This window comes from Abyssibacter profundi (assembly GCF_003151135.1).
GTDB lineage: Bacteria > Pseudomonadota > Gammaproteobacteria > Nevskiales > OUC007 > Abyssibacter > Abyssibacter profundi.
The window spans coordinates 56,520-113,562 of sequence record NZ_QEQK01000008.1 but is presented as its reverse complement, the minus strand read 5'-3'; the positions used below and the strand labels follow the sequence as shown (position 1 = coordinate 113,562).

Sequence of the window (57,043 nt, the reverse complement as noted above, 5' to 3'; positions counted from 1 at the left end):
TTGGCATCGCGCTGGGTGTGACGGCATTGATCACGGTGCTGTCTGTCATGAACGGATTCGAGCGCGAATTGCGTGAACGCATTCTGGGCATGACCTCGCATGCCACCGTCGCTGCCTTCGAGGGCGGACTCGAGGCACCACAAGCGGTGGCGGAGCTGGCGGGGCGCCACCCGGATGTGCTGGGCGTGGCACCTTATGTCGAGGGCGAGGGCATGGCACGCCGCGCGGGTACGCTGTCCGGCGTGTTGCTGCGAGGCATCGAGCCCAGTCAGGAGATCGCGGTCTCAGATGTTGGCGATCACATGGTATCCGGTGCGCTAACCGACCTCGAGGCGGGAGCCTTCGGTTTGGTGGTGGGCATCGAACTGGCCCGTGCGCTGGGGCTGGCGCCTGGGGACAAGGTGGACTTGATGATTCCCCAGGCCAGTGTCACGCCGGCTGGACTGACCCCGCGTTTCAGGCGATTTACCGTGACGGGCGTATTTGAAATCGGCATGTACGAATACGACCGATCCATGGTGTACATGCACATTGATGATGCCGCGGCGCTGTACCGGCTGGGTGATCGCGTCACTGGCCTGCGGCTTAAGCTCAAGGACATGTTTGCCGCACCGCGCGTCAGCCGTGAGGTTGCAGATCTGCTCCCCGGTTTTGTCTACGTGCGGGACTGGACACAGCAACATGCGAATTTCTTTCGCGCCGTGCGGACCGAAAAGATCGTGATGTTCGTCATCCTGAGTCTGATCGTCGCCGTGGCCGCGTTCAATATCGTCTCGACGCTGGTCATGGTCGTAACCGACAAGCAGGCAGATATCGCGATTCTTAGAACGCTGGGCGTCTCACCGGGTTCGGTGACGATGATCTTCATCGTGCAGGGCGCGCTGATCGGTCTGGTCGGAACCGCATTGGGCCTGGCGGGTGGAATCGGGCTGGCGCTGAACGTGGAGACCCTGGTCCCGGCGCTGGAACGCTTGCTGCATCAGGACTTTCTCGCCGCCGATGTCTATTACATCAGCGATCTGCCCTCGGAACTGCATGGTTCGGATGTCTTGAAGATTGCAGGTTTGTCGCTTGTGCTGGGGCTTGTTTCGACGATTTATCCGGCCTGGCGAGCTGCTCGGGTCCAGCCCGCGGAGGCCCTACGCTATGAGTGAGCAGCCGCGGATTGAGGCCAGGGGTGTGAGCAAGGGCTTTCGGGAAGGGCGGGCCTCGGTCCAGGTCCTGGAGTCGCTGGATTTACAGGTGGCGGCTGGCGAGAGCGTCGCGATACTGGGCGCCTCGGGCTCCGGTAAGAGCACGCTGCTGCATGTTCTCGGCGGTCTGGACACGCCGAGTGCGGGTGAGGTGTTCGTGGACGGTCAGGCCATGGCGTCGTTGAGTGATGCAGGGCGTGGGCGACTGCGTAACGCCAAGCTGGGGTTCGTCTACCAGTTCCATCACCTGCTGCCAGAGTTCACGGCGTTGGACAATGTCGCCATGCCTCTTGTCATCCGTCGTGGGGAGGCCGCACGCAGTGCACGGGCGCAAGCCCAGGCGTTGTTGGAGCGAGTGGGCTTGGGACACCGGTTGGACCACAAACCGGGTGAGCTGTCGGGTGGCGAGCGTCAACGCGCGGCTGTCGCCCGGGCGCTGGTCACGCGTCCCGCCTGCATGCTGGCCGACGAGCCGACGGGCAACCTTGACAGCGATAGCGCCGATAGCGTGTTTGAGCTCATGCAATCACTGAACCGCGAACTGGGGACCAGCTTGGTGGTGGTGACCCATGATCATGGTCTGGCCGCCCGGCTGGATCGTCGCTGCCTGTTGCGCGACGGGCGGTTAGAAGCGGTCTGATCGGGCTGCGCCCGCCTGGCCGATGCTGGATTTGCGTTGGTTGGCGGTTGCCGCTGTGCTGGGGCAACTGGCTGCGGTCAGCGGGTGGGTGGACGCGCGTGCGATTTGGCTGGTCTGCGCGATGGCGTGTGTGCTGCTACTGCTCGCCGGGGCGCTTCGGTCCACACGGGTCGGGACCGCATCACGGGCCTTGGCGGGCCTGGCGCTGCTGGGGATGGGATGGTCGCTTTGGAGCGCGCTCAGCCTAAGCGTGGTGGGTGACCGGCTTGCGCAGCGTTGGTCGGCGACGGCCGATGTGGCCGTTGTCGCGGGACATATCATCGATTTGCCGTCTCGAGACGAGCATCGCGCACGGTTCCGGTTCCAGGTGTCCGACAGCGATGAGGTGCTGTGGCTGAGCTGGTATCGCAGCGCGCCAAGCTTGCACTCGGGGGATTGCTGGCGCCTGCACGTCCGGCTGCGCGATTTGCGCGGACTGGCCAACGAGGGCGGGTTCGATTACGAGCGGTGGTTGTTGCGTCAGGGGTTTGCCGCGCGGGGCACCGTCCGTGGAGGTGAGCGCTGTGATGCCAACCGGGCAGACGTCGATCGCTGGCGTGACCGAGTCGGGCATCAGCTCAACGAAGGGCTTGGCGCATCCGCAGGGGCGGCCGTGGTACGGGCCCTTGTGGTGGGCGATCGGCGTGGATTCGACCAGGATGCCTGGGCCACGCTAAGGCGAACGGGCGTCGGGCATCTGGTCGCGATTTCTGGCCTCCACATCGGGTTGTTGGCGGGGCTGGCAGGTTGGCTCGGGGCACGCCTGTGGCGACTGTCGGCGAGACTTTGTCTGCTGTGGCCAGCACCGATGGTGGGCGCGGTGATCGGCGTGGCCGCAGCGGCCGCCTATGCCACGGCGGCAGGTTGGTCGGTCTCTACCCAGCGTGCGTGGATCATGGTCGCGGTTCTGGCGGTGTCGCTCTGGGGCCCGGGTCGACCGGGTCTCGGGATCGGATTGTCGGCGGCCGCCTTGCTGGTATTGGGACTGGATCCGCTCGCGACCCTGGACCCGGGTTTCTGGTTGTCATTTGGGGCGGTGGGCTGGATTGCCTGGATGGCGCCGTTGCTTCCCCGCGCAGCGCCCCTGCCTGCGCTGATCTTGTTGCAAATCGGCCTGTCGCTTGGACTGGCGCCGCTGACGCTGTTCTGGTTCGGTGAGTCTTCGCTGGTCGGTGTGCTGCTCAACCTCTTGCTGGTACCCGCATTCGCCGTGATCGTGCCCTTGGTGCTGGGGCTGGCGGTCGGTGCCCTTTGGCTGCCCGCTGTGTTCGGGCCGCTGCTCTCTGTGGTCGCCGGCGGACTGAGCTGGGGAATGGACGGGCTGGATGCGATGAGTAGCCAGGCCTGGGCGAGCGCCAGTCTGACGCCGGGGTGGGCTGCAGCTGCGCTGGCGTTGCTTGGCACTGCAGTCATCCTGGCGCCATTGCCCTGGAGCTTGCGCGGGCTGGGCGCATTGCTCTGGCTCCCGTTGTTGTGCCCGACAGAACGCATGCCGGCCGCCGGCGCATGGATTGATGTACTGGACGTGGGGCAGGGGCTTTCGGTCGTGGTACGCACGCCGCGCCACAGTTTGGTGTACGACGCCGGGCCGGCCTATGCCAGTGGCTTCGATACCGGCGCGGCCGTTGTCGTGCCGATGCTGCGGGCCAACGGGCTGCGAGAGTTGGACCGCCTTGTTGTCTCCCACGGTGACAACGACCATGCGGGTGGGGCGGCGGCCGTGATGGCGGCGTATCCTGGAGCGGAACGCTGGGGCTATGGCGGTCAACCCTGCCAGGCGGGCGCCCACTGGACCTGGGATGACGTCCGATTCGAGTGGCTTCACCCCGGGACCAAGGGCGATGCGCAGGGCGCCGGAAACAATACCTCCTGCGTGCTGCGGATCGAATCGCCTGGTGGTGCCTCTGCATTGTTGACGGGCGATATAGAGGCAACGGTCGAACGAGACCTGTACACCCGGATGCCCGCAGATTTGGATAGCGACATGCTGCTGGTCGCGCATCATGGCAGCGCCAGTTCCTCGACGCCTGGGTTTATCGATGCTGTGGCGCCCGATTTCGCCGTTGTGGCGGCCGGGTGGCGCAATCGATGGGGATTTCCGCGCCCACAGGTTCGGGCGCGCTACGTCGATCGTGGGATGCCGTTGTTCGTCACCGGAGACACCGGGCAGCTGCGCATTGTGCTTCCCCTGAACGGGCCCGCCGGACTGCAGTGGCAGTACCGGCAGGCGTATTCCCGTCCGTGGCGCGCGCGAAGTGGCGAGGCCGCTGCCCGTTAGGGAAACGCTGCAGTTGGATGCAGCGCAACAGGCCACTATCATCGCGCGATGACAGACGTACTGACTGGGGACTCAGACCCGACGCCACGACAGGTCTATCGCCGCCTTCTGGGTTACGCCACGCCGCACTGGCGCATGTTTTTGCTGGCGATTGTCGGCATGACCCTGCTGTCGGCCGCGGACGTGGGGCTGACCGCGCTCATGCAGCCGCTGCTGGACGGCAGTTTCGTGGAGCGCGACCCCAAGATCATTCGCTTGATGCCCATCGCCATCCTGGTGCTTTTCCTGACCCGAGGCGTGGCGCAACTCACCGCCAGTTATTGCATGGCCTGGGTCGGGCGAAAGGTCATCAAGACCATTCGCACGGACTTGTTCTCGCAGTACCTGCGTCTACCCGTGAGCTTTTTTGACCGGGAGGCGGGTGGGCAGCTCATCGCTCGTCTGACGTATCACGTGGATCAGGTCGCTGAATCCACAACCTCTGCCATCGGCACGGTCATCAAGGATGGTCTGACCGTGATCGGCCTGCTTTGCCTGATCGTCTATCTCAATTGGAAGCTGGCCTGCTTTGTTCTGGTGGTGGGTCCGTTAATCGCGGGGTTGGTCCGCATCGTCAGCCGGCGCTTCCGCAAGCTGTCAAGGCGCATTCAGAACTCCATGGGCAACACCGTCCACGTCGCTGACGAGGTGATCTCAGGCCATCGCGTGGTCAAGGTCTTTGGTGGGCAGACGCTGGAGGCCGAGCGCTTCGAGGAAGTCAACGAGTACAACCGGCGGCAACATCTCAAGATGGTGCTGTCGCAGGTCGGCAGCACCGCATTGATTCAATGGATTGCGGCCTTTGCCATCTCGGCCATTGTGTTCATTGCCACGACGCAGCCAACCATGACGCCGGGCGCATTCGCCGCTTTCATGGGGGGGCTGATCGGGCTTTTGCGACCACTGCGCAACCTGACAACGGTGAACGAGCGGATCCAGCGCGGTATCTCCGCTGCCGCCGAGATCTTTGATCTGCTGGACCAGACCCCCGAGCAGGATACGGGTCAGCGGGTGATCGACCGGGTGAACGGCGAGCTGGTCTTCGATGCCGTCAGCCTGCGTTACACCGACAGCAGCAAGCCCGCGGTGAATGGGGTAGATCTGACCGTGCCTGCAGGCCAGGTGGTGGCGTTTGTCGGTCGCTCTGGGAGTGGAAAAACCAGCTTGTTATCGCTGATTCCGCGCTTCTACCAGCCCTCATCCGGTGAGATTCGTCTGGATGGGCATGCGCTTGAGGACTACGAGCTGACCAGTTTGCGGAGACAGATTGCGCTCGTTGACCAAAGCGTGACGCTGTTCAATGCCACGGTTGGCGAGAACATCGCCTATGGCGTGGGTCGTCCGGTCTCCGATGAGGACATTCGTCAGGCGGCCCGCAGCGCGCATGCGCTCGAGTTCATTGAGCGACTGGAGCAGGGTTTCGACACACAAATCGGTCAGAACGGCGTGTTGTTGTCGGGTGGTCAGCGACAGCGCATTGCCATCGCCCGTGCGATTCTCAAGGATGCCCCGATTCTGATTCTTGATGAGGCCACTTCGGCGCTGGATACAGAATCCGAGCGTAAGATTCAGGCGGCCTTAGAAGGCTTGATGAAAGGCCGGACCACGCTGGTGATCGCGCACCGGCTTTCGACGATCCAGAATGCCGACCTGATCGTGGTGATGGACGATGGCCGCGTTGTCGAGCAGGGGACCCACACGGATCTGCTGCGTCGCAACGGTGCCTATGCCGCGCTGCATCAATTGCAGTTTGAAGACGACTAGTTCGGGCGGCGGGCCGTGATCGAACGGGTATGGCAATCGCGGTGGCATCCTCTGGCCTGGCTCTTCTGGCCCGTCGCCTGGCTGTTTGGACTGGTCACGGCGCTGCGACGCCTGGGGTACCGCAGGGGTTGGCTGCGCAGCCAAGCATCCGATGTCCCGGTTATTGTGGTCGGGAACCTGACCGTCGGAGGGGTCGGCAAGACGCCGCTGGTGGCCTGGCTGGCCGGTTATCTACAAGATCAGGGCTTGCGAGTCGGCGTGGTCTCCCGAGGCTATGGCCGCCAGTCTCGTGGCCTCGTGACCGTGTCGGATGGGCAGCGGGCGGAGGCCGAGGCGCTAGGTGATGAGCCCGCCCTGCTGGCCGATGGCGGATTGCCCGTGGCGGTCGCCGAGCGTCGGTCGGATGCCGTGGCCGCATTGGCGCCGAGCTGCGACGTGTTGCTGGCAGACGATGGTTTGCAGCATTACGCCATGGCCCGAGCCGCGGAGGTGTTGGTGGTCGATGGGGAGCGTCTATTCGGCAATCGATGGCTCCTGCCGGCCGGGCCCCTGCGAGAACCGCTGCGCCGCGCGCGCCACTGTGATCTGGTGGCGGTGCGTGGGGGTGGGGCCTTGGGGCTAGCCGCTGTCCGGCGTCTGTTGCCGGGGGCTGCGGTGTTTCAGTTCGATGTCCATGCCGATCGGGTGGAATCCTTGAGCACGGACGATGTGGCGCCGCTACACACCTGGGCTGGCCGGCGGGTTCACGCCGTTGCCGGGATTGGCCTGCCGGAACGTTTTTTCAATGCTTTGCGTCGGGCAGGCCTGCAGGTACAGGCACATCCGTTTCCGGACCACCATATCTTTCGGCCCGACGATCTGGCCTTCGGCGATGATTGCCCTGTACTGATGACAAGCAAGGACGCCGTAAAATGCCGTCACTTCGGTGACCGTCGGCTCTACCAGGTTTCGGCCAGGGTGGAGCCGGGTCCCGGATTCCGTGAGGCCCTGAATGCCCAGGTGAATCGCCTGCGGACGTTAGTGTCCACGCCATAGCACAGCTTTTGGAGTCACTCCGTTGGATAATAAGTTGCTGGATTTACTGGTCTGCCCGGTCTCGAAGGCCCCTCTGCGGTTGAGTGAGGATCACAAGGAGCTGATTTGCGATGCCAGCCGGTTGGCCTATCCGATTCGTGATGGGATTCCTGTGATGCTGGAATCCGAGGCTCGCGAACTCGACCCGGACGAATGAGCCCGTCGTTTTCGGTTGTTGTCCCCGCGCGTTATGGATCGGAACGGTTTCCGGCCAAGGTGTTGGCCGATTTGCATGGCCGTCCGCTGGTTGCGCAAACAGCCGAGGCGGGGCGCTTAAGCGGGGCTGGCGAGGTCATTGTCGCCACGGATGATCGTCGTGTCGTTGATGCTCTGGCGCCGTTCGGGCTGCCGTGTGAGATGACATCGACCGCGCATACTTCAGGAACCGACCGCATTCACGAAGTTGCCCAGCGTTTGGGCTGGGCGGATGACCACATTGTGGTTAATTTGCAGGGTGACGAACCGATGATGCCGCCGGAGATCATCCGCGCATGCGTAGACGCGCTGGTCGCGAATCCGACGGCCGATATCGCGACGCCGGTTCATGCCATCCACCAGGTCGGCGATTTTCTCTCGCCCCATGTCGTCAAAGTGGTGCTGGATGGAGACAGTCGGGCTCGCTACTTCAGCCGGGCGCCTATTCCCGCGTCACGCAAGGCATTGCTATCCGGTGTTCAGGCGTTACCGGATGCGGGCGCCTGGCGGCATATCGGGCTGTATGCGTACCGATGCGCCGCCCTTGCGAAACTGGCTGCGCTGCCACTGGCGCCGACCGAGCAGGACGAATCACTGGAGCAGCTGCGAGCCTTGTGGAACGGCATGCAAATCCAGGCCGTCGTCGTGGCGCAGGCGCCGCCCCCGGGTGTGGATACGCCCGAGGACCTGGCTCGGCTTCAATTGTTAGCGCCGCCAGCCATCAGGGACTGAATCTCCGCATGGAGCTGCGGGTGGTTGCTGCGATCGACCAGCCGTGTTTCGGGGACGCGCCGTCTCGGGTCCCCGAACTGGTCGGATTGAATGACGCCGGTTTGGTCCACGGCGGTTAGCACCCAGCTATCGCAGTCTTGCAGATATTCCACGACCCGCCATGCACGGCCCTGGTGTTGAATCAGTGGGCCGGGCATGACGAGCGCGCTCCGCTAGCTGGACGAGGGCGGCGTCTGCTTCGGCTTGTTGGATTGCGCCGGCAGAATGGTTTCAACCTGCTTTAGCTTCGGCTCGGGCTTCGGCTCGGGCTTCGGCTCGGGCTTCGGCTCRGGCTTCGGCTCRGGCTTCGGCTCGGGCTTCGGCTCRGGCTTCGGCTCGGGCTTCGGCTCGGGCTTCGGCTCRGGCTTCGGCTCGGGCTTCGGCTCRGGCTTCGGCTCRGGCTTCGGCTCGGGCTTCGGCTCGGGCTTCGGCTCRGGCTTCGGCTCGGGCTTCGGCTCGGGCTTCGGCTCGGGCTTCGGCTTCGGCTCAGGCTTCTGTTTGGRCTCGGGCTTGGACTCGGGCTTGGRCTCGGGCTTGGRCTCGGGCTTGGACTCGGGCTTGGACTCGGGCTTGGACTCGGGCTTGGACTCGGGCTTGGACTCGGGCTTGGACTCGGGCTTGTTACGTTGTGAATCCTGGGCCCCGGCAGCTTCGCCGTCCGCGCTGCGTTTGCCGCGCTGGCCGCCACGGCGGCGGTTACGTCCCGAGCGGTTGCTGCTGCCGCTATGATTGCCGCTGTTTTCGGCTTGACCGTTCTGCGGGTGACTGTCCTGCGCCTTAGCGGAGCCGGACTCGCTACCAGATGCCTTGGTGTCGCCGTCTGACTGAGGCGCCTTGTTCTCGGCAGTGGCCGAGGCGTCCTGACCGCCGTTGCCCGGGTTGTTGGCCTGTGCGCCACCCTGACCCCCGCGACGGTTGCGCCGGCCTCCCCGCCGTCCACGTCGCCGGCTGCGGTTGCTGCTTCCGGACTCGTTGTTGCCGTCCTTGGACGCCTGCGGGTTGTTCGTTGCAGCGGTCTGGTTGCTGCCATCCGAAGATGGATCGGCCTCTGCCGCAGGCTGGCCTGCAGTTTTCGTCGGCTGATCCGGCTTGCCCTGGGAGGGCTTGCTGGCAGCGCGATCGTTGCGTGGATTGCGCGGCTTGCGCTCCCGCTGACCACGTTCCGCACTGGAACTGCGTGCGCCGCGGCGCCGGTTCTGTTGCTGGCGGTTGCCCGAGCGATTCTGGTTGCCGCTGCGCGCCTGGCCTTGTCGATTGCCCGATTTCTTTTCTGGGGTTTCCGGCTTGGATTCCGTGGAGGCGGTGCCGATGCCGAAAAGGGCGCACAAACGCTTCCAGAAGCTCGGCGGCGCACTGGACTCCACGGCAACCGGCTGGGGCTCTGGCTTGGGCTTGGGCACCGGGATCGGTGCGGACGGAACCAGCTGGCTGACCGCGGGCTGTTGGGTCTTTTTCTTCTGTTCGTCCGGCTTACGGTTCAACACTTCGGCGATGTCTTCGCCGCGGGGCTCGATCAGCTCGTGACTGTATTCCGGCACATCCTTCATCTGATCGCCGCGAATACGCTGAATCTCGAAATGCGGGTGATCCATCCCGGGTACGGGCAGCAGCAGCACACCCACGCCGGTTCGACCCTCGATGGCCGCGACATCCACGCGTTTTTCGTTGAGCAGGTAGGCCGCAACGGTCACGGGCAGCTGCGCCTCGACGCGCGCCGTCTTCTCCTTCATGGCCTCTTCTTCGACCAGGCGGAGTACGGACAGGGCAGTGGAGTCGATGGAGCGAATTTGACCCTTGCCTTCACAGCGCGGGCATTTGCTCTGCGTGTGATCCATCAACGATGGTCGCAGGCGCTGGCGCGACATCTCCAAGAGGCCAAACCGGGAGATCTTGCCGATCTGGATCCGCGCCCGGTCGTTGCCGACCGCACCACGGAGGCGGTTTTCCACCTCGCGCTGATTCTTGTTCGGCCCCATATCGATGAAGTCGATAACAATCAGGCCGCCCAGGTCGCGCAGCTTGAGCTGGCGGGCGATTTCGTCCGCCGCTTCCAGGTTCGTATTGAGCGCGGTTTCTTCGATGCTTGCGCCGCCGGTCGCACGCGCCGAGTTGATGTCGATGGCCGTGAGCGCCTCGGTGTAATCGATGACAATCGAACCACCGGAGGGCAGACGGACTTCGCGCTGATAGGCGGTCTCGATCTGGCTTTCAATCTGATAGCGCGAGAACAGCGGAATCCGGTCGTCGTAGAACTTCAGCTTGCCGAGGTTCTGCGGCATGACCGCCTGCATGAACTCCTGCGCCTGCGCATGTAGCTTGGGGTTATCAATCAGAATTTCATTGATATCAGGGCGCAGATAGTCACGCAGTGCGCGGATGATGATGCTCGATTCCTGATAGATCAGGTGCGGGGCCTTGATGTCGCCGGCCGCCCGCTCAATGGCGGTCCACAACTCGATCAGGTAGTTCAGGTCCCACTGCAGCTCCTCGGCGGTCCGTCCCATGCCGGCGGTGCGCGCGATCACGCCCATCCCATCCGGAATGTCCAGCTGGGCCATGGCCTCACGCAGTTCGGAACGGTCTTCGCCCTCGACCCGACGGGACACGCCGCCCGCGCGCGGATTATTGGGCATCAGCACCAGGAAGCGGCCGGCCAGACTGAGATAGGTGGTCAGTGCCGCACCTTTCGTCCCGCGTTCTTCCTTCTCGACCTGGACGATGAGTTCCTGGCCTTCCTTCAGCACTTTCTTGATGTCCGGGCGGCCTTCGCCCGGGTCCTTCACGAAGTAGCTGCGGGAAATTTCCTTGAGCGGCAGGAAGCCGTGGCGGTCGCCGCCGTATTCGACAAAGGCGGCTTCGAGACTGGGTTCGAGTCGGGTAATGCGTGCCTTGTAGACATTGGCTTTACGACTCTGGCGCTGCTCCATCTCGATGTCGAGATCGATCAGACGCTGTCCATCGACGATCGCAACGCGCAGCTCTTCGCGCTGCGTCGCGTTCACGAGAATGCGTTTCATGTTGTAGTTAATCCTGTTGCGCGCTCGAACCGTCTGCTCAGCGGAGGGGAGCGCGAATTATCCCTGTGCGGCATGCGCGCGATTGGCTGCTGCGCACACCAGCTTCGATTTGGTGCAGTCGGAAACCCTGGAACGTGTGATCAGAGTTAAGATCTACGAAAGACGGGCCGATCTGCCCACCGGCGCCACCTCAGAAGGTGTCTCTCTCGTGGTGGGTCGGGCTGTAATGACGATCTAAACGGCCATTCAGCGGAGCTAGTTTGCCACAGAATTCCCCAAAGGTGCGGTACCACGCGGTGACCGCGGCCGAAGACGGCCAACGTATCGATAACCTCTTGCTCGGCCAGCTCAAGGGGGTGCCCCGATCTCATGTCTATCGGCTGCTCTCCAGCGGGCAGGTCCGCCGCAATGGCGGGCGGGTCAAGCCCAGCACGCGCGTGGCGGCCGGTGATCAGGTGCGCATCCCACCGGTTCGGACGGCCGAGCGTGATGCCGGACCGCCGCCGGACCGGTTAGTCCACCGGGTGCGTGAGGCCATTATTGATGTGGATGGTGATTTCATCGTGCTGGATAAACCGGAAGGGATTGCCGTGCATGGTGGGTCCGGGGTGCCGCACGGTGTCATCGAGTGTCTGCGTGTCAGCCATGGTCAGGACTACGACCTGGTGCATCGGCTCGATCGCGAAACCAGTGGTGTGCTTGTCTGTGCAAGGCGAGGGGAGCCACTTCGACGTGCGCGGCAGGCTCTGAATCATCCCAAGACCGAGAAGCTTTACCAGGTGTTGGTTCACGGGCGTTGGCGGGGCGGCCCCCGCACCGTTGACCAGGCGCTGGACGTGCATGCGCGCCAGGCGGGAGAGCGGACGGTGCGTGCCGATGAGGCCGGCAAGCAGGCGGTCACGCATTTCGACGCGCTGGACCGTCGGCCGCGGATGAGCCTGCTGGAGGCGCGGCTGGAAACGGGGCGGACGCATCAAATACGTGTTCATGCCGCTGCTGTGGGGCATCCGGTTGTGGGAGACCTTAAATACGGGGACGGGGCGCTTGATACCCAAGTCTCGCCCGGCCGGCTCTGCTTGCACGCTTGGCGAATGCGCCTGGTTCATCGGGAGGTCGGCAAGTTGTTGGAAGTCAGTGCTTCCGTTCCGGATGCCTTCATGGCGCTGCTGGATGGGGCGTCGTGAGTCGCCGCTTCGATCTCATCGTTTTCGACTGGGATGGGACGTTGTCCGACTCGACGGGTCGGATTGTGGATGCGATGCAGGATGCGATCAGCGAGCTGGGTTTGCCCCAGCGGCAGAATCATGAGATTGCAACGCTCATCGGCCTGGGTCTTTGGGAAGCCCTGGCCGTGCTGTTTCCGGAGCACTCGCGCGAACAGCTCGAACCGCAATTACTGGCGTACCAGCGGCGTCGCGGGCCGGCTGGCTTCGAGCAGGCGCCCCTGTTTCCCCAGGTCGAGGCGACGCTGTCACAGTTGGCGGGCGAGGGTGTCACCTTGGCCGTGGCCACGGGCAAAGGCCGCCAAGGCTTGGAGACGGCGCTGGATGCCAGCGGCCTGCGGCACTTCTTTCAGGCCACGCGCACCGTGGATGAGGCCCCGTCCAAGCCGGCGCCCGACATGCTCGAGGAATTGTTGTGGGAGACCGATACCCCTGCAGAGCGGGCTTTGATGATCGGTGACAGCGAGTATGACCTGGCCATGGCGCGTAACGCGCGGGTGGCCTCGGTCGGTGTGCTGTGCGGCGTCCATGATGCCCAGACCCTGCGGCGGTGCGAGCCGCTGGGTTTGCTACCCCATGTCGCGGAGTTGCCGGCCTGGCTGGACTCCACGCGCTACCGCTAGTCGGTGGATATTCGGCGCCGCTACACCGGTAGTAAACCGATCTGACGCAGCATCCTGGCCAGCGCGATCAGCGGCAGACCGATCAGGGCCGTGGGGTCTTCCGATTCGATGGACTCGGTCAGACTAATCCCCAGTCCTTCTGATTTGAAGCTGCCAGCGCAGTCCAGGGCGGACTCTCGATTCAGATAGTCCTCAATAGCGGCATCGCTCAGCGTACGAAAGCGCACTGTGGTGGTATCCAGATGCGCATGATGGCTGTCATCCGGGCCCGTCAGATACATGGCGGTGAGAAACCGCACGGTCTGTCCCGAGGCCGCGCGGAGCTGGTCTCTGGCTCGATCCAGGGTGCCTGGCTTGCCCACCGGCTGATCGCCCAGCATGGCGACCTGATCGCTGCCTAGGACCCAATTCCCGGGGTGCCGCTGCGCGACGTGGACGGCCTTTTGGCGGGCCAGGCGTATCGAGAGCTCGACGGGTGATTCGCCCGCCATCGGTGATTCATCGATATCCGGCGAGTCGGCCTGAACAGGCACTTGCAGCCGGGTGATCATTTCCCGTCGATAGCGTGAGCCTGAGGCCAGGATGAGCGGCGCCCGCGCCGCGCCGGAATCCGCTGAAGAATCCAGGGTTTCTTTGACTTGATCTACGCTCATCACTATCATCGCGCGCGCCATGCAGCGCCCTTTGCCGGTTTGGATTGATCTGGCGCGCGCCCGAGCTAAGCAGCAACTCGATGGATCGGTTGCTGGAGAGCGTATGCCGCGCCTGTCGGAAGCCGGTGTCGAACTGCTTCGACCGGCTGAGGTTTCCGTGTGCCTGACGGTGCCGGAGTTTCGTTCGGATGCCAGGCCCGCGGAAGTTTCGGGCCGTATTGTGGCGCTGGCCTCGCTGCAGTGCCAGCGGTGCATGGGCAGCATGGAACACAGGATCGAAAGCCAGGTGTTCTGGCAACTGGTGGCTTCGGATTCGACGGAGGTCGACGAAGACGCCGAACCCATCGTTTTAGAGGGTGACCGCTTCGAATTGCTCGAAGCCGTGACCGATGAATTATTGCTCGCCGTCCCGAGCTACCCACGGCATGCCGAGTGTGCATTGCCTGGGACCCATTCCGGCTCGGACGACAACTGAGGACCTCAAGATGGCTGTACAGCAGAACCGTAAGACCCGTAGCAAGCGCGGCATGCGCCGTTCCCATGACGCGCTGAGCGCACCGACGCTGTCGATCGACCCGACCACGGGTGAAACACATCGCCGTCATCACGTGACCGCCGATGGTTACTACCGTGGCCGTCAGGTCATCGTGAAGCCGGAAGCGGCCGAAGAGCAGGAATAAGCTGCTGTTGCAGCCCTGCTTGGATCGCCGACCCGAACGATGGCGATCCCCAATATGAACGAGCACGAATCACGGTCGCGCCATGACTGACCTGCGTATCGCCCTGGATGCGATGAGCGGGGACCATGGGGCGGCCGTCGTGCTGCCTGCTGCCTCGCAGGTGTTGGCGGAGCGGCCGGATCTGACCCTGCTCATCGTCGGCGACGAGTCGCAGATCGGCGCTGAGGTGACCGCGCTTAGCAGCCGGTATCCGGGGCGGGTCGAGTTGCTTCATGCGGACGAGGTCGTCGGGATGGATGAGCTGCCGTCTCGTGCGCTACGAGGCAAGAAGCGCTCATCTATGCGACTGGCGATTAATGCGGTCAAGGCAGGGCAGGCGCATGCCTGCGTGTCCGCAGGCAACACCGGCGCGCTGATGGCGACGGCGCGCTTTGTGCTCAAGACCCTGCCTCATATCGACCGGCCGGCGATCATTTCGCGGATCCCGTCACTGAACGGATACACCCTGATGCTGGACCTGGGGGCCAACGTGGAGTGCTCGGCAGATCACCTGGTTCAGTTCGCGGCGATGGGGGATGTGGTCGCCCATGCTGTTCATGGCCAGGCCTCGCCACGCGTGGCGCTGCTGAACATCGGCGAAGAAGAAATCAAAGGGAACGATGCCATCCGCGAGGCTGGACAGCGGCTGGCAGACAGTGACCTCAATTACATCGGCTACGTCGAGGGCACCGATGTGTTTCTCGGCGATGTGGATGTTGTGGTCTGTGACGGGTTCTCCGGCAACGTTGCGCTGAAATCCAGCGAAGGTGTGGCCAAGCTGATTGGCACCTTGCTTCGCGAGGAGTTCTCGCGCAATGCACTGACCAAGCTGTCGGCGCTGGCAGCGCGACCTGTCTTGAAATCCTTCGCTCGCCGAATTGACCCCGGCAATTACAACGGCGCCAGCTTTGTCGGCCTGCAGGGCACGGTGATCAAGAGTCACGGCAGCGCCGATAGCAACGCATTTGCGAACGCGATTCGCATTGCTCTCGTCGAGATTGACTACGACGTCCCGCGAAAGATTGAATCGCTATTGGCGTCCAGCCTGGGCGCGGTGGCGCAGCAGGGCGTTACGCCTCAACAGGCGGCGAGCTAGACCTAGGGTTCCGCCTACTGGACCAGCGTATTCAGTTCGAAGATCGGTAGCAGGATCGCCAGCACGATCATGAGAACGAAGCCGCCCATCGTCAGAATGAGTAGCGGCTCAAATACGCCCATCAGCCCCGCCACGAGAGTTTCCACCTCGCGCTCCTGGTGCACGGCGGCACGGTCCAGCATCTCATCCAGTTTTCCTGACTGCTCGCCACTGGCAATAAGATGCACGGCAATCGGCGGGAACAGGCCGCTAGCCGCCAGTGACTTGCTGATGGATTCACCCTCGCGAACCCGCCGCGTGGCGTGGGTGATGGCCTCGCGCATCGGCAGGTTGCTAACGACCTGCTCGCAGATCTTTAGCGCGTCCAGCATCGGGACGCCGCTGCCGGTGAGAATGCTTAGCGTGCGGGTAAACCGGGCGGTGTTCAGGCCGCGCGCCAGACGGCCGATGAGCGGTAGCCGTAACCGCGCGGCGTCCACGCGAAAACGGAAGGCCTCTCGGCGTTTGAGCAGTGACCAACCCAGCGCCAGGGCGGCGATGCCACCCAATAACAGCCACCATTGTGCCCGCAGAAAGTCGCTGGTGGCGATCATGCCCCGGGTCAGTGCCGGTAGTTCCTGGTCGATGGATGAGAACACATCGACCACTTGCGGAACGACAAACGTCAGCAGCAACACCACAACCAGCACGGCTACCAGCGACAGAATGGCCGGATAAAAGCTGGCCAGCACGATCTTTTGTTGCATCTGCTGACGCGATTCCACGTAATCCGCCAGCCGCTCAAGGATGAGATCCAGGTGGCCCGAGTGTTCGCCGGCTTCAACCGTCGCCAGGTACAGCGTTGAAAAGGCCCCCGGAAAAGCGGCGAGGGCATGCGCCAGGGTATGGCCCTCCAGCACGCTGGCGCGCACGCCAAGCGTCGTGCGTTTGACCTTCTTCGATTCGGTTTGCTCAGCGACTGCGCTCAGCGCTTCTTCCAGCGGGAGTCCTGAACGCAGCAGCGTTGCCAACTGGCGGGTAAACAGCGCGAGCTCGCTGGAAGAGAAGCCCCGCGCCCGGCGAAAGCCCGGCTGGCCGGACTGCTCCGCCACCTCGCGAACGTCGGTGGGCATCAGGCCGTTGTCGCGCAATTGCTGCCGCACCTGACGGGCCGTGTCGGCCTCCATCAGGCCTTTTTGCTGGCGTCCCCGGCGGTCAATTGCCTTGTATTCGAATGCGGCCATGATGGGTGCCGGATCAGCCCTCGCGGGTCACACGGAGCACTTCCTGCACCGTGGTGTCACCTTCCAACACCTTCAACAGGCCGGCCTGACGGATGCCAGGTGCCGAACGGCGTGCATGGGCTTCCAGGGCCTGCTCGGATGAGCCGTCGTGGATCATGGTGCGCATGGTCTCGTCCACCGCGACGAGTTCCTGGATGCCGGAGCGGCCCAGGTAACCGGTATGACGGCACTCCGGGCAGCCGACGGCGTTGTAGATCGTTGGTCGTTGGGCGGGATCAATGCCGAAGAGTTCGCATTCGGCGTCGTCGGCTTCATAGGGTGTTCGGCAGTGCGGGCACAGGGTGCGCACCAGTCGCTGGGCCATGAGGCCGATCAGGCTGGAGGCGAGCAGAAATGGCTCGACGCCCATGTCGCGCAGCCGCGCCACCGCACCGACCGCGGTGTTCGTGTGCAGGGTCGAGAGCACCAAATGGCCGGTTAGCGAGGCCTGGACGGCGATCTCCGCCGTCTCCAGGTCGCGGATTTCGCCGATCATCACAACGTCCGGGTCTTGGCGCAGGATCGCACGCAATCCGCGGGCAAAACTCATATCGACCTTGGTGTTGACCTGCGTCTGGCCAATACCGTCGATGTAGTACTCGATCGGATCTTCAACCGTCATGATGTTGCGGCTGCGATCATTGATTTCGGCCAGCCCGGCGTACAGCGTGGTCGTCTTGCCCGAGCCGGTGGGACCCGTGACCAAAATAATGCCGTGGGGCTTTTTGATCAGGCTTTGGAACAGGGCCCGCTGGTCCGCGGCCATGCCCAGTTGTTTGAGGTCGAGTCTGCCGGCCTGTTTATCGAGCAGGCGCATGACGACGCGTTCGCCGTGTCCGGACGGAATGGTTGAAACGCGGACATCAACCGGGCGACCGGCCACGCGCAGCGAAATACGTCCATCCTGTGGCAGCCGCTTTTCAGCGATGTCCAGGCGCGCCATGACCTTGATGCGTGACGACAGTAGCGGCGCGATGGCACGGGGTGGTTGCAGCACCTCGCGCAGCACGCCATCGACCCGGAACCGGACGGTGAGCCGGTTCTCGAACGGTTCAACGTGGATGTCGGATGCGCCGTCCTTGATGGCCTCGGCCAACAGGGCATTGATCAGGCGGATGATGGGCGCGTCGTCGTCGGATTCGAGCAGATCCTGGGGTTCGGCCAGCGCTTCGGCCGCGCTGGACAAGTCCAGCGTGTCGTCGTCGAAGCCCTCGACCATCTGCATCGACGAGCCCGACTTGTTCTCGTAGGCCTGTTGCAGCAGCCGATCAAATTCTTCAGCGCTGACACGGCGCAGAGCGATCGGCCGGTCCAGAAAACGTCGCATCTCTGCCATGGCCTGCAGCGACACATCCTGACGTGCGATCAGCTCGACCCGGTCCTCGCCCTGGGCCCCGACGATCAGGCCATGGCGCTTGGCAAAGGAGAAGGAGGGGCGGCGGAGTGTCGCGTCCTGCTCGTCTACTTCGGCCAATGTGCCCTCCGCGCCGTGTTGCCGGATTCGGACTTCTTGAAACCAGGATCCCGGTCGTCGTCTGACTCGGCAGGCGGCTGGGTCGCCGGCTGCTCATTGCCAGGTTGCGACGGGGCCGCAGCGGCGCCTGCCGGTGTGCGCGGGTAGGCCTTGGGGGTGGCCGGGTCCACGCGAGCCGGGCCGGACTCGCGTGCTCCGCGTGGCTGCGCCTCGAGACGATCGATGTCATCCAGCAGTGGCCGCTTGGCGCCACCCAGAATTGAAATGCCGCCGGAATGTGATTCCAGCTGCACATTGCGTATGGTGTCGTATTTCTGGCGGGTGTAGTAATCCGCCGTTTCGCGATCACGCAGCACCACCGGACGGATGAAGATCATCAGGTTCTGCTTGTTCTTGCTGACCGACCGGAATTTGAACAGGTTGCCGAGGATGGGAATGCTGCCAAGGATGGGCGTGCGTCGCTCCGTTTCCTGCACCTGGTCATCAATCAGGCCACCCAGGACCAGAATGTCGCCAGAGTCCACCATCACGGTGGTGGTCAGGCTGCGCTTGTTGGTGACCAGGTCGACAGCGCCAGCAGACCCCGCCGACACCGCGGAGACTTCCTGGCTAATCTTGAGCTGGATGGTGTCGCCTTCGTTGATCTGCGGGGTGATGCCCAGTGTGATGCCGACATCCTTGCGATCAATCGTCTGGAATGGATTGACGATGCCCGTTGTGCTGCTGGTGCCGGTGTTGGAGAACTGGCCTGACAGGAATGGGACTTCCTGGCCGACCGAAATTTCGGCCTCCTCGTTGTCCATGGTCACGAGCGTGGGCGTCGACAGAATATTGGTGTTGCCGTCTCCGGCCAAGGCCTTCAGCAGAAACAGGAAGCTGGTCCCGTTCTCGTTAACGCGACCGCCGGCGGCTGTAATGCCCTGCTCAATTAATGCGGCGGCCGCGGCGCCGGTGATGCTACCCGTCGCGGCTCCGGCGACGCTGCCGAGAATGTTCAACGTGTCGGCATCAAGAATGTTGGCCGCTGCGATTCGATCGTTGTCGTAAACAACGCTATCGATACCCAGTTCCCGCGACTTCGACTCGCTCACCTCCGCGATGATGGCCTCGACCAACACCTGGGCGCGACGGATGTCCAGCTGCGAAACCACATCCTTGACCGCGCGCATGATCTTTGGCGGCGCGGTGACGACCAGTGCATTGGTATCGGGCTCTGGAATCACCTTGACCACGGAGGCGCTGCTGCCGGCCTGCTTGTTCTGACCGCCAGCTTCGTTGGCCGCCACCTGCTCGACATACCCCTGCAAGACCGGCCCGAGATTTTCGGCCGAGGCATAACGTAGATAAATCACCTGGGTGCTGCCGCTGTCTTCCAAGGGCAGATCCAGCTCGGTGATGATCCCGCGGAACTGGTTGCGAGTGGCCTTGTCGCCACCGATGAGCAGGGCATTTGTCCGTTCGTCCGCCAGGATGGTGATGGGCGTTGTGGTCGGATCGGTCTTACGGTCCTGCTGGGTCAGCGTTGTCAGCGTCTGCGCGATATCCCGGGCGCTGGCATGGGTCAGCCGGATCAGCTCGAACTCGCGGTCGCTGGACGTGTCGATCTGGCGGATGATCGTCCGCAGCCGGGCCACATTGCTCACGCGGTCCGAAATGATGAGCATGTTGGACGGCGCGTAGGCCGCCAGATGGCCGTACTGGGGGACCAGGGGGCGCAAGATCGGCACCAGCTGGGCAGCCGGCACATTGTCGATGGTGAAGACCCGTGTGACGACATCATCGGGAGCCAGACGCTGGGGGCCGCGCGTGGGCGCGCCGTCCTGCTTGGCGTTGACCTCGGGGATGATCTTAATGGCTTCGCCGGCCGGTATGGCCGCAAAACCGTGAACCTGCAACACGGCGAGGAATGTCTCGTACACCCCCTCGGCGCTCATGGGCGTGGACGACAGGACGGTGACCTTGCCCTTCACGCGAGGATCGATAATGAAGTTCTTGCCGGTGATCTCACTAACCGTCGAGATCAGTGTGTTGATATCGGCGTCCTTGAGATTCAGCGTGGCCTGCGACGCAGATTGCGCGCTGACCAGCGAAATCTGCAGCAGGAGCAGCGCGGCGGCCAGTGACCGGATCAGAGTGCCTAGAGTCATGTCAGTTCAGGTTTACGCTGAGTTGTTGCGGCTGTCCGCCGCGCAAAATCGTGACGTTGAGCGAGGTGGCCGAACTCAGATCGCCCAGCAGCTGCAGGGCCCGAGTCGGATTATCCAGGCTGACGCCGTTGAGTTCGGTGACCAGGTCGCCCGGCCGCAGCCCCGCTTCTGAGAACAGAGTCCGGTTGCGGCCCGGATAGATTCGATACCCCCTCAACTGGCCTGCATTGTATGCCGGTTGGACGCGGAGGTAGGTCGAGGCGCGTGACGGGTCGCGCAACAGTTCTTCGCGGATATTGAGCAGAGACTGCGTGGGCGCCACCTCGCGGACATCTTCTCCACGACTGGTCTGGCTGTTCCCGGAGCGGCTCGCGGTGCTCTGACGCGCTTCATCCTTGTTGAGTCGCAGCGTTTCGAGCTTGCCGCCGCGATCGAGAATGACCCGATCGGCATAGATTTCATAGAGCTCGGCACCGCCCGTGACGGTGTCACCGACCGCATAGGGTTTTTCCTCGTCGCTGCCGCGGGCGATGAGCGCGCGGGATTCCCCGTCCAGTTCGGAGGCGAAAATGCCCTTGAGTGTCAGCGGCAGACGGGTGTCAGGTGCATCGACCACTTCTTGCTGCGGGGCCTCGGTCACCGCAGGCGCCGCCTTGCCGAACAGGTTTGCGTTCACGATGGCCTGCACATTCACGCCAGCGTCACTGCGCTGGGTGGCGGCGGGGCGGGGTTCGACTGGCGGGGCTTGCCACGCCGGCTGCGGCACCAGCAGCCAGATGGTTTTTGCCACGACCAAGCCGCAGGCGGCGGCCAGTAATGTGGCAATCCATCCGGGCGCAGGGCGCGCACGACGTTGCAGCGACTTGATCAGCGCCGCGTCCATGGATTCACGAGGGTTCGAAAACAAGTGGCCATCATACCTGCCGTCTGCTGCTGGCGACATGGCCGCGTTGCCTCACCGGGGCGACAACGCTAGGGTGCGCCGAACCGGGGGGAGGCCGTCCATGCATCAGATTGTCCGTTATGCCATCAGTCTGGCGCTGTTCGCGCTGCTGATTCTGCACCTCAACCAGGTCTTTCGGATTGGCCTGCTGGAGCAAATCGAGAATTCCTCTTACGACGCCCGTATCCGCGCGACCATGCCCGGGACTGTCGACCCCCGCATCGTGATTGTTGATATCGATGAACGCAGCTTAACGGCCGAGGGCTATTGGCCCTGGGATCGAGACAAGTTTGCGGTCATGGTGGAGCAATTACTCGATCAGTATGCCGTCCGCGCCATTGGCTTCGACGTGTTGTTTGCCGAGCCACAGCGTTCGGCCTTTCAGGAAATGCTGGATCGTCTTGAGCCTCGGCCGGAAGTCCGCGCTCAACTGGAGGACACGGGTCAGACCCTCGGGTTCAACGCCAGCGGAGAGGCCCGCCTAGCCGATGCGATCCGGGGACGGAACGTCGTGCTGGGAATGGTGCTGCAACCCACCGACGCCAATCGGATTGGTCAGCTGCCTGCGCCGTTGATCTCGGCAGAAACCGCGCGGACGATTCCCGCCAATTTCGTCACGGCCGAAGGCTACTCTGCCAACGTGCCCGAGCTACAAGCAGCCGCCGAGCGCGCAGGCTTTTTCGACAACCCCCTGTCCCGGGAAGAGATCGACGGTGTCTTTCGGCGCGTGCCGCTGATGCAGCGTTACCAGGGAGAGATCTACGGATCGCTGGCGTTCGAGCTGACACGTCTTGCCCTCGGTAATCCCGATTTCGGTTTCGTTTTCGATGGCCAGTTTGCCGATGCCGACGAAGCGCCTGACGCCTTGGCACTCGAACTGGTCGCTCTGGGTGAATACGAGATCCCCGTCGATGGTGAGATGGCCGTCATGGTGCCGTATCGCGGGCCGCAGGGGAGCTTTCCCTATGTGTCCGCCACCGACGTGATTCACGGGGCAGCGGACCCCGCGGTTTTGCGGGATGCCATCGTGTTGGTCGGCACCTCGGCCCCCGGGCTACTGGATCTGCGCAGCACACCGGTCGGCGGCGCCTACGCCGGTGTGGAAGTGCATGCCAACATCGTGTCGGGCATTCTCGATGGCCGCATCAAGTACCACCCGGCATACGCAACCGGGCTCACGGTGGTCATGTTGCTGGTCATCGCACTGGCCATGGCTTGGCTCTTTCCGCGGATGTCTGCGGCGACCGCAGCCCTGCTGGGGCTGGGCTTCATGGCGGCTATCACCGCGCTCTCATTGGTGTTGTGGTCCCGGTTCGACATGGTCGTGCCGCTGGGTTTACCGCTGGCGTTCACGGCGCTGCTGTTTCTGTTGCAGCTGCTCTATGGGTACTTCGTCGAGTCTCGGGGCAAGCGAGAGGTCACGCGCCTGTTCGGGCAGTACGTCCCGCCAGAGCTGGTTGACGAGATGGCGGAGAACCCCGAAGACATTTCCATGGAAGGCGAGACACGTGAATTAACCGTGTTGTTCTCCGACGTGCGCGGGTTTACCACCATCTCTGAAGGGCTGGATTCCAAGGAGTTATCGGAGCTCATGAACGAGTTCCTGACCCCGCTGACTCGCGTCATTCACGACCATCGGGGCACCATCGACAAGTACATGGGCGATGCCATCATGGCGTTCTGGGGGGCGCCATTGGACGACCCCGACCATGCCCGCCATGCGCTACAGGCTGCCATGGACATGTTACGGGCCGTTCGGGCGCTGGACGATCGATTCAAGGCGCGGGGCTGGCCGGCGCTGAACATCGGGGTGGGACTGAACACGGGGCCGATGAGCGTCGGCAACATGGGCTCCGAGTTCCGCGTGGCCTACACCGTCATGGGCGATGCCGTGAACCTGGGCTCACGCCTGGAAGGGCAGACCAAGCAATACGGGGTGGAGATCATCGTCTCGGAAAGCACGCGCGCGGCGGTCCCCGAGTTCGCATACCGTGAGCTGGACCGAATTCGCGTCAAGGGTAAGCGCGAACCCGTGACGATCTACGAGCCTCTGGGGCCCAAGGAAACGCTCTCGGACGCTGTCCGCAGTGATCTCGGACGTTACCGTCAGGCCTTGCGCTACTACCGTGCCCAATCCTGGGACCAGGCCGAAGCCGAGTTTTTCGGCCTGCAGCAGTCCGGGCGGTCGCACGCTGTTTATGGGCTTTATCTGGACCGGATTGCCGCCTACCGCAGTCATCCGCCTGGCGAGAATTGGGACGGCGTTTACACCGCCACGAGCAAATAGGCCGGCCCACACAGGCATCGGCCTCGGGCGGCTGATTCGTTACACTATGTACTCTTGCCGGGCGGTGTTTGGCCGTCCACCGGCTTCACCCTGGCGCGTGTGTCGCAGAGGTCAACATGAGTGATTTCGAGCGAGACGAGGGTGTCGGTCTCGCGGAAGAGACCAGCAAGCCCAAACTCCAGCCGCCGCCGCGGTACAAGGTGGTTCTGCTCAACGACGACTTCACGCCCATGGAGTTCGTCATCGATGTGTTGCAACGCATATTCCGGTTGGACCGGGAGACCGCCGTGCGCATCATGCTCAAGGTTCATACGAGTGGGGCGGCTGTAGCCGGCACGTATACGGCAGAGATTGCCGAGACGAAGATGAATCAGGTGATCGAGTACGCCCGCCGTCATCAACACCCCTTGCTGTGCAGGCTGGAACAGGCGTAAGTTTGAGACTCCCGTATGGGGGGCGATGGAACTGCCCCGGCCAGGCCCGCTCGACCGGACGCTGTCGACCCACTATCCCTACTCGACACGGAAGGACCATATGCTGAGCCAAGAACTGCAGAAGGCCCTCGACGCCGCGTTTCTCGCGGCCCGCAATGAGGGTCACGAGATGCTCACCATTGAGCATCTTCTGCTGGCCTTGCTCGATGACGCCAACGTTACGGAAGTCCTGAGAGCCAGCGGGGTCGGTCTCGACGCGCTGGAGCGGGACCTGCGAAGCTTTATTCGCGAAAACGTTCCGGTGGTCGAGGAAGACGCCGACGGCAATGAGGTGCAGCCGACCCTATCGTTTCAGCGTGTACTGCAACGCGCCGTCTACCACGTGCAATCAGCGGGCAAGAAGGAAGTGACCTCGCTGAACGTACTCGTGGCCATTTTCTCTGAGCGCGACTCCCACGCCGTCTACCTGCTTAACGAGCAGGGCGTGACGCGGCTCGATGTCGTCAACTACATCAGCCACGGTATTTCGAAGTCTTCGGGTGATGAGGCGCCTGGCGCCGCCACCGATGGTGATGTCAAGGCGGACGAAGGCGCCGCCAACAACCAGAACCCGCTGGAACAGTACGCAACAGATCTGAATGCGCTGGCGGCTGAGGGCAAGATTGATCCGCTGATCGGGCGTCGCCAAGAGATCGAGCGCGTCGTCCAAACGCTTTGCCGCCGCCGCAAGAACAACCCACTGCTCGTCGGTGAGGCTGGCGTGGGCAAGACGGCCATCGCCGAAGGGCTGGCCTGGCTTATCACCGAAGGTGAGGTGCCGGAGGTGTTGCTGGGCAGCACGATTTACGCGCTGGACATGGGCTCGCTTATCGCGGGCACGAAGTATCGTGGCGATTTCGAGAAGCGGCTGAAAGGCGTGCTGGCCGAGTTGCGCAAACGTCCCGGCTCGGTGCTATTCATCGATGAGATTCATACCGTCATCGGTGCCGGTGCCGCATCGGGCGGGGTCATGGATGCGTCCAACCTGATTAAGCCGGTGCTCTCCAACGGTGAGCTCAAGTGCATCGGGTCGACCACTTACGACGAGTATCGCGGCATTTTCGAAAAGGATCGCGCCTTGGCGCGGCGTTTCCAGAAGATTGATGTGCCCGAGCCATCCGTCCCGGAGACGGTGCGCATTCTCGAGGGTCTGAAGTCCCGGTTCGAGGATCATCACCAGGTGCGCTATACCCACACCGCGCTGGAGATTGCAGCCGAGCTGGCCGCCCGCCACATCAACGACCGACGGCTGCCCGACAAGGCCATCGATGTCATCGACGAGGCCGGCGCACAAATGCGTCTGTTGCCGGCCGCGAAGCGCCGCAAGACGGTTCAGGTCAAGGACATCGAGTCGATTGTCGCCAAGATTGCCCGCATTCCGCCCAAGAGTGTCTCGGCAAATGATCGTGAGGTGCTCAAGACCCTGGATCGCGATCTGAAGCTGGTGATTTTCGGACAGGATCCGGCCATCGATATGCTGGCGTCAGCGATCAAGATGGCGCGGTCCGGCCTGGGTAGCGGTGAAAAGCCGATTGGTTCCTTCCTGTTCGCAGGCCCGACGGGAGTCGGAAAAACCGAGGTGACCAAGCAGCTGGCCCAGCAGTTGGGTATCGAGCTGGTTCGCTTCGATATGAGCGAATACATGGAGCGCCATACCGTGTCGCGCCTGATCGGAGCCCCCCCGGGTTATGTGGGCTACGACCAGGGAGGTCTGTTGACGGAGGCGGTGATTAAACACCCGCATGCCATCGTGCTGCTGGACGAAATCGAAAAGGCGCACCCGGATGTCTTCAACCTGCTATTGCAGGTGATGGATCACGGAACTTTGACCGACAACAATGGACGCAAGGCCGATTTCCGCAACGTGATTTTGGTCATGACCACCAACGCCGGAGCCGAGTCCATGGCCCGGCGGAGTATTGGCTTCAAGACCCAGGATCATTCCAGTGATGGCATGGAGGTCATCCGGCGCAGCTTTTCGCCGGAGTTCCGAAACCGGCTGGACGCCATCGTCCCGTTTGCGCCCTTGGACACGACCGTCATCGAGCGGGTGGTCGACAAGTTCATCATGGAACTTGAGGTGCAGCTCGAGGCACGCAACGTGGACTTGCAGGTGGATGATGCCGCCCGCGCCTGGCTGGCTGAACACGGATACGATGCCCAAATGGGCGCCCGACCGATGGCCCGCGTCATTCAGGAGAACATCAAGCGACCGCTGGCCGATGCGTTGCTCTTCGGCGAGCTAGTCGATGGGGGGCGGGTGCTTGTCAGTGTCGGAGATGACGGTCTGACCTTGACCACGCAGTCCAAGGTGGAAGAAACCGCCTCGGTGTAGATCTGGATGCCGCGCCGTCTGCAGGACGGCGCGCGCAACCGAGTTCGCGTGCCTAGCGGCCGCGGTAGACGATACGGCCCTTGCTGAGGTCGTAGGGCGTCAACTGAACGGTGACCTTGTCTCCGGTCAGGATGCGGATGTAGTTCTTCCGCATGCGGCCGGAAATGTGAGCCGTGACCACGTGGCCATTTTCCAGCTCGACACGAAATGTCGTGTTGGGCAGGGTGTCAGTCACCGTGCCTTCCATTTCAATATGGTCTTCTTTCGGCATGCGCACTCAGCATTGGATTAGGGCGGCGCATTATCGTCGAAGCGCTTGATATCGGCAAACGGCTTCCACTGATCGTTCACGTAAGCCTGCAATGGCCGATAGTCCGTCTTGTAGCTCATCTGCTGCGCCTGGTCGATCCAATAGCCCAGATAAAGAAAATCGGCGCCTGCAGCTCGCGCGAGCCGATGCGTCTGCAGAATCGCAAAATTACCGAGTCCGCGTGCTGCCTCGTCGGGTTCGAAAACCGTATACACCGCTGACCAGGCGTCTGGTGTGCAGTCGACGACGGTGTAGCCCAATAGCTGACCCCGGCACCGAATTTCGCAAAGACAGGACAGCTGGCCTGCCGGGTCTAGCAAATCATCTGCCGTAAGTTCGCGCATGCCCGAGTGCTCATGGCGCCCGTCGAGATAACGGTCATACAGCAGACGGTGCTCGCGCTGCATGCGTCCTGCGACCATCCTGACATCGCAGTCGGCGTTTCGCCGCAGCACGCGGCGGTGTCGACGTCGAAGCGCCAGCGGATGCTGCAGCGGAATGCGGACCGCGATGCAGGCTTGGCAGGCTCGGCACGCCGTGCGGTAGGCGTAGGGGCCAGAACGGCGAAAGCCCAGCGCCAGCAATTCCTGGTAGCGCGCGGGCGTCAGCGCCCGCGCCGGGTCGATCACGGCCTCGCGCGCCAACTGGGCCGGCAAATAGGAGCAGGGGTGCTCAGCCGTTGGGTACAGATTCATCCGCTGGGTCCATGCGCCACGTGACTCGGGACAGGCACCTCGAATTGCCAAGGGCCGCGCCGATGGCCCCTGGTCGCGGCCAGGTGCACCCGATTGACGAACTGATCTCGGGGCCACTCCTCGGCGCCCAGTCGTTGCAGGTGATCCGAGCCAACCTGACAGTCAAAAATATCGAACCGCCAGGCCTTGAGCTGCTCCCGTAGCCAGTACACCGCCAACTTCGAGCCTCCGCTCTCCGCACTGAACATGGACTCCCCAAAAAATGCCCGGCCCAGCGCAAGGCCGTAGAGCCCACCGATCAGTTGGCCGTGTTTCCAGACTTCAATGGAATGCGCGTAACCCTCGGCATGCATGGCACGGTAGGCGCGCTGCATTTCCTGACCCAGCCAGGTGCCCCGCTGGTTTGCGCGGGGGGCCGCGCACTGTTGGATGACACGATCGAATGCGCGATCCAGGGTGACCGCATAGTCGCGACGGCGCGCTTCTCTGCGCAGCGTTCTCGCGGCCGGGCGTTCATCCAGCGGAAACACGACGCGCGGGTCGGGCGACCACCAGAGAATCGGCTCATCAGGGTTGTACCAGGGGAAGATGCCCTGGGAGTAGGCGCGTATCAGACGCTGAACGGACAAGTCGCCACCGATGGCCAATAACCCGTTGGGTTCTTCCATGGCCAGGCGAGGTTCGGGAAACGCCTGCGTCGGATCGCGAGGGTCAAGCCAATAGAGACGAACCGGGCTGTCCATGGATTCAGCCCTTGCGGTAGGCACTGTGGGACTGGGCCGCATCGGCCCAGTCATCGACAGCCACGCGTTCGCGGGCGAGAAACGCGTCCACGGCGTCTCGCAGACCGGGATGACCGATATGGTGCATGGACCGTGTCACCGCAGGCTCGAATCCACGCATGCGCTTCTGCTCACCTTGCACTCCCGCATCGTATCGGCCCAGGCCGTGTTCGATGCAATATTCAATGCCCTGATAGTAGCAAGTCTCGAAGTGCAGACCGTCGATGTCCTGGGCTGTTCCCCAGTGGCGTCCAAAAAGCGTGTCGCGACCACGCAGCGCGATTGCGACCGCCAGCAACTCGTCGGCCACCCAGGCCTCGATGAGCACGACGTGACCCGGTGCCCGCTGTGCGTAGCAAGGAAAGAATTCGGGCGTCAGGTAGGGGTGCTGCCCCCGGATGAGGTAGGTGCGGGCATACAGTGCGTAGACCCGGGCCCAGTGTGCGGCATCGGCCGATTCGCCTGGCCGGAATCGATAGTGGATTCCGGCCGCGGCAAGCTTGCGGCGCTCCCGACGGATTTCCTTACGGCGTTTGGAGCTGAGCTGGCCCAGGAAGGCGTCGAAGTCGGGATATTGCTGATTCGACCAGACATACCGCACATCGCGTCGTTCCATCCAGCGCGGGTCTGCGTGGGCCGTGTTGGAGGGGAACAGCACGTGAACCGAGGAGATCTCACCCGTTCCACTCCGTGTGGCAAGCCCGGCATAAATTGCATTCACGCCTTCAGCGCTGCCGACAATGCGAGGACCGGGTACCGGCGTGAACGGCACGCAGCAGACCCACTTGGGGTAGTAGGCATGGCCAGCACGCTCCAGGGCGTCCGCCCAGGCCCAGTCAAATACAAACTCCCCACGCGAGTGTGTCTTCTCGTAGACGGGAGCCGCGGCCACCAGCTTGCCCTGCGAGTCGCGCACGATCTGATGTCTGGGTTGCCAGCCCGTGTCCTGTCCGACGCAGCCCGTGGTTTCCAGCGTGCTCAGAAACGCATGCGAAACACAGGGATGCTGATCGGCGTCAAACAACCGATCCCATTCGCTCGCGGGCAGATCGTCGAGGCGCTCGACCGTCTGCAAGTGCAAGTCCGCTATGGCCGTCTCCGGTGGACGCTCCCCTCAGGTGGGCAGCCGAGACTAATGCAGGGTGTACGGTTCCTGGTAGCTTTGCTCGAGCGCGAGCTGGATGCAGGTGTCATGCGCGAACCGCAGCGTGTCATCGCCATCCTCCGGCATCGTGGCTTCTTCAAAACGGCCCGTGTCATCGAAGTGCACAATCGCCCCTGCGGTGCGCACGTGCAGCTCGTTGCCCTTGGGGGCGTCGTCGACCCAGACCTGGACATAGTGAATGTCGCGGCCGGCGAATTCCGGTAATGCGGTATCACGGGCGGCGACCTGCGCTGCGCGCTCGGGGTCGTATTCGCGAATCTCGCCTTCAGTAGTCAGTAGATAGTGCTTGACGGACATCGCCTGAATCCTTCGGTGTTCCTGCCTAACTATGTGGTTGAGTGCGCGGCAATCAAGGCCCGCACAAGCGATCCGGGCATCCCAATTCTCGGCCTCGCCCGTGGCACGTCAGCGGTCGGGTGCGCTGATATACTGCGCCGAGCGCATTCAATGCGCTGTGATTTCTCAGACCTTCCGCGCCTCATGTCAAAGACCAAATCGCACGCGGTTGCCGAAGGGCCAACGCGTCTGGAACGCAGCCTGCGTGAAGCTGTGCTGCTGACTTCGGCGGCGGTCACAATCTACCTGCTACTGGCCTTATTCAGCTACGACCACACGGATCCGGGCTGGTCATCAACAGGAATCGGCGGTTCGGTTTCCAACCTGGGTGGCGTGGTCGGGGCCTGGGTCGCAGACGTCGTACTCAGCCTGTTCGGCTATGTGGGCTTTATCCTGCCGTGGCTGATTTTCGCCGGGGGAGTGATTCATTATCGTTCCAGCGGGCAGGGCGGGCGTCTGGTCGACAGCCTCACGGCCCGACTCGTGGCGTCGGTCTTCCTGCTGCTCGGTGCCTGCGGACTCGCGGCTGCCCATGACCTGGGTGATCCGACGGCATTGCCCCAGGGAAGTGGCGGGATGCTGGGTGCGGTGATTGCCTCTGAGCTGGGCAAGATTCTGGGGACAGTGGGTTCGACGCTGATGCTGCTGACCATCCTGGTGGCTGCGGCACCGCTGGCCTTGGCGTTTTCCTGGCTGGCCGTGATGGATGCCATTGGTCAGGGCTTGTTGCGGGGGCTGCAGCGCCTGCGCAAACGGTTTGCAGCACGTGCCGAAGCGCGGGCCGCACGGCGTGCCGAGCAGGCCGCCGCGAAGGCGGCCAAGCCAGCGAAGCCGCCGAAGTCAACGAAGACTGCACCGGCGCCCGGCCCGGCCGTGCGAGCGGAGCCAGAGCCCGAGTCCCGCGGCAAGCGCAAGTCCAAATCCAAGAAGAAGGCGCCGACAGTTGAGCCCGTCGCCGCAAATCAGCTGCCGCTGCCGATGGATGCCGAGCAAACGGGAGCCTCGGTTCCCAGTTTCGACGGCAATCCGCTACCGGCAACCGAGATGCTCGATCCGCCGCGGGCCGCAACCCATGCTTACACAGCCGAGGAGCTCGACAGCATGTCCCGTGAGGTCGAGGCGCGTCTGGCCGAGTTTGGCGTGACCGTTGAGGTGGTCGCGGCGACGCCGGGGCCGGTGATTACGCGGTTCGAGTTGAATCCAGCGCCTGGGGTCAAGGTGGCCCAGGTCAGCAATCTCGCCAAGGATTTGGCCCGGGCGCTGTCCGCTGTTGCCGTTCGCGTCGTCGATGTCATTCCCGGCAAGTCGGTCATCGGCTTGGAGATCCCCAACCAGCATCGTGAGCTGGTGGCCCTGCGCGGAATCCTGGAAGACAAGGCGTACCAGCGGTCGGACTCGCCGCTGACCATGGCGCTGGGCAAGGACATTAGCGGGCATCCGGTGGTGGCGAATCTGGGCAAGATGCCACACCTGCTGGTGGCGGGTACCACCGGTTCGGGTAAATCGGTGGCCGTCAACGTCATGATCCTGTCGATGCTGCACAAGGCCACGGCCCGCGATGTGCGGTTGATCATGATTGATCCCAAGATGCTGGAGCTGTCGGTTTACGACGGGATTCCGCATCTGCTGGCTCCAGTGGTCACGGACATGAAAGAAGCGGCCAATGCGCTGCGCTGGTGCGTGGCCGAGATGGAGCGCCGCTACAAGCTGATGGCGGCCATGGGGGTTCGCAACATTGCAGGCCTGAATCGCAAGATCGCCGATGCGGACAAGGCGGGCGAGCCCATCATCGATCCGCTGAGCGACCCGGAAGAGGCCGAGCGTCCCACGCTGGAGCACATGCCCTACATCGTGGTGATCGTCGACGAACTTGCCGACATGATGATGGTCGTAGGCAAGAAGGTGGAGGAGTTGATTGCACGCTTGGCGCAAAAGGCTCGTGCATCCGGCATTCACCTGATTCTTGCCACCCAGAGACCATCCGTTGACGTGATTACCGGGCTGATCAAGGCCAATATTCCGACGCGCATCGCGTTTCAGGTGTCATCTCGTGTGGATTCGCGCACGATTCTGGATCAGCAGGGCGCTGAAAGCCTGCTGGGCCACGGCGACATGCTGTACCTGCCGCCGGGCACGGGTGTGCCAACGCGCGTGCACGGTGCATTTGTCGATGACCACGAGGTGCATAAGGTCGTGGCCTATCTCAAGCAAGTGGGTGCCCCGGTCTTCGAGGACGGGATACTCGACGGGACCGCCGGCGACGCCGTGCTGCCGGGTGAGGGTGGTGGCGGCGAGGGGGGCGATGAGTCGGACCCGCTGTATGACGAAGCCGTCAAGATCGTGACCGAGAGCCGCAAGGCCTCGATTTCCTGGGTGCAGCGGCGGCTCAAGATTGGCTACAACCGCGCTGCGCGTATCGTCGAACAAATGGAGGCTTCGGGCGTCGTCGGCCCGGTCTCCGGTGGTGGTTCACGAGAAGTCCTGGCGCCCCCACCCCCGGAGGTTTGAAGTCCATGTGTCGATCCGTTCTGCTTGTGCTTGTTCTGCTGACCGGCGGGCTGTCCGGTCTTTGGGCCGGGTCGGTCCATGCCGCGGCTGAAGACCTGGCCGATGCACTGGCCAACACCCGTGCGCTGGCCGGCGTGTTCGAGCAGCGTTTGCTGGACAGTGATGACACCGTCATCGAAGCCTCGCGCGGCAGCTTCGCGCTCCAGCGCCCCGGCAAGTTCCGCTGGGACTACGAACAGCCGTATGTGCAACAGGTAATCAGTGACGGCCAGACGCTGTGGCACTACGACCGCGACCTCGCCCAGGTGACGGTCCGCTCGGTGGGGACGGCGCTGAGCGGCACGCCGGCTGCGCTGCTCTCCGGAGCCACCGAACTGGACGACAGTTTCGTGGTGCGCGAACTGGAGCCGGGCCGCTATGGACTGGAGCCCAAGGCCGCCGAGGCTGAGTTCGAGTCGGCGACCGTAGAGCTGGAGGACGGCGTCGTCACGGCTCTGGATATTCAGGATGCGCTGGGTCAGCGCACGCGCATCGAGTTTTTCGACGTGGCCCGCAACGTATCGTTCAAAGCCGGCTGGTTCGAGTTCGAGCCGCCGCCGGGTGTTGAGGTGGTGGGCGAAGCCGGCTTGTGAACGCGGTCGCGGGGCGCTGGCTTGCCTGGACGACGCGCCTGATCGGCTGGCTGTTGTTATTGCTTGTCGGCGTGTTGTCTCTCATCAATCTCGCCGAGGCGCCAGTCGATGACGTCTTGTGGGACAAGCTGAACCACGCCATCGCCTACGCGGCCATTGCCGGCTGGTGGGCCGCCTTGTTGCCCGGTCGGCGCTGGAAGGCGGCCGCGGTTGCGCTGGTGTTCGGGCTCATGATGGAAGGTGTCCAGGGGGTGCTTCCGTATCGAGCCTTCGAGTGGGCCGACATGCTGGCGAACGGTGTGGGTGTCCTGCTGGGCCTGCTGCTGTCGCTGTGGTGGCTGCCCAGGGGATTCGCTGGCTGGTGGTCGGCCAGGTCGCAGGGCGCATGAGCGATCCGCGACCTCTGCCGGAACGCATGCGTCCACAAGCGCTGGACGATGTCATCGGGCAAGACCATCTGGTCGGGCCGGAGGGCAGCCTGCGGCATGCCCTGGCTGCAGGCCATCTGAGATCCATGGTGTTCTGGGGGCCGCCGGGTACCGGTAAAACCACGCTGGCGCGACTGGTTGCCCAGCAGGCCGGGTTGCCCTTTTTCGGTTTGTCGGCGGTGACGGCCGGGCTTAAGGATTTGCGTGCCGCATTTGCAGGCGCAACCGCCGAGGCGCCCGTTGTGATCTTTCTGGATGAGATCCATCGCTTCAACAAGGCGCAGCAGGACGCGCTATTGCCGGTCGTCGAGGCTGGCGCGGTGGTGCTGGTCGGTGCGACCACCGAAAACCCCTCATTCGAGATTAATCGCGCGCTGCTGTCGCGGGTGCAGGTTTATGTGGTTCGGTCGCTGGAGCCGGCGAGCCTGGAACAGTTGCTTGCGCGTGCGCTGCAGCAGGCGTATCCGGCCATGCAGCTGAGCGACGAGGGGCGCGACAGCCTTGTCTCGCTGGCCGACGGTGATGCTCGCCGCGCCCTGCATTTACTGGAGGCCGCTGCGGCATCGGCTCAGGCAGAGCCTGCCACGACCATTACCCCAACCCATCTGGAGGCCAGTCTGGGTACGGCGCTGCGTGCCTTTGATCGCGGCGGCGATGTGTTCTATGAGCAGATTTCAGCGCTGCACAAGTCGGTGCGGGGTTCCGATCCTGATGCCGCGATTTACTGGTTTGCGCGCATGATCGACGGCGGCTGTGATCCTATGTATGTCGGACGCCGCCTGGTGCGCATGGCATCTGAGGATCTTGGCAATGCGGACCCGCGTGCTTTGACCGTCGCCGTTGACGCCTGTGCCGCCTTCGAGCGGCTGGGTTCGCCCGAAGGCGAACTGGCCCTCGCGCAGGCCGTGCTGTATTTGGCCAGCGCGCCGAAGAGCAATGCGGCCTATGTCGCGTACAAGGCGGCGCTTAAGGAGGTTCGTCGCAGCGGCTCCCGACCCGTGCCCATGCACCTGCGGAATGCGCCGACCGGCATGATGAAGTCGATGGGGTATGGCAGCGAGTATCGTTACGACCCCGATGAGCCCGGCGGCCACGCACAGGGCCAGACCTATCTGCCGGATGGGCTGCAGTCGACCCGCTTCTATACGCCTCGCGCCTCGGGACTGGAGTTGCGCATTCGTGAACGGCTGGACCGTCTTCGGAGCGGCGGCCAATGAACCTGCTGTGGGTGGCGCTGGGTGGTGCGGTGGGTGCGAGCCTGCGTTACGGCCTTGCGCTGGTCTGCATGCCATTGTCCCGCTGGGCTCTGGGGACGCTGGTGGCCAATGTGCTGGGCAGTCTGCTCTTGGGGGGCTTTATGGCCTGGTGGCTACCACGCGCCGCCGAGCTGGGCGAATCGCTGCGCCTGTTCGTCGCGATTGGGCTGTTGGGCGGCTTCACCACGTTCTCGACCTTTTCCTATGACACGCTGGCGCTGGCGTTCGGCGGTCGACCGTTGGCAGCCGTGCTCAACATTGCGATGAACCTGTTCGGCGCGCTGGGGGCCGTGTGGGTGGGATGGTGGATCATGCGAGGCTGGGCGAGCGGCGCAGGAGCCGTATAATCCCGCGCCTCATCAACCCAGGACCAGATCGATGCTCGACCCGAAGCAACTTCGGCAAGACCCCAAGGCTGTGGCACAGGCGCTGGCTCGGCGTGGCTATGTGCTCGATGTCGAGGCCTTTGAGCGCCTGGAGAGCGAACGCAAACAGCTGCAAGTCCGGACCGAGGAGCTGCAGGCCGAGCGCAATCGGCGCTCGAAATCGATTGGTCAGGCCAAGGCGCGTGGCGAGGATATCGAGCCACTCAAGGCGGAGGTGGCGCGCATCGGTGATGAGATGCGAACGGTGGCCGCGGAATTAGAGGCCACGCGAACCGGGCTCGATGATCTGGCGCTGGAATTGCCGAATCTGCCGGATGCAGCGGTCCCGGAAGGCGCGGACGAGCAGGACAACGTGGAGCTGCGGCGCTGGGGCCAACCGGGCGACTACTCCTTCGATGTGAAGGATCATGTTGCGCTGGGCGAGCAACTCGGGGGGATGGATTTCGAGGCGGCCTCACGGATGTCTGGCGCACGATTCGTGGCCCTCAAGGGGCCGCTGGCCCGGCTGCATCGGGCATTGGCGCAAATGATGCTCGACCTGCACGTGGATGCTCACGGCTATACGGAAGTCGCGGTGCCGTTTCTTGTGCAGCCCCACTGCCTGGAGGGCACGGGACAGCTGCCGAAGTTCGCTGATGACCTGTTCAGGATCAACGATGACCGTGGTTTGCATCTGATTCCGACGGCAGAAGTTCCGCTCACCAACCTGGTGCGTGAGCAGATTATTGATGCCCAGGCGCTGCCGCTGAAGTTTGTTGCCCACACGCCGTGCTTCCGGGCCGAGGCCGGTGCCCACGGTCGCGATACCCGAGGCATGATTCGCCAGCATCAGTTCGAGAAGGTGGAGTTGGTCCAGGTGGTGTCGGCCGAGGAGTCGGATGCCGCACTCGAGGCGCTGACCGGGCATGCCGAGGCCGTTCTTCAAGCGCTGGAGCTACCGTATCGCGTGGTCGCGCTATGCGGGGGCGATCTGGGGTTCTCGGCGGCCAAGACCTACGATCTGGAAGTGTGGCTGCCGAGTCAGCAGACCTACCGTGAGATCAGCTCCTGCTCGAACACCCGGGACTTCCAGGCGCGTCGCATGCAAGCGCGTTGCCGCGCGGAGCAGGGGGCCAAGCCCGAGTTAGTCCATACACTCAACGGATCGGGCGTTGCGGTCGGTCGTGCCTTGGTTGCGGTGCTGGAGAACGGCCAGCAGGCCGATGGCTCCATTCGCCTGCCCGCCGCATTAGCCCGGTACTTCGGCGCCGATTCGCTCGCTGCCGCCTAGGCTTTCGAATCGGCGGGCTTGCCTCAGGCACTCGCTGAGGCAAGCCGGGCAGCTTATGCGCTGCGGCGCCGGCGGTAGGCGGGTAGCTCACCCGCCTGCGTGGCCTGATAGGCCGTCGTGAAGTCATTGAACCCGCGCGCCAACCGCTCGGCCTGTGCCGCATCCTCCACAGCAAACACATCAAAGCCGCAGCGCTTGAGATAACAGGCCTGGTCCTGGTGCAGGTCTCCCGTTGCGACTATGGGCCGTGTCCAATGAAGCCGGCTGCGTAGCACGCTGGCCTGGGAGTAGGCGCGACCGTCGGTGAAGGCCGGAAAATCCAGCGCGACAAAGCGAAATGCGGCGAGGTCGACTGGCAGGGACTCCACGTCCACCGTGTTTTCAAGGTGCAGGCCTAGCGGCTCACCGGCCTGGGCGACCGTGGGGTGGTCCAGGCCGATGGCTTCCCAGCCTTGCCCGCTCGGGGTGTCCTCGGCGCCGAGCAGGCGCCAGTCCACGGATTCAGTGGAACCGTCGATATGCAGCAGAATCATCCGTAAACCGCCTCTCGGAAAGGAGTGATGCCGAGGCGGCGAACCGTGTCCAGAAACAGTTCGTCGCCTTCACGGACCTCGGCGTAGCGGTCGACGATCTTGCGGATCGCCGGTGCAATGTCCTGACGTGACACCGATGCACCTAGCCGCTGACCAAGTTCGGCGTCTTCCGCGGCGGTGCCACCCAGGGTGATCTGGTACCACTCTTCGCCCTTCTTATCGACGCCCAGAATGCCGATATGCCCCACGCTGTGGTGGCCGCAGCCATTCATGCAGCCCGACATCTTGAGCTTGATTTCGCCCAGATCGTACTGCTCGTCAAGATCGTCGAATAAAGCATTGATCTCGCGTGCCACACCGATGGAGCCGGCATTGGCCAAGCTGCAGAAATCCAGTCCGGGGCAGGCGATCATGTCGGAGAGGGTGCCGTGATTGGGCGTGGCCAGGCCGACCTCATCCAGCGCCTTCCAGACGGTGTACAAGTCTTCGTGCGGGACATCGGGCAGGATCAGGTTTTGCTCATGCGTGGTCCGGATTTCGCCAAACCCATGCGTGTCGGCCAGGTCTGCGACCCGCTCCATCTGTTCTGCACTGCAATCGCCGGGCGCGTCGTCCGGGGCTTTGAGCGACACCGTGACGATGCGGTAGCCGGGCTGCTTGTGGGCGATGACGTTATGCGCCATCCAGCGGCCAAAACCCGACTCGCTTGCGGCCTGCGCGGCCACCGCATCGCTGTCGCGACGTGGCTCGTAGGCGGGCGGTTGGAAAAAATCCTGTATGTGGGCGATGTCTTCCGGCTCCAGTCGCAGGTCTGTATCGCGCAGCTTGTCCCACTCGGCCTCGACCCACTCGGCAAAGCGTTCGGCGCCGGATTCGCGGACCAGAATCTTGATGCGTGCCTTGTACTTGTTGTCTCGACGACCCAACCGGTTGTAGACGCGCAGAATGGCCTCGAGGTACGAGAGCATGTGCACCGGCTCAAGAAAATCACGGATGCAGGTACCGATGACCGGCGTACGACCCAGGCCACCGCCCACAAACACGGCAAAGCCACGCTCACCTTGGGCGTTCTCGACGATTTGCAGCCCGATGTCATGGACGCGGATCGCGGCGCGGTCGGTGGCGCTGGCGGTCACCGCAATCTTGAATTTGCGGGGCAGGTAGGCGAATTCCGGATGCAGCGTCGACCACTGGCGAATGATCTCGCAATACGGGCGTGGATCTTCCAGCTCGTCGGCGGCGACGCCGGCATACTGGTCTGACGTGGTGTTGCGAATGCAGTTGCCGCTGGTCTGGATGGCATGCATCTGCACGCTGGCCAACTCTTCCAGAATGTCCGGCACCGTTTCCAGCCGAGGCCAGTTGAATTGCAGATTCTGGCGGGTGGTGAAGTGACCGTAGCCGCGATCGTACTCACGCGCGATGCTGGCCAGCTTGCGGAGCTGTCGGGATGACAGCAGCCCGTACGGGATGGCGATGCGCAGCATCGGCGCAAAGCGCTGAATATAAAGCCCGTTCTGCAGGCGCAGCGGACGGTACTGGTCTTCGGTCAGCTCGCCGGCCAGAAACCGCTGGGTCTGGTCACGAAACTGACGGACGCGTTCGTCGACAATGGTTTGGTCGATGGCGTCGTATTGATACATCGGGCACGTCCGCACGGTGAAACGGGCGGCGAGGATAGCAATACCGCGCCCTGGCGCAAGCCGCATGGCCGCTTAGTTATAAGGCCGGAACCTCTCCGACATGCTCGGCCACAAAGGCCCGGCGCTCGGCGGGCTCGCGAATCTCGATGACCTGCTCGATCAGGTCGCGCTTGAGATGCGGAGCAAAGGTTTCGATGAATCGAACCATGAAGTCGCGCAGGAACTGATTACGGCGAAAGCCGATATGCGTGGTGCTTCGGCTGAACAAATGCCCGGCGTCGATGGCGACCAGGTCATCGTCCTCCTCGGCACTGTAGGCCATGTTGGCAATAATCCCCACGCCCAGCCCGAGGCGAACGTAGGTCTTGATCACGTCGGCGTCGACGGCTGTTAGCACCACATTCGGCTGCAGGCCCTGGGCCTTAAAGGCCTGATCCAGCTGCGAACGCCCGGTGAACCCGAAGGTGTAGGTGATCAGCGGGTAGCGCGCCAAATCCTTAAGCCCCGGATTGCTCACCGAGGCCAGCGGATGCCCCGGGCGCAGCAGCAAGGCGCGATTCCAGTGATAGCAGGGGAGCATGACCAGCTCGTCGAAATGGTGCAGCGCTTCGGTTGCGATGGCGAAATCGGCTTCGCCTTCGGCGGCCATTCGTGCGATCTGCGGTGGTGACCCCTGGTGCAGGTTCAGCGTGACATCGGGGTACTGCTTCTTGAAGGCCGTCACTGCAGGCGGCAGGGCGTAGCGAGCCTGGGTATGGGTGGTGGCCAGGCTCAGCACCCCTCGGTTGCCGTCAGAGAAGTCCTTGGCCACCCGCGAGATGTTGTCCACGTCCAGTAAGACCCGGTCGACAATCTGGACAATTTGTTCGCCGGCCGGGGTCAGCCGGGTCAGGTGTTTGCCACTGCGCTCGAACAACGGGACGCCCAGCTCGTCTTCCAGCAGGCGCAGCTGCTTGCTAATGCCGGGTTGCGAAGTGAATAGCGCCTCGGCCGCGGCCGTGATGCTGAGGTCATGCTTGACGATCTCGTGAACGAAATGCAGTTGCCGCAACTTCATGGCCGGGGTGTCGTGTCCGTATCAGTGGTTTGGTCACCTTACGTTAGACTTTCCGGGCGGTCCATGCGGCCGCGTGGTCCCACCGATCTTTTGCCGAGGCTTTGCGTTGCAGTACTTTCCCGTGTTTCTGGACATGGCGTCGGCCGACGTGCTGATCGTTGGCGGCGGCGTGGTTGCCGAGCGCAAATGGCGCCTGCTGGCCAAGACGCCGGCGCGTATCCGCATTGTTGCCCCCGAGTTGACGCCCAGCCTGCGTCAGGCGGCCGAATCCGGCGCCATCGACTGGGCGCCGCGAGGCTTTGAAGCCGCCGATGTCACCGGCCAGCGGCTCGTCATCGCCGCGACGTCAGATACGCAGGTCAACCATGCGGTGGCCGATGCCGCTCGCGGGGCGGCGATTCCGGTCAACGTGGTGGATGATCGGGCCGCCTGCACGGCCATCACGCCTGCCATCGTGGAGCGTGGAGAGCTTATCGTGGCGATTAGCTCCCAAGGGGCCATGCCCGTACTCGCGCGACGGGTGCGCGAACGCATCGAGCAGGCGCTGCCGCAGCGCCTCGGTGCGTTCATTGCCACGGCAGGGCGTTACCGTGATCGTGTCCGTGCGCAGCTGGCGCCGGCGCGGGTGCGCGGATTCTGGGAGCGCCTGGTCGACGGTCTTTGGCGAGAGGGTTTCGCCGAGTCGGACGCGGTGTTGGCGCAGCGGATTGATTCGGCGTTGGACCAGGCGGCCAGCTCGGAGGCGATGCAACCAGGACGGGTGACGTTGGTGGGTGGCGGGCCTGGTGACCCGGGGCTGCTCACCTTGCGCGCGCTGCGCCGGCTACAGGACGCAGATGTCGTGCTTTTCGACCGGCTGGTCAACCAGGCGCTGGTCGATCTGGCGCGCCGGGATGCCGAGCGCATCCACGTCGGTAAGCGACGGGATCGGCATACGGTGCCCCAATCCGAAATTAATGCGCTGATGATCGAACATGCCCGGGCCGGCAAGCAGGTGGTGCGGCTCAAGGGCGGCGATCCGTTCATCTTCGGGCGCGGTGGTGAGGAGATTGCCGATGTGGCCGCGGCCGGTCTGCAGGTCGAGGTGGTGCCTGGGATTACCGCCGCCGCCGGTTGCGCAGCCTATGCCGGGATCCCATTGACGCATCGTGACCACGCACAGTCCTGCATGTTGGTCACAGGACATCGTAAGGCCAATGGCGCCCTGGATTTACCGTGGACTGCCATGGCTGCGCCCCAGCAAACTCTGGTGGTGTACATGGGGCTGGCGACATTGGGTGAGCTATGTCAGCAGCTCATCGCCCATGGCCTGGCGGCCGACCACCCCTGCGCCATGGTTGAATCCGGCACGCTGCAATCTCAGCGGGTGGTGACGGGCACCTTGGCTACGCTGGAGGCCGCGGTCGCTGACACCGGCCTCACCGGTCCCGCGTTGCTCATTGTGGGCACCGTCGTCCGCCTGCGTCAGGAACTGGCCTGGTTCGATGAGCAAAGCGCGACACGCTGATGCGTCGGCGACAAAGGCGGTGGCTGCTCGCCGCTGCATTGGCGCTGGCGGCCTTGGTTGCCGGGCTGGTGCTACCCCCATCGGCGCAGCGGGCAGGCCTGCCGGGCGGTTGGCCAGACCCTGTCATCACCGATGGATTGCATTGGGTGCGTATCCTCGAATCGCCGGGGTTCTACACCGGCTACTCCGAGTGGCGTGGGGCGCCGTTATGGGTGGCGTATCGGAGCGGATGGGTCGAGAATCCGGCCGGGCCGCCGCGGCCCGAGCGCTTCACCCGTGACTGGCGGGTATTTCACCAGCCAGGCCCGCGCGCGCTGTCCGGCAGTGGGTATGGGCGCGGCCATCTGGCCCCGAATTACGCCATCTCGCGTCTCTATGGCCGCCAGGCGCAGCTGGCGACGTTTCGAATGACCAACATCGTCGCCCAGCGCCCGGATATGAACCGCGGGGTCTGGCAACGCATCGAGGAGCTGGAAACAGACGCCTGGAGCCGCGAGGCCGAGCAGTTCTGGGTCGTGACCGGGCCGGTGTTTGATGACGTGCGTGAATGGGTGGGCCAGGGCGTGGAAGTCCCCGATGCCCTGTATCGGGTCTTGCTGGCCAGAACGCCCGGCGGAGAGTGGCAGGCGTTGAGTTTCATTGTTCCGCAATCCGCGCCGCCACGGGCCGATCTGCGACGCTACGTGACCACGGTTGATGCCGTGGAAGCCCGGATCGGCTTTGACTTGTTTCCGGGGCTGGAGCCAGGGCTGGAAGCCCGAATCGAGGCCGCGACGCCATCGGCCTTCTGGCGACTGGATACGCTGTCGACGCGCCCCGGACGCTACACCGACTAAGGTGTGAGCCGTCCAGGGAACACCCGCGGCGTATGGGGCTAGCCCGTCTGGCCTGCCGAGCTCACATCGTCCAGATCACGTGCCCTCAGACGACGCTGGATGGCGCGCTGAATACCGGCGGCGTCCAGACCGAGGCTGGCGAGCATCTCTTCGCGCCCCCCATGCTCGACAAAGCGGTCCGGCAGGCCCAGGTTGAGGGCAGGGACGGCCAGATGCCGCTCCATGAGCACTTCGTTGACGCCGCTGCCTGCGCCTCCGGCCACCACATTGTCTTCGATGGTCACAAGCAGATCGGCTTCGTCTGCCATGCGCAGGATCATGTCCACGTCCAGCGGTTTGACAAAGCGCATGTCCACCACCGTGGCGTCGAGCAATTCAGCGGCCGCCAGCGCGGGTTCCACCATGATGCCAAACGCCAGAATGGCGACCCGAGGACGTCGGCGACCCAGGGCAGAGCGGACGATCCGAGCCTGACCCATCGTCAGGGGCTGCAGCTTGTCATCCAGCTCGGCGCCGGGACCGCTACCACGGGGGTAGCGCACGGCACTGGGGCCCGGGTGGGCCATGCCGGTTGCCAGCATGCGACGGCATTCGTTTTCATCGCTGGGCGCCATGACCACCATATTGGGGATGCAGCGCATAAAACTCAGATCGAACGCGCCGTTATGGGTGGCACCATCGGCCCCCACCAGCCCCCCGCGGTCGATGGCAAACATCACCGGCAGGTTCTGGATGGCGACATCATGGATGAGCTGGTCGTAGCCGCGCTGCAAAAAGGTCGAGTAAATCGCGACCACCGGGTGCAGGCCTTCGGTTGCCAGACCGGCGCCCAGCGTGACCGCGTGTTGCTCGGCGATGGCGACATCGAAATAGCGATCGGGGAATCGTTGGGCAAACTCGACCAGGCCTGACCCCTCGCGCATCGCGGGTGTGATGGCCACCAGGTCAGGATTGGATTCGGCCGCTTCACAAAGCCATTGGCCGAATATTTTGGTGAATGTCGGCCGGCTGCTCTTGGACTTGGGCATCTCGCCCGTGACGGGGTCAAAGCTCGTGACCCCGTGGTACGCAATGGGATCACACTCGGCCGGATCGAAGCCCTTGCCCTTGACGGTCGCGACATGCAGCAGCCGCGGTCCGCGGATCTGCAAGGCATTGCGCAGTGCCGGCAGCAGGCTGTCCAGATCGTGGCCGTCGACGGGGCCGAGATACTGCACACCCAAGGACTCGAACAGGTCACCGTCATCGGGCGACAGGTCCGATTCGGGCGCTGCGGCGCGGCGGTAGGCTTCCGCCGAGCGTGCGGCGTCCGGCCGCCGTGAAAACACGCGGGCACAGTGATCGCGCAAGGCGCCGACATTCTCGGAGATCGACATGTCGTTGTCGTTGTAGATGACCAGCACGTCGCTACCGGCTGTCCCGAGGTGGTTCAGGGCCTCGAATGCCATTCCGGCGGTCATGCCGCCATCGCCAATCACACAGGCCACACGCTGCTGTCCCCTGTTTCCGCGGATGCGGATGGCCTCGGCCATGCCGACGGCTGCGGAAATTGAGGTGCTGGAGTGTCCGGTTCCAAAGGTGTCGTATTCACTTTCCTCGCGGGCTGGAAACGGCGCAAGCCCATCCTTGCGGCGAATGGTTTCCAGGCGCGACCGGCGTCCGGTCAGCACCTTGTGCGGGTAGGCCTGATGGCCGACATCCCAGACCAGACGGTCATCCGGGGTGTTCAGCAGGTAGTGCAAGGCGATCGTCAATTCGACGGTGCCGAGATTGGCGGCGAAATGCCCGCCAATACGACCCAGGGTTTCGATCAGAAACCGGCGTAGGTCAACGGCGAGGGCAGGAAGCTGATCTTCCGGCAGTGCGCGCAAATCCTCGGGCGAGTGCACGCGACCGAGCAGAGAATATCCAGACGCGTCAGACATGACACGGAATTACCAGGCGGTGGGATCGCACCATTATGGGGCGGTATGGCATTGGCTTCAAACTTAGTGCTTCCGTTGAATCATGTGTTGTGCCAACGCGCGCAGCCCATCGGCTTCGGGACCGAAGCCGCGCAAATGGTCTAGCGCCTCGTCGGTGAGTGTTTGCGCACGCTGACGCGAGGCATCAAGCCCTAGCAGCGCCGGGTAGGTGGGCTTGCCGGCCGCGCGATCGGCGCCTTGGGGCTTACCGAGCACGGCCGTTTCGGTGGTTTCGTCGAGGACGTCGTCGTGGATCTGGAACGCCAGGCCGATGCGTGAGGAATACGCCTCCAGTGCCTGGACCGCGGTGTCAGCCGCGTCGGCCAAATCGGCGGGTAACAGGGTGGCGGCATGGATGAGGCGTCCGGTTTTCAACCCGTGCATGGTGTCGATGGTGTTCAGATCCGGCTGCTGCCCGACCTGCTGCAGGTCCACCGCCTGTCCGCCGACCATGCCGCAGGAGCCGGCCGCTCGGGCCAGCCGGCTGATCATGGCCAGCCGCTGCTGCGCTCCCCCAGCGATGCTGGCATCCGTGGCCAGAATCTCGAATGCCAAGGGCTGTAACGCGTCGCCAGCCAGGATGGCGGTCGCCTCGTCAAACGCTTTGTGGGTGGTGGGGCGGCCTCGCCTCAGGTCGTCGTCGTCCATCGCCGGCAGATCATCATGGATGAGCGAGTAGGCATGGATGAGCTCGACAGCCAATGCCACGGCATCCAGCCGGGCCGGCGCCAGGCCCAGGGCTTCACCGCTGGCGTAGACCAGCTGCGGGCGTAGGCGCTTACCGCCTCCCAGCACGGCGTAGCGCATGGCGGCGTGCAGCCGTTCGGGCAGGGCGTCGGGGGGCGGTAGCCAGCGCTGCGCAATCGCCTCCAGGCGTTGTGCCCGCTGTTCCAGTCGCTGCCGGAGCGTGTCGGGGGTCACGGGGTCGGCTCGTCGTCCGGCAGCGGCGTCTCTTCCCCGTCTTCGGTCAGCTGACGGATCCGCAGCTCGGCGTGGCGAACGGCATCCTGGCAGGATTTGACCAGTGTCACACCGCGCTCAAAGCGCTGCAGGGCCTGCTCCAGGCTCAAATCGCCGGATTCCATGGCTTCGACAATGGACTCCAATTCAGAGACTGCCGTTTCGAAATCTGAGAGGGAGACGGTTGCGGGCGCGTCGGGCTGGCTCATGGGTGTCGCGGGGGGGGCGGATCGGGCGCGCAAGTGTACTGGATTCAATCATGGCCGGCCCTTTGCCCTGACACCACGAGGCCGGGGTCAATCCGGAGCGCGCGATGCTTGATTGCGGCCTGGGGCTCCTTTACGTTGCCCACACGCGGCGCCTTGCCGCCTGTTCAGCACTACTAACATGACAAGCAGTTACGACGCGGCCTCCATTGAGGTGCTCAGCGGGCTCGAGCCTGTTCGCAAGCGCCCCGGCATGTTTACCGACACCGCCCGGCCCAATCATCTGGCGCAGGAAGTGATCGACAACAGCGTCGACGAGGCGCTGGCGGGCCATGCCACCGAGATTCGGATCACCGTATTCGACGATGGCTCATTGCAAGTCGAGGATGACGGGCGCGGCATGCCGGTGGATGTGCACCCGGAACATGGGGTGCCAGGCGTGGAACTCATCCTCACGCGCTTGCATGCCGGCGGAAAATTTTCCAATAAGAACTACCAGTTTTCCGGGGGGTTGCACGGCGTTGGCGTGTCCGTGGTCAATGCCTTGTCGACACGGCTGGAGGTGGAGATCAAGCGTGATAGTCAGCGCTGGGTGTCGACCTATGCCGGCGGCCATCTGACCGAACCACTCCAAGCCGTTGATTCGGTCGGCAAACGGAACACCGGCACGCGGCTACGGTTCTGGCCCGATGCCAGTTTTTTCGACACGCCGAAGTTTTCCATCGCCCGGCTGCGCCATGTGCTGCGCGCCAAGGCGGTGCTATGTCCCGGCTTGCGGGTGGTCTTCGACTACCCCGGTGCGGACGGGCCGGAAGTCTGGTGCTACGCCGATGGCCTGGCGGAATACCTGGATGAGGCTATCGGTTCCGCCGAGCGTGTGCCCCAGTCGGCATTTGTCGGGCATTTTGCGTCTGAACGCGAGGGTGTGGACTGGGCGGTGGCCTGGGTGATCGATGAAGACACCGATGCCACGGTGGTCACGGAAAGCTACGTGAACTTGGTGCCCACGCCGCAGGGTGGCACGCACGTTAATGGGCTGCGAACCGGGCTGACCGAGGCCATGCGCGAGTTCTGTGAGTTTCGCAATCTGCTGCCTCGAGGCCTTCGTATCACGCCCGATGATGTCTGGAATGGCTGCGGGTACGTGGTGTCGGTGAAAATGCAGGATCCGCAGTTCGCTGGCCAGACCAAGGAGCGGCTGAGCTCCCGTGAGTGTGCGGCGTTCGTGTCGGGCGTCGTCAAGGATGCGTTCAGTCTGTGGCTGAACCAGCATCATCAAGACGGGGAGGCGCTGGCTCAGTGGATTATCTCGGCCGCACAGCGCCGGACGCGGGCCGCCAAGAAGGTGGTTCGCAAAAAGGTCGTCACTGGACCGGCGTTGCCCGGCAAGCTCGCTGACTGCGTCGTCGATGACCCGGCCCAAACCGAATTATTCTTGGTGGAAGGCGACTCGGCCGGTGGGTCGGCGAAGCAGGCTCGGGACCGCACCACGCAGGCCATCATGCCGCTGCGGGGCAAGATCATGAATACCTGGGAGGTCGATTCGGCCGAGGTGCTCGGGTCTCAGGAAATCCACGATATCTCGGTCGCCATCGGCATCTCGCCAGGGCAAAGCGATTTGTCCGGCCTGCGCTACGGCAAGATCTGCATCCTCGCAGATGCCGACTCTGATGGCCTGCACATCGCGACGTTGTTGTGCGCGCTATTTCTGAAGCATTTCAGGCCGTTGGTCGAGCAGGGGCATGTTTATGTCGCCATGCCACCGTTATTCCGCATCGATATCGGCAAACAGGTCGAATATGCCCTCGATGAGGCCGAGCGGGACGGCGTGCTTGACCGAATCGCGGCCGAGAACATCAAGGGCAAGGTTTCGGTCACCCGATTCAAGGGTCTGGGTGAGATGAATCCGCCCCAGTTGAGGGAAACCACCATGGCGCCTGATACCCGGCGGCTGGTCCAGCTGCGCGTCGAGGCCGCCGATGCGGACGCGTTGTTTGACATGTTGCTGGCCAAGAAGCGGGCGTCCGATCGACGCGGCTGGCTGGAAGCTGAAGGAGATCGCGCCGAGCCTGTGGGCTGAGCGCCCTGGCGCAGCGTTGTTGCTGACCATCGAATCCAAACGAGTCGAACATGACTGACGAATCCGCGCTAGAGGGCGAATACCTGCCCCTGAAGACCTTCGCCGAGAAGGCGTATCTGGACTATTCCATGTACGTGGTACTGGACCGCGCCCTGCCGCATATCGGCGACGGGCTGAAGCCGGTGCAGCGTCGTATCACCTACGCCATGAGCGAGCTGGGGCTGAGTGCAGCCTCTAAGCACAAGAAGTCGGCGCGCACCGTGGGTGATGTGATCGGCAAGTTTCATCCGCATGGCGACAGCGCGTGCTACGAGGCCATGGTGATCATGGCCCAGCCCTTTACCTACCGGTATCCCATCGTCGACGGGCAAGGTAACTGGGGCTCGCCGGATGACCCCAAGTCGTTTGCGGCCATGCGGTACACCGAATCGAGGTTGGCTCCCTATGCGGCCACGCTGCTGGCCGAGATCGACCAGGGCACGGTGGAATGGGTTCCCAACTTCGATGGAACCCTGACCGAGCCACGGGTGTTGCCGGCCCGCCTGCCCAATGTGCTGCTCAACGGCGGGTCCGGGATTGCGGTCGGCATGGCAACGGATGTGCCGCCCCACAACCTGCGAGAGGTCGTGGCCGCCGCCCGGCATTTACTGGACAAGCCCAAGGCGCAGCTCGACGACCTGTTGGCACTGATGCCGGCCCCGGATTTTCCGACCGGCTGCGACATCGTCTCTTCGAGTGATGAATTGCGCGCGATTTACGAAACCGGCAACGGACAGGTTCGTGTACGCGCCGTCTTCGAACGCGACGGCCAGGATCTCATCGTGACCGCGCTGCCGCACCAGGTCTCCGGGGCGAAGATTCTCGAGCAGATTGCCGCACAGATGCGGGCGAAGAAACTGCCGATGGTCGATGACCTGCGTGACGAATCGGATCATGAATCCCCATGCCGATTGGTCATTTCTCCACGCTCTAACCGGGTGGATGTGGATGCGCTCATCGCCCACCTCTGTGCCACGACCGATCTGGAGAAGACCATCCGGGTCAATCTCAACATGATCGGGCTGGACGGGCGTCCGCGGGTTCGCGGCCTGGTGGAGATTCTCAGCGAATGGTTGGTCTTCCGTCGCCAGACCGTGCGTCGACGGCTGGAGCATCGCCTGGGCAAGGTCGAAGACCGGCTACATATCCTTGAGGGCTTGTTGGTTGCCTACCTCAACATCGATGAGGTCATCCGCATTATTCGCACCGAGGAATCTCCCAAGCCGGTGATGATGGATCGCTTTGGCATTTCAGAAATCCAGGCCGAGGCGATTCTCAATCTACGTCTGCGCCATCTCATGCGTCTGGAAGAGATGAAGATTCGAGGTGAGCAGGACGAGCTGGAGGCCGAACGCAAGTGGCTCTCTGGCGTGTTGGGATCGGAATCCAAGATGACGGCGTTGATCCGCAAGGAGCTGGCCGCCGACGCGGAGAAATATGGCGACGCCCGCCGTTGCGCGATCGAAGCGCGACCGCCGGCCCGCGCCCTGTCGGAGTCAGACCTGCTGCCCGCCGAGCCGATTACCGTCGTGTTGTCCGAACTCGGGTGGATTCGCGCGGCCAAGGGGCATGCGGTCGAGGCCGATGCGTTGAACTTCAAGGCGGGTGACGGCTATCTCTGCGATGTGCCGGGGCGTAGCAATCAGCCGCTCATCGTGCTCGACTCCACCGGGCGGTCCTACCAGCTCGCAGCTCATAAGCTGCCGTCGGCCCGGGGGCAGGGCGAGCCGCTGTCCGGCAAGCTCAACCCGCCGGCCGGTGCACGGTTCGTCGGCTTGATCCTGGGAGACGCGACACAGCGGGTGCTGCTGGGCTCCAATGCCGGGTATGGCTTCGTGACCAAAATGGCCGACCTCGAAAGCCGGAACAAGAGCGGCAAGGCCGTGCTCACCGTGCCGAAGGGCAGCCAAGTGCTGGCACCGCTGCCGCTGGTCGCGCAGGCGCAATGGCTTTGCGTGGTGGCGTCAACCGGTCGCATGCTGGCGTTCCCGCTGGAGGAACTGCCTGAACTCACCCGCGGTAAGGGCAACAAGCTCATGAGTCTCAAGAAGGGCGAGACGCTGGTGGGCTGGGCGGCGCTGGCACCCGGCCAGCAATTGCGGATCGAGAGTGGCGCGCGGCATATCGGCCTGAGGGTGGTCGATGTGGAGGCCACCTACCTGGGCAAGCGGGCGCAGCGTGGTGCCTTGCTGCCTCGTGGGTTCCAACGTGTGCAAAACGTGTTGGCGGTCGACGCTTGATTCGCGCCCGGTCGGGCACATATTGCACTGCAGACTGTCTTCCCCTCGGATTTGAGTAGAGGCTTTAACCGCATGAAACGCATTCTGCTGTTCGTCGCCACCAACATCGCCATCATGGTCGTGCTCACGGCCGTGCTCTTCGTGCTGAGCGCGGTGTTCGGCATCGACCTGGCTCAGAGCACCGGCGGGCAGTTCAACTATGCCGGCACCTTGCTGCTGGCCGCGGTCTTCGGGTTTGGCGGAGCCTTTATCTCGCTGGCCATGAGTAAGTGGATGGCCAAGCGGTCCATGGGCGCGCAGGTGATCGAACGACCATCCAACTCCCAGGAAGCCTGGTTGCTGCAGACCGTGCAACGTCTGGCTCGCCAGGCCGGCATCGGCATGCCAGAGGTGGCGATTTTTCATTCGCCGGCCCCCAATGCATTCGCAACCGGTGCCTCCAAGAATAATGCGCTGGTGGCCGTATCCACGGGCTTGTTGCAAACGATGTCGGCCGATGAGGTCGAGGCGGTACTCGGTCACGAGATCGGCCACATCGCCAATGGTGACATGGTGACGCTCACGCTGATTCAGGGCGTGGTGAACACCTTTGTGATCTTTCTTGCCCGGCTGGCGGCGTTCTTCGTAGACCGTGTCATCTTCCGTAACCAGGATGGCCGCGGTCCGGGGTATTTCATCTCATGGATCGTCTTCGAGATCCTGTTCGGCGTGTTGGCCTCGATCGTCGTCTGCTGGTTCTCCCGCCAGCGTGAATTCCGGGCGGATGCCGCAGGGGCTCATCTGGCTGGCCGGCGGAAGATGATCGCCGCGCTGCGCCGCCTGCAGGGCGGACAACCCGAGCCGCTGCCTGAGCAGTTCAGCGCATTCGGTATCGCCGGGGGCGTGGGTCAGGGCTTGCGCCATCTCTTCATGACCCACCCGCCGCTGGGCGAGCGCATCCGAGCCTTGGAAGCCGCAGACCGCTAGCCGGCAAGCCCGGCTGTCCACAGCGACCCGCCATCGGTGAACCGGGGCGGGTCGGCTTGTATAGCGCTGACGACGTCGCGCTGCCCCGGTGGGCGGCACTTTGTGAATTCCAGACGGCGAGAGCGGATGCAGGCTGGACGTGAAACCGGCGCCTTGCCTGAGGATTGCGTCTGACAGGGGGCATGCCGAGTCACCTGGCGCGCATCTCGAATGGCGCGGCCTGTCTGCTCGCACCCGGGCCGCGTTTGCACGGCCACGGGTGGGTGTCCAACGTGCCTAGACCAGGGCGATACTGTCGGCGAGCGGCTCGTCAGCCGTCATTGACGACTGTACGTGATTGCCCTGAACGTAATTGATGCCCAACTGCCAGAGCTGAGCCATCGCATTGGCGTCTTCGACATGCTCTGCGATGGTCCGGATGCCCTTGCTCTGCGCGGTTTCGATAATCTCGGCGAACTGGCGGCGTGCGCTGTCGTCTGATGATTCCAGCGAACGGGTGAATGCCGGGTCCAACTTGATGAACTCCGGCTCGACCGTGCTGAGCAATCCAATCGAGGCGTGTCGGTTGCCGAATCGATCGATGGCCAGGCGGCCCTGGCCGTCGATGATTTTCTGCCGCAGGGCGGCAAACTTGGATCGGTGGTCGTGAATCTGTCCTTCTCCGATCTCAAACACCAGCTGCGCCGGCCGGATGCGCTGGGTCTCCACGGCGTCCTGCCAGACCTTGAGCATGGCATCGGGGTTGGCCAGCGTCTGATTGGACATCCGGATGAACAGCGTGGGGTCGTCGCCGCCGGATTCGTCCGATTCGGCGAGCTGCCTGACCGCGGCCTGCATCACCCACTCATCGATCTGCGGCATCAGGCCGTACTCGATGGCAACCGGCAGGAAGTCCATCGCCATGAGTTCGCTACCGTCGCCGGTTAGCATGCGCAGATGGGTGTCCAGCAGGCGTCCAGGTTCGCCTTCCAGGCTGGCAATTGGTTGGAAGACCAGCCGCAGTCCGTCACCAGCCAATGCCTCGCGAATGCGCTGCGCTTGCTGGTCGGCGACGCGCTTGCGTTCCGTGGCCTCGGCCGTTGGGCCCATGAACACGCTCACGTTGCCGCCGCGGCGCGAAACCTGGGCGGCATTTCTTCGCATATCCCGGATGAGGCTTTGCGGCCGTTCATCCCCTGTGAGCGGGAATGACACGATGGTCGCGGTAATCGAGGTTTCGTGCTCCGCGGTTGTAAACGTCGCGGAGGTGACCACGTCCAGCAGTCGGTCGGCAAAGTCGCGCGTAGCCTCGGGTGAATCGCGGCGAATCAGCAGAATCAGCTCCGACATCGAAAACCGGAACACACGGTCGCCAGGTGCCTGGACCGGGGCCAGCATGTCATAAAGCCGTTGCAGCACCTGATCGGAATCCAGATAGCCAATCCGTTCCTCCAGGCCGTCGAACTGGTCGACCAGGACCAGGACCATGGCCTGGGTGCTGCCATCGGTAGGTGGGGTTAATGCTGACAGGCGCTTGAACAAATCGGGGCGGCTGCCCGGTGTAAATGCACGTTCCAGCGCGCCCTGGTGAATCATGCATTCGGTGATGAGTTCGCCATCGACCGTTTTGGCTGACACGCCCAGCTGGATGGGCGGTGTCACGCCATCCTTGCCCATGAGGCGAACTTCCGCCTCGATCTCAACGCCGGGTTTTTTCCGAGCACGCTTGAGTACGGTCTTGAGCGTGGACTGGTCGTCTAGCGCCGCGATATCCAGCAGGGTCTGACCGATGAGCGCGTCGTCACCGGTGGTCCGGCCCAGAATCCCGAGAAACGCTGGATTCACCTCGGTGATCACGCCCTCGTTGGCGTGTAGGACGGCGTCCCCGGTTTCCTTGAGCAGGGCGCGGGCGCGGGCTTCCAGCTCCTGACTGCGCTTGAACAAAGCGTGCATCCGCCGGCGGTCCGCATAGCATTCCAGCTCCCGACGTGCGATCAGTGTCAGATGGCGCATATCCAGCGACGAAACGAAGTCGCGCGCACCCAGATCCAGCGCCCCGACGGTGCGCATCAAGGTGACATGGTCGCCCATCACCAGTACCGGCAGGTCGGGATCAAAGTCCCGAACGGCGCGAATGACGTCCTCGACCGCCGGGTCCTTGAGGCGCTCTTCGCAGAGCACGAGTTCCGGCTCCAGGCTTTCGAGCATGGCACCGAATTCGTCACTGGCGCTGGGCCAGTGGACCTGGGTATGAATCCCGGTATTACGCAACTCGCTCTGGATCGTGTTCGCCAGATTCTCGGTACGGGACGCAACGATGAGCTGATGCTTATGAGAGCTGCGTGTCATGCCTGCGCCGTGGGTGGTACGTCCGACGTCACCGGCCGCTTCGACGCATCACCCGGGACCTCGCGGACGTAGCGGGGGACCAGGTAACCCGGCAATCGATCTCGCAATGCTTGCATCAGTGGCAGAGCCCGGCTGTCCGGAACACGAAAATGGGAGGCGCCGGCGACGGGGTCCAGCGCATGCAAATAATAGGGTAACACCCTGTTCGCAAAGAGGGCTTCGGATAGCGCCGCCAGGGTTGTGACATCGTCGTTGACCGCCTGGAGCAGCACGGCCTGGTTGAGCAGGGTGACACCGGCTCTGGCCAGGGCGTGCAGGCGTTCCGAAGCCTCTGGTCCCAGTTCATTGGGATGATTGACGTGGGTGACCAGCACAACGCGCAGGCGTGACGTCGCCAGTCGTTCCACCAAGTGGTTGGCCACACGTCCTGGGTCGACCACCAGGGTTCGTGAGTGCAATCGCAGCGTCTGCACGTGGTCGATGGCTTCCAGCGCGGCGATGAGCTTGGTCAATCGTTGCGCTGACAGAGAGAGCGGATCGCCTCCCGACAGAATGATTTCGTGCAGGCTTGGGTCCGAACGAATGGCGTCGACTGCCTGGTCGATTTGATGCCCCATGCCGACCTCTGCGTAGTCGGTATGTCGCCGAAAGCAATACCGGCAGTGAACCGCGCAGGCGCCGGTGGTGACCAGCAGAGCCCGGCCTGGATACTTGCGGATCAGCCCACCATCGATGGTGAATTGGGTCTCACCGACGGGGTCTCGGGAGGCCAGCGGGTCGGGGTCGCGCTCCTCCAGACTGGACAAGACTTGGCGTAAAACCGGGTCGTTGGGGTCGCCGGATCGGATACGCGCTGCCAACGAACGCGGCACCAGAAAGGGGAATTCCGGCGCGGTATCGACCGGATACGGCAGGTCGGAGACCTGCAGGTCGCAGTCGGCCAACAGCGCGAGCGGGTCCCGATAACTGCCGCGGGTTTCGGTTGCCTCTGGGACAGGCTGTATCATGCGCACTTTCTAACGTCCTTTCATTTCTACGGGCGCGGGGCGACCCTGCGCCGCGCGAGCGAGACCATATGACGACCTACGCCACCAACCAATTCAAGAGCGGCCTGAAGATTTTGCTCGATGGAGACCCCTACACGATTGTCGAGAACGAATTCGTCAAGCCGGGCAAAGGGCAGGCCTTCAACCGGGTGCGCGTACGCAACCTCAAGAACGGACGCGTGGTCGAGAAGACCTTCAAGTCCGGTGACTCGGTGGAAGGGGCCGACGTCATGGAACTGGAACTCCAGTACCTCTACTACGATGGCGAATTCTGGCATTTCATGGAGCCGAATTCCTTCGAACAGTATTCCGCCGATGAAGTCGCCGTGGGTGAGTCCAAGCAGTGGCTCAAGGAGCAGGACGTCTGCAAGCTCATGTTGTGGAACGGCGCGCCAATCTCTGTCGAACCGCCGAACTTCGTCGAGCTTAAGGTTACCGAGACCGACCCTGGCGTCCGGGGTGATACCTCCAGTGGCGGTGGCAAGCCCGCAACGCTGGAAACTGGCGCCGTCGTCCGCGTGCCCCTGTTCGTCGAAGAAGGCGAACTGCTGAAGGTGGACACCCGCACGGCCGAGTACGTCTCGCGCGTGAAGGAGTAGGCCTGTGGCCGGAGCGGCAGGCTCCGGGCTGGATTGGGCCATGCTGGAGCGGCGCGGACGGCTGATGGAAGCCATTCGCGCTTACTTTTCCGCGGCCGGCGTGCTCGAAGTCGACACGCCAATGCTCCGGCGCACCTGCGCCTCGGACCCGCATATACCGGAGACTCCGGTGCAGCGGATGGGGGAGCAGCCAGCCTATCTGCAGTCATCCCCAGAGGCCTTGCTCAAGTGCCTGGTGGCCGAACATGGGCGGCCGATCTATCAGCTCGGGCATGCTTATCGCGCCGGGGAGGTCGGGCACTGGCACCAGCCGGAGTTTCTGATGCTGGAGTGGTACCGGCCAGGGTGGGGGATGCAGGCGCTCATGGACGAGGTCCTCGCCGTGCTCCGCCTGGCGGCGCCTGCGCTGGAGTCAGCCACTGCCCATTGCGATTGGGGACGCTGCTTCGAGCAACAGACCGGCGTGCCGGCCGATAGCACGCCGGCCGTCCTGCGCGAGCGGGCCGGACAGCTTGGATTCTCAGCCGAGCTGACGGGTGCCCTGGATGCCGGCGGTCTGCGTGACCTGTTGTTCTCTCATTGTGTGCAGCCGATGCTGGGGCGTGACGGGCCTCAGTTTGTCACCGGATTTCTTGCCGACGACGCGTCGTTTGCTCGCCTGGACCCCGAGCACCCGGAACGCGCATTGCGCTTCGAGGTGTACTGGAAGGGTGTGGAACTCGCGAATGGCGGAGAAGAACTCACCGATGCGTCGGCCTGGCGGCAACGTGCAAGTCGGGACCATGCCGAGCGACGGGCGCGCGGCGCCGCACCGATCCCGCTGGATACCGATTGGCAGCAAGCGCTGGAACAGGGCTTGCCAGCCTGTTCTGGCGTGGCGCTAGGGGTCGACAGGCTCTTGATGCTGGCGGCGGGCGCTGATTCGATTCAGGCCGTCGTGCCATTTGCGAGCAGCGAGGCGACCTAACCGGCCAATGGGGTGGCAGGCTAGGTCGCTCCTGCGCCGGCGCTACCGGCCGGCGATGTCTTCTTCGGAGTTCAGCAGCCGGATGCGATCCGCACGGAGGACGCCGACCGCTTGATCCTCGACACCCCAGGCCTGCGTGGTCAGTCCCGCTGTTGCGGTGGCCTCGAAGACGGCTTTCGGGATCTCGGTTCCCGCCACAGACTCGTAGACCGTCTCGCTGTCCGTCACCACCTGCACGCCGCCGACGCGCATGCGGGTGGACTCATCACCCGTGACCAGCTCGCTGAGCTCACCGTATGCGGAGGCCAGGGCGAGTGCATCCTGCCGTTCGATACGCGTGGCCACCAAATCACCGGAGGTATCCCGATAGCCGACAATCGTGAGGGCGTCACCCGCCCGGATGTCGGTGGCGGCAAACTGGCGAGCTGCGCCGGCACGTGACTCCAGCAACTGCGTGACCGCGCGCGTGGCCACAGCCTGATCCAGGACACGTATCTCGCCATTCTGCACCGCGGCTTGTCCGCGTAGCACCACATCCGGCGCTGGCAGGACTTCGACATCCACCGCGGTGAGCAGCCCGGACGCATCGACAGGACCACGGGCGATCACATGCGTACCCGGTTCGATGGTTGCGCCGCTGCGATCCAGGCGCTGTGCACCACCGAGTGCGATGGTCGTGGCGCCCGCGATGAGGGTGTTTCCGTCGACACCATCAACCAGCACCGCGCGATCGGCATAGCTGCCGGGCGCGGGGTCCAGCGTATCCCGGGCGATGGTCGTCGCGATGAGGTTGCCACCGCGTGATGGCTGGTGCCCTTGAACCCGCACGCGGTCGCCGACGGCGAGCGTGTCGGTGTCCGCCGTGGCGGTCAGATCAACCGTCAGCGAGCCCATCGTCAGTTCAGTGGCTGACAGGGTGTCGATGTACCCCGTCACGAGTAGTTCCTGGCTTGCGGGTACGTACGCGTCGTCGGCCACCGTCAGGTAGGTCGCGAGCAGGCCGCCGCCGTCGGACACGAGGGCGTGCACGTCGACCAGCATGTCGGAATGCAGCGCATCAAGGCTGGTGCCGACGAGACGGGTCATCTCGTCAACCTGCACGTTCTGACCCAGGATCGACAGCGTGGCAGCCTTGACCGCACCCACACGGGAGATGCCGTCAATCGGTGCCAGCAGGCTGCGCGCAGCGGTCACGCGATCCGCACGCGGGGCCAACAGATCACCTTCGACACGCGTCTGCATGCCGATGCGAATGTCCGCCTCGGTGACGGTCTCGCCATTGAGCGTGAACTGGGTCGTATCAGTCGCGAAGGCCCGGCCGTTGACGAACAGGCTGCCATAGCCAGACGCCGAACCCGTGGAGTCGCCAGTTCCTTCGATGCCGGCCAATTGCAGCACCGATCCACAGGCCACCGTCAGGCAGGTGGCGGCCAATGCAGGGACTAGGCGATAAAAGCGTCGGTCGTTCATGGTTTATCGGTCCGCCGGCGGCTCATCCGACCGGTCAAAAAAGTAGATGCCTACGCCGACGTGGGCTGGCGTGGTGGACGCATCGTCATCCTGCTCCTCGCTGGAGAGCCAATCATCCAGCGACTCCAGCAGTTGCATGCCGCGGTCGGCCAGCAGGCGTTTGAACAGCGGCACCATGCGCGGATTGAGCCGTGCATTCGAAACATAGCGCTGAAACAGCAAATCGCCATCCGGCCCCTCGTCGAGGTTGTGCTCGATGGTGTTGCCCAGGTCGCTCATGGCCAGCCCGAACATCCGCAGGCTGTCAGGGTCGCCACCGGCCGGTACGAAGCTGCGAGACAGCACATGGATGCCGTCCTCGTCCACGGTCACCGCTTTGACCCGACGCAGCTCTTCGAGCATGGCGCGCGGCGGCATGTCGCCGGAGTAACGACGCACCAGCGCAGGGAACTGCGGGCCGTCATCGGTCATGTTGAGAATGCGCGGCTGGCCGCGTTCGTCGCAGAAATCCGGGTCGCGGAACCAACCTGACAGCACCCGGGTGGCCCGGTTCATGTGGTTGGTCGAGACCTCGGTGGCCTGCGCCCGG

At 63.6% G+C, this 57,043-nt stretch carries 50 protein-coding genes (2 of these 50 only partly in view); 28 read left to right on the top strand and 22 right to left on the bottom strand.

Annotated features, from left to right (window positions below; translation table 11 throughout):
- The 7 genes in view from DEH80_RS10505 to kdsB are tightly spaced (at most 48 nt apart) and all read left to right on the top strand, a layout consistent with a single transcriptional unit that may run on beyond the window.
- Positions 1-1,154 carry the 3' portion of a lipoprotein-releasing ABC transporter permease subunit gene (locus tag DEH80_RS10505; protein ID WP_109720451.1) on the top strand. The gene continues 94 nt to the left of window position 1, outside the view, so 1,154 of the gene's 1,248 nt are visible here — the last part of the coding sequence; the start codon falls outside the window, past its left edge; it ends in the stop codon at positions 1,152-1,154.
- Positions 1,147-1,833, top strand: a complete 687-nt coding sequence (lolD, locus tag DEH80_RS10500) for a lipoprotein-releasing ABC transporter ATP-binding protein LolD (protein WP_109720450.1) — start codon at positions 1,147-1,149, stop codon at positions 1,831-1,833. Before DEH80_RS10505 ends, lolD begins: the two co-directional genes overlap by 8 nt.
- 22 nt (positions 1,834-1,855) lie before the next feature.
- The gene (locus DEH80_RS10495) at positions 1,856-4,150 is read left to right on the top strand and encodes a DNA internalization-related competence protein ComEC/Rec2 (RefSeq protein ID WP_109720449.1); all 2,295 of its coding nucleotides are present in this window, start codon (positions 1,856-1,858) and stop codon (positions 4,148-4,150) included.
- A gap of 48 nt (positions 4,151-4,198) precedes the next feature.
- On the top strand, positions 4,199-5,953 hold the full coding sequence (msbA, locus tag DEH80_RS10490) for a lipid A export permease/ATP-binding protein MsbA (protein ID WP_109720448.1): 1,755 nt from the start codon (positions 4,199-4,201) through the stop codon (positions 5,951-5,953).
- A 15-nt stretch (positions 5,954-5,968) separates the two neighbouring features.
- Positions 5,969-6,988 (top strand): tetraacyldisaccharide 4'-kinase, encoded by a 1,020-nt coding sequence (gene lpxK, locus DEH80_RS10485; protein ID WP_109720447.1) that lies wholly within the window; start codon positions 5,969-5,971, stop codon positions 6,986-6,988.
- A 22-nt stretch (positions 6,989-7,010) separates the two neighbouring features.
- Positions 7,011-7,184 carry a Trm112 family protein gene (locus DEH80_RS10480; RefSeq protein WP_109720446.1) on the top strand — a complete coding sequence of 58 codons (174 nt, stop codon included), beginning with the start codon at positions 7,011-7,013 and terminating at the stop codon, positions 7,182-7,184.
- Positions 7,181-7,954, top strand: coding sequence for a 3-deoxy-manno-octulosonate cytidylyltransferase (gene kdsB / locus DEH80_RS10475; protein WP_109720445.1), 774 nt, complete (start codon positions 7,181-7,183; stop codon positions 7,952-7,954). Before DEH80_RS10480 ends, kdsB begins: the two co-directional genes overlap by 4 nt.
- Here kdsB and DEH80_RS10470 read toward each other — a convergent pair.
- Both DEH80_RS10470 and DEH80_RS10465 read right to left on the bottom strand, forming a co-directional pair.
- Entirely contained in the window at positions 7,921-8,151 is a 231-nt protein-coding gene (locus DEH80_RS10470; protein ID WP_133249206.1) for a hypothetical protein, read from the bottom strand. The genes kdsB and DEH80_RS10470 overlap by 34 nt on opposite strands.
- 15 nt (positions 8,152-8,166) lie before the next feature.
- Entirely contained in the window at positions 8,167-11,010 is a 2,844-nt protein-coding gene (locus DEH80_RS10465; RefSeq protein WP_109720443.1) for an Rne/Rng family ribonuclease, read from the bottom strand.
- A gap of 260 nt (positions 11,011-11,270) precedes the next feature.
- On the opposite strand from DEH80_RS10465, the gene DEH80_RS10460 reads away from it, so the two are divergent.
- Together DEH80_RS10460 and DEH80_RS10455 are read left to right on the top strand one after the other, a co-directional pair.
- Positions 11,271-12,194, top strand: a complete 924-nt coding sequence (locus DEH80_RS10460) for an RluA family pseudouridine synthase (RefSeq protein WP_109720442.1) — start codon at positions 11,271-11,273, stop codon at positions 12,192-12,194.
- Positions 12,191-12,856, top strand: coding sequence for an HAD family hydrolase (locus DEH80_RS10455; protein WP_109720441.1), 666 nt, complete (start codon positions 12,191-12,193; stop codon positions 12,854-12,856). Before DEH80_RS10460 ends, DEH80_RS10455 begins: the two co-directional genes overlap by 4 nt.
- 20 nt (positions 12,857-12,876) lie before the next feature.
- Here DEH80_RS10455 and DEH80_RS10450 read toward each other — a convergent pair whose 3' ends face one another.
- Positions 12,877-13,509, bottom strand: a complete 633-nt coding sequence (locus DEH80_RS10450; RefSeq protein WP_109720508.1) for a Maf family protein — start codon at positions 13,507-13,509, stop codon at positions 12,877-12,879.
- Positions 13,510-13,612: 103 nt separating this feature from the next.
- Here DEH80_RS10450 and DEH80_RS10445 point away from each other — a divergent pair, with 103 nt between their 5' ends.
- The 3 genes from DEH80_RS10445 to plsX all read left to right on the top strand — a co-directional run bounded on the left by DEH80_RS10445 (position 13,613) and on the right by plsX (position 15,324).
- Complete coding sequence (locus DEH80_RS10445) at positions 13,613-13,984, top strand: YceD family protein (RefSeq protein ID WP_165831417.1); 372 nt, start codon at positions 13,613-13,615, stop codon at positions 13,982-13,984.
- A 10-nt stretch (positions 13,985-13,994) separates the two neighbouring features.
- Complete coding sequence (gene rpmF / locus DEH80_RS10440) at positions 13,995-14,189, top strand: 50S ribosomal protein L32 (protein ID WP_109720439.1); 195 nt, start codon at positions 13,995-13,997, stop codon at positions 14,187-14,189.
- An 82-nt stretch (positions 14,190-14,271) separates the two neighbouring features.
- On the top strand, positions 14,272-15,324 hold the full coding sequence (gene plsX, locus DEH80_RS10435) for a phosphate acyltransferase PlsX (protein WP_109720438.1): 1,053 nt from the start codon (positions 14,272-14,274) through the stop codon (positions 15,322-15,324).
- A 14-nt stretch (positions 15,325-15,338) separates the two neighbouring features.
- Here the strand turns inward: plsX and gspF are convergent, their stop codons facing one another.
- The 4 genes from gspF to gspC are packed head-to-tail and all read right to left on the bottom strand — an operon-like array spanning position 15,339 to position 21,090.
- Complete coding sequence (gspF, locus tag DEH80_RS10430) at positions 15,339-16,547, bottom strand: type II secretion system inner membrane protein GspF (RefSeq protein WP_109720437.1); 1,209 nt, start codon at positions 16,545-16,547, stop codon at positions 15,339-15,341.
- A gap of 13 nt (positions 16,548-16,560) precedes the next feature.
- Positions 16,561-18,060 (bottom strand): type II secretion system ATPase GspE, encoded by a 1,500-nt coding sequence (gene gspE / locus DEH80_RS10425; protein ID WP_243412793.1) that lies wholly within the window; start codon positions 18,058-18,060, stop codon positions 16,561-16,563.
- Positions 18,048-20,207, bottom strand: coding sequence for a type II secretion system secretin GspD (gene gspD, locus DEH80_RS10420; RefSeq protein WP_109720435.1), 2,160 nt, complete (start codon positions 20,205-20,207; stop codon positions 18,048-18,050). The genes gspE and gspD overlap by 13 nt, the downstream gene beginning before the upstream one ends.
- Before the next feature lies 1 nt (position 20,208).
- The gene (gspC, locus tag DEH80_RS10415) at positions 20,209-21,090 is read right to left on the bottom strand and encodes a type II secretion system protein GspC (RefSeq protein ID WP_165831416.1); all 882 of its coding nucleotides are present in this window, start codon (positions 21,088-21,090) and stop codon (positions 20,209-20,211) included.
- A gap of 121 nt (positions 21,091-21,211) precedes the next feature.
- Between gspC and DEH80_RS10410 the strand changes: the two genes are divergently transcribed.
- From DEH80_RS10410 to clpA, 3 genes are all read left to right on the top strand, one after another.
- Entirely contained in the window at positions 21,212-23,437 is a 2,226-nt protein-coding gene (locus DEH80_RS10410; protein ID WP_109720433.1) for a CHASE2 domain-containing protein, read from the top strand.
- A 116-nt stretch (positions 23,438-23,553) separates the two neighbouring features.
- Entirely contained in the window at positions 23,554-23,871 is a 318-nt protein-coding gene (gene clpS / locus DEH80_RS10405; RefSeq protein ID WP_109720432.1) for an ATP-dependent Clp protease adapter ClpS, read from the top strand.
- Positions 23,872-23,971: 100 nt separating this feature from the next.
- Positions 23,972-26,245 carry an ATP-dependent Clp protease ATP-binding subunit ClpA gene (gene clpA / locus DEH80_RS10400; RefSeq protein ID WP_109720507.1) on the top strand — a complete coding sequence of 758 codons (2,274 nt, stop codon included), beginning with the start codon at positions 23,972-23,974 and terminating at the stop codon, positions 26,243-26,245.
- A gap of 52 nt (positions 26,246-26,297) precedes the next feature.
- On the opposite strand, the gene infA is transcribed toward clpA, so the two are convergent.
- From infA to DEH80_RS10375, 5 genes are read right to left on the bottom strand one after another with little or no spacing between them, the layout of a single operon-like run.
- On the bottom strand, positions 26,298-26,516 hold the full coding sequence (infA, locus tag DEH80_RS10395; RefSeq protein WP_109720431.1) for a translation initiation factor IF-1: 219 nt from the start codon (positions 26,514-26,516) through the stop codon (positions 26,298-26,300).
- Between the two features lie 17 nt (positions 26,517-26,533).
- Positions 26,534-27,250 carry an arginyltransferase gene (locus DEH80_RS10390; protein WP_109720430.1) on the bottom strand — a complete coding sequence of 239 codons (717 nt, stop codon included), beginning with the start codon at positions 27,248-27,250 and terminating at the stop codon, positions 26,534-26,536.
- Positions 27,247-27,993 (bottom strand): leucyl/phenylalanyl-tRNA--protein transferase, encoded by a 747-nt coding sequence (gene aat / locus DEH80_RS10385; protein ID WP_109720429.1) that lies wholly within the window; start codon positions 27,991-27,993, stop codon positions 27,247-27,249. Before aat ends, DEH80_RS10390 begins: the two co-directional genes overlap by 4 nt.
- 4 nt (positions 27,994-27,997) lie before the next feature.
- Positions 27,998-29,107 (bottom strand): GNAT family N-acetyltransferase, encoded by a 1,110-nt coding sequence (locus DEH80_RS10380; protein WP_165831415.1) that lies wholly within the window; start codon positions 29,105-29,107, stop codon positions 27,998-28,000.
- 57 nt (positions 29,108-29,164) lie between these two features.
- Positions 29,165-29,494: a hypothetical protein gene (locus DEH80_RS10375; protein WP_109720427.1), complete on the bottom strand. Its 330-nt coding sequence runs from the start codon at positions 29,492-29,494 to the stop codon at positions 29,165-29,167.
- Between the two features lie 183 nt (positions 29,495-29,677).
- Here DEH80_RS10375 and DEH80_RS10365 point away from each other — a divergent pair, with 183 nt between their 5' ends.
- From DEH80_RS10365 to serS, 6 genes are read left to right on the top strand one after another with little or no spacing between them, the layout of a single operon-like run.
- Positions 29,678-32,041 (top strand): DNA translocase FtsK, encoded by a 2,364-nt coding sequence (locus DEH80_RS10365; RefSeq protein WP_165831414.1) that lies wholly within the window; start codon positions 29,678-29,680, stop codon positions 32,039-32,041.
- A 5-nt stretch (positions 32,042-32,046) separates the two neighbouring features.
- Positions 32,047-32,673: an outer membrane lipoprotein periplasmic chaperone LolA gene (gene lolA, locus DEH80_RS10360; RefSeq protein ID WP_109720426.1), complete on the top strand. Its 627-nt coding sequence runs from the start codon at positions 32,047-32,049 to the stop codon at positions 32,671-32,673.
- Entirely contained in the window at positions 32,670-33,062 is a 393-nt protein-coding gene (locus DEH80_RS10355; protein WP_207774559.1) for a VanZ family protein, read from the top strand. The genes lolA and DEH80_RS10355 overlap by 4 nt, the downstream gene beginning before the upstream one ends.
- Positions 33,059-34,318 carry a replication-associated recombination protein A gene (locus DEH80_RS10350; protein ID WP_109720425.1) on the top strand — a complete coding sequence of 420 codons (1,260 nt, stop codon included), beginning with the start codon at positions 33,059-33,061 and terminating at the stop codon, positions 34,316-34,318. The genes DEH80_RS10355 and DEH80_RS10350 overlap by 4 nt, the downstream gene beginning before the upstream one ends.
- A complete protein-coding gene (gene crcB, locus DEH80_RS10345; protein WP_109720424.1) occupies positions 34,315-34,704 on the top strand; it encodes a fluoride efflux transporter CrcB in 390 nt (129 codons plus the stop codon). Before DEH80_RS10350 ends, crcB begins: the two co-directional genes overlap by 4 nt.
- Before the next feature lie 31 nt (positions 34,705-34,735).
- Complete coding sequence (gene serS, locus DEH80_RS10340; RefSeq protein ID WP_109720423.1) at positions 34,736-36,013, top strand: serine--tRNA ligase; 1,278 nt, start codon at positions 34,736-34,738, stop codon at positions 36,011-36,013.
- A gap of 53 nt (positions 36,014-36,066) precedes the next feature.
- Here serS and DEH80_RS10335 read toward each other — a convergent pair whose 3' ends face one another.
- From DEH80_RS10335 to cysB, 3 genes are all read right to left on the bottom strand, one after another.
- Positions 36,067-36,546, bottom strand: a complete 480-nt coding sequence (locus tag DEH80_RS10335) for a DUF934 domain-containing protein (RefSeq protein ID WP_109720422.1) — start codon at positions 36,544-36,546, stop codon at positions 36,067-36,069.
- The gene (locus DEH80_RS10330; protein WP_109720421.1) at positions 36,543-38,189 is read right to left on the bottom strand and encodes a nitrite/sulfite reductase; all 1,647 of its coding nucleotides are present in this window, start codon (positions 38,187-38,189) and stop codon (positions 36,543-36,545) included. The genes DEH80_RS10335 and DEH80_RS10330 overlap by 4 nt, the downstream gene beginning before the upstream one ends.
- Positions 38,190-38,265: 76 nt before the next feature.
- The gene (cysB, locus tag DEH80_RS10325) at positions 38,266-39,246 is read right to left on the bottom strand and encodes an HTH-type transcriptional regulator CysB (protein WP_109720420.1); all 981 of its coding nucleotides are present in this window, start codon (positions 39,244-39,246) and stop codon (positions 38,266-38,268) included.
- A 106-nt stretch (positions 39,247-39,352) separates the two neighbouring features.
- Here cysB and cysG point away from each other — a divergent pair, with 106 nt between their 5' ends.
- Entirely contained in the window at positions 39,353-40,753 is a 1,401-nt protein-coding gene (gene cysG, locus DEH80_RS10320) for a siroheme synthase CysG (protein WP_109720505.1), read from the top strand.
- Complete coding sequence (locus DEH80_RS10315; RefSeq protein WP_109720419.1) at positions 40,753-41,589, top strand: DNA/RNA non-specific endonuclease; 837 nt, start codon at positions 40,753-40,755, stop codon at positions 41,587-41,589. Before cysG ends, DEH80_RS10315 begins: the two co-directional genes overlap by 1 nt.
- A 38-nt stretch (positions 41,590-41,627) precedes the next feature.
- On the opposite strand, the gene dxs is transcribed toward DEH80_RS10315, so the two are convergent.
- The 3 genes from dxs to DEH80_RS10300 form a co-directional block, all read right to left on the bottom strand.
- Entirely contained in the window at positions 41,628-43,514 is a 1,887-nt protein-coding gene (dxs, locus tag DEH80_RS10310) for a 1-deoxy-D-xylulose-5-phosphate synthase (RefSeq protein WP_109720418.1), read from the bottom strand.
- 63 nt (positions 43,515-43,577) lie between these two features.
- Complete coding sequence (locus DEH80_RS10305; protein WP_109720417.1) at positions 43,578-44,474, bottom strand: polyprenyl synthetase family protein; 897 nt, start codon at positions 44,472-44,474, stop codon at positions 43,578-43,580.
- Complete coding sequence (locus tag DEH80_RS10300) at positions 44,471-44,722, bottom strand: exodeoxyribonuclease VII small subunit (protein WP_109720416.1); 252 nt, start codon at positions 44,720-44,722, stop codon at positions 44,471-44,473. The genes DEH80_RS10305 and DEH80_RS10300 overlap by 4 nt, the downstream gene beginning before the upstream one ends.
- Before the next feature lie 178 nt (positions 44,723-44,900).
- Here DEH80_RS10300 and parE point away from each other — a divergent pair, with 178 nt between their 5' ends.
- From parE to htpX, 3 genes are all read left to right on the top strand, one after another.
- Positions 44,901-46,799, top strand: a complete 1,899-nt coding sequence (gene parE, locus DEH80_RS10295) for a DNA topoisomerase IV subunit B (RefSeq protein WP_109720415.1) — start codon at positions 44,901-44,903, stop codon at positions 46,797-46,799.
- 50 nt (positions 46,800-46,849) lie between these two features.
- Positions 46,850-49,078: a DNA topoisomerase IV subunit A gene (gene parC / locus DEH80_RS10290; protein ID WP_109720414.1), complete on the top strand. Its 2,229-nt coding sequence runs from the start codon at positions 46,850-46,852 to the stop codon at positions 49,076-49,078.
- A 72-nt stretch (positions 49,079-49,150) separates the two neighbouring features.
- Complete coding sequence (gene htpX, locus DEH80_RS10285) at positions 49,151-50,044, top strand: protease HtpX (RefSeq protein WP_109720413.1); 894 nt, start codon at positions 49,151-49,153, stop codon at positions 50,042-50,044.
- 276 nt (positions 50,045-50,320) lie between these two features.
- Here htpX and DEH80_RS10280 read toward each other — a convergent pair whose 3' ends face one another.
- A complete protein-coding gene (locus tag DEH80_RS10280; RefSeq protein WP_109720412.1) occupies positions 50,321-52,372 on the bottom strand; it encodes an EAL domain-containing response regulator in 2,052 nt (683 codons plus the stop codon).
- On the bottom strand, positions 52,369-53,379 hold the full coding sequence (gene epmB / locus DEH80_RS10275) for an EF-P beta-lysylation protein EpmB (RefSeq protein ID WP_109720411.1): 1,011 nt from the start codon (positions 53,377-53,379) through the stop codon (positions 52,369-52,371). Before epmB ends, DEH80_RS10280 begins: the two co-directional genes overlap by 4 nt.
- Positions 53,380-53,447: 68 nt before the next feature.
- Here epmB and efp point away from each other — a divergent pair, with 68 nt between their 5' ends.
- Positions 53,448-54,017, top strand: coding sequence for an elongation factor P (gene efp / locus DEH80_RS10270; protein ID WP_109720410.1), 570 nt, complete (start codon positions 53,448-53,450; stop codon positions 54,015-54,017).
- Between the two features lie 4 nt (positions 54,018-54,021).
- The gene (epmA, locus tag DEH80_RS10265; protein WP_133249205.1) at positions 54,022-54,984 is read left to right on the top strand and encodes an EF-P lysine aminoacylase EpmA; all 963 of its coding nucleotides are present in this window, start codon (positions 54,022-54,024) and stop codon (positions 54,982-54,984) included.
- A gap of 42 nt (positions 54,985-55,026) precedes the next feature.
- On the opposite strand, the gene DEH80_RS10260 is transcribed toward epmA, so the two are convergent.
- Both DEH80_RS10260 and DEH80_RS10255 read right to left on the bottom strand, forming a co-directional pair.
- Positions 55,027-56,454, bottom strand: a complete 1,428-nt coding sequence (locus DEH80_RS10260; protein WP_109720408.1) for a DUF5666 domain-containing protein — start codon at positions 56,452-56,454, stop codon at positions 55,027-55,029.
- 3 nt (positions 56,455-56,457) lie between these two features.
- Positions 56,458-57,043, bottom strand: the 3' portion of a protein-coding gene (locus DEH80_RS10255; RefSeq protein WP_109720407.1) for a DUF6502 family protein. 281 nt of this gene lie beyond the right edge of the window; only the last 586 of its 867 coding nucleotides appear in the window; the start codon falls outside the window, past its right edge; its stop codon occupies positions 56,458-56,460.

Excerpts from the sequence above, each read along its gene's own strand:
- lolD (WP_109720450.1), top strand. The coding sequence starts at position 1,147 with ATGAGTGAGCAGCCGCGGATTGAGGCCAGGGGTGTGAGCAAGGGCTTT.
- DEH80_RS10495 (WP_109720449.1), top strand. The coding sequence starts at position 1,856 with ATGCTGGATTTGCGTTGGTTGGCGGTTGCCGCTGTGCTGGGGCAACTG.
- msbA (WP_109720448.1), top strand. The coding sequence starts at position 4,199 with ATGACAGACGTACTGACTGGGGACTCAGACCCGACGCCACGACAGGTC.
- kdsB (WP_109720445.1), top strand. The coding sequence starts at position 7,181 with ATGAGCCCGTCGTTTTCGGTTGTTGTCCCCGCGCGTTATGGATCGGAA.
- DEH80_RS10470 (WP_133249206.1), bottom strand. The coding sequence starts at position 8,151 with ATGCCCGGCCCACTGATTCAACACCAGGGCCGTGCATGGCGGGTCGTG.
- DEH80_RS10450 (WP_109720508.1), bottom strand. The coding sequence starts at position 13,509 with ATGAGCGTAGATCAAGTCAAAGAAACCCTGGATTCTTCAGCGGATTCC.
- DEH80_RS10445 (WP_165831417.1), top strand. The coding sequence starts at position 13,613 with ATGCCGCGCCTGTCGGAAGCCGGTGTCGAACTGCTTCGACCGGCTGAG.
- rpmF (WP_109720439.1), top strand. The coding sequence starts at position 13,995 with ATGGCTGTACAGCAGAACCGTAAGACCCGTAGCAAGCGCGGCATGCGC.
- plsX (WP_109720438.1), top strand. The coding sequence starts at position 14,272 with ATGACTGACCTGCGTATCGCCCTGGATGCGATGAGCGGGGACCATGGG.
- gspF (WP_109720437.1), bottom strand. The coding sequence starts at position 16,547 with ATGGCCGCATTCGAATACAAGGCAATTGACCGCCGGGGACGCCAGCAA.
- gspD (WP_109720435.1), bottom strand. The coding sequence starts at position 20,207 with ATGACTCTAGGCACTCTGATCCGGTCACTGGCCGCCGCGCTGCTCCTG.
- gspC (WP_165831416.1), bottom strand. The coding sequence starts at position 21,090 with ATGGACGCGGCGCTGATCAAGTCGCTGCAACGTCGTGCGCGCCCTGCG.
- DEH80_RS10410 (WP_109720433.1), top strand. The coding sequence starts at position 21,212 with ATGCATCAGATTGTCCGTTATGCCATCAGTCTGGCGCTGTTCGCGCTG.
- clpS (WP_109720432.1), top strand. The coding sequence starts at position 23,554 with ATGAGTGATTTCGAGCGAGACGAGGGTGTCGGTCTCGCGGAAGAGACC.
- clpA (WP_109720507.1), top strand. The coding sequence starts at position 23,972 with ATGCTGAGCCAAGAACTGCAGAAGGCCCTCGACGCCGCGTTTCTCGCG.
- infA (WP_109720431.1), bottom strand. The coding sequence starts at position 26,516 with ATGCCGAAAGAAGACCATATTGAAATGGAAGGCACGGTGACTGACACC.
- DEH80_RS10390 (WP_109720430.1), bottom strand. The coding sequence starts at position 27,250 with ATGAATCTGTACCCAACGGCTGAGCACCCCTGCTCCTATTTGCCGGCC.
- aat (WP_109720429.1), bottom strand. The coding sequence starts at position 27,993 with ATGGACAGCCCGGTTCGTCTCTATTGGCTTGACCCTCGCGATCCGACG.
- DEH80_RS10375 (WP_109720427.1), bottom strand. The coding sequence starts at position 29,494 with ATGTCCGTCAAGCACTATCTACTGACTACTGAAGGCGAGATTCGCGAA.
- DEH80_RS10365 (WP_165831414.1), top strand. The coding sequence starts at position 29,678 with ATGTCAAAGACCAAATCGCACGCGGTTGCCGAAGGGCCAACGCGTCTG.
- lolA (WP_109720426.1), top strand. The coding sequence starts at position 32,047 with ATGTGTCGATCCGTTCTGCTTGTGCTTGTTCTGCTGACCGGCGGGCTG.
- DEH80_RS10350 (WP_109720425.1), top strand. The coding sequence starts at position 33,059 with ATGAGCGATCCGCGACCTCTGCCGGAACGCATGCGTCCACAAGCGCTG.
- crcB (WP_109720424.1), top strand. The coding sequence starts at position 34,315 with ATGAACCTGCTGTGGGTGGCGCTGGGTGGTGCGGTGGGTGCGAGCCTG.
- serS (WP_109720423.1), top strand. The coding sequence starts at position 34,736 with ATGCTCGACCCGAAGCAACTTCGGCAAGACCCCAAGGCTGTGGCACAG.
- DEH80_RS10335 (WP_109720422.1), bottom strand. The coding sequence starts at position 36,546 with ATGATTCTGCTGCATATCGACGGTTCCACTGAATCCGTGGACTGGCGC.
- DEH80_RS10330 (WP_109720421.1), bottom strand. The coding sequence starts at position 38,189 with ATGTATCAATACGACGCCATCGACCAAACCATTGTCGACGAACGCGTC.
- cysB (WP_109720420.1), bottom strand. The coding sequence starts at position 39,246 with ATGAAGTTGCGGCAACTGCATTTCGTTCACGAGATCGTCAAGCATGAC.
- DEH80_RS10315 (WP_109720419.1), top strand. The coding sequence starts at position 40,753 with ATGCGTCGGCGACAAAGGCGGTGGCTGCTCGCCGCTGCATTGGCGCTG.
- dxs (WP_109720418.1), bottom strand. The coding sequence starts at position 43,514 with ATGTCTGACGCGTCTGGATATTCTCTGCTCGGTCGCGTGCACTCGCCC.
- DEH80_RS10300 (WP_109720416.1), bottom strand. The coding sequence starts at position 44,722 with ATGAGCCAGCCCGACGCGCCCGCAACCGTCTCCCTCTCAGATTTCGAA.
- parE (WP_109720415.1), top strand. The coding sequence starts at position 44,901 with ATGACAAGCAGTTACGACGCGGCCTCCATTGAGGTGCTCAGCGGGCTC.
- parC (WP_109720414.1), top strand. The coding sequence starts at position 46,850 with ATGACTGACGAATCCGCGCTAGAGGGCGAATACCTGCCCCTGAAGACC.
- htpX (WP_109720413.1), top strand. The coding sequence starts at position 49,151 with ATGAAACGCATTCTGCTGTTCGTCGCCACCAACATCGCCATCATGGTC.
- DEH80_RS10280 (WP_109720412.1), bottom strand. The coding sequence starts at position 52,372 with ATGACACGCAGCTCTCATAAGCATCAGCTCATCGTTGCGTCCCGTACC.
- epmB (WP_109720411.1), bottom strand. The coding sequence starts at position 53,379 with ATGATACAGCCTGTCCCAGAGGCAACCGAAACCCGCGGCAGTTATCGG.
- efp (WP_109720410.1), top strand. The coding sequence starts at position 53,448 with ATGACGACCTACGCCACCAACCAATTCAAGAGCGGCCTGAAGATTTTG.
- DEH80_RS10260 (WP_109720408.1), bottom strand. The coding sequence starts at position 56,454 with ATGAACGACCGACGCTTTTATCGCCTAGTCCCTGCATTGGCCGCCACC.